At 43.4% G+C, this 57,671-nt stretch carries 46 protein-coding genes and 1 other RNA gene (2 of these 47 only partly in view); 13 read left to right on the top strand and 34 right to left on the bottom strand.

The window, feature by feature from the left end; translation table 11 throughout:
- Positions 1-838, top strand: partial view of a S1 family peptidase gene (locus GJS45_RS16260; RefSeq protein WP_162342911.1) — the 3' portion only. Its footprint begins 764 nt before the window's first position; the window shows 838 of its 1,602 coding nt (coding positions 765-1,602); its start codon lies beyond the left edge, outside the window; it ends in the stop codon at positions 836-838.
- 59 nt (positions 839-897) lie between these two features.
- Here GJS45_RS16260 and GJS45_RS16255 read toward each other — a convergent pair whose 3' ends face one another.
- Both GJS45_RS16255 and GJS45_RS16250 read right to left on the bottom strand, forming a co-directional pair.
- On the bottom strand, positions 898-1,398 hold the full coding sequence (locus tag GJS45_RS16255; RefSeq protein ID WP_162342910.1) for a tail fiber domain-containing protein: 501 nt from the start codon (positions 1,396-1,398) through the stop codon (positions 898-900).
- Between the two features lie 200 nt (positions 1,399-1,598).
- Entirely contained in the window at positions 1,599-2,918 is a 1,320-nt protein-coding gene (locus tag GJS45_RS16250; RefSeq protein ID WP_202928107.1) for a M28 family metallopeptidase, read from the bottom strand.
- A 286-nt stretch (positions 2,919-3,204) separates the two neighbouring features.
- Between GJS45_RS16250 and GJS45_RS16245 the strand changes: the two genes are divergently transcribed.
- Positions 3,205-4,650: a M48 family metalloprotease gene (locus GJS45_RS16245; RefSeq protein ID WP_162342909.1), complete on the top strand. Its 1,446-nt coding sequence runs from the start codon at positions 3,205-3,207 to the stop codon at positions 4,648-4,650.
- A gap of 674 nt (positions 4,651-5,324) precedes the next feature.
- Here GJS45_RS16245 and GJS45_RS16240 read toward each other — a convergent pair.
- Positions 5,325-5,639: a hypothetical protein gene (locus tag GJS45_RS16240; protein ID WP_162342908.1), complete on the bottom strand. Its 315-nt coding sequence runs from the start codon at positions 5,637-5,639 to the stop codon at positions 5,325-5,327.
- A 245-nt stretch (positions 5,640-5,884) separates the two neighbouring features.
- On the opposite strand from GJS45_RS16240, the gene GJS45_RS16235 reads away from it, so the two are divergent.
- Positions 5,885-7,627: a S1C family serine protease gene (locus GJS45_RS16235; protein ID WP_162342907.1), complete on the top strand. Its 1,743-nt coding sequence runs from the start codon at positions 5,885-5,887 to the stop codon at positions 7,625-7,627.
- A gap of 98 nt (positions 7,628-7,725) precedes the next feature.
- Here GJS45_RS16235 and GJS45_RS16230 read toward each other — a convergent pair whose 3' ends face one another.
- Both GJS45_RS16230 and GJS45_RS16225 read right to left on the bottom strand, forming a co-directional pair.
- Complete coding sequence (locus tag GJS45_RS16230) at positions 7,726-9,171, bottom strand: MltF family protein (protein WP_162342906.1); 1,446 nt, start codon at positions 9,169-9,171, stop codon at positions 7,726-7,728.
- Between the two features lie 463 nt (positions 9,172-9,634).
- The gene (locus GJS45_RS16225; protein WP_162342905.1) at positions 9,635-10,522 is read right to left on the bottom strand and encodes a dienelactone hydrolase family protein; all 888 of its coding nucleotides are present in this window, start codon (positions 10,520-10,522) and stop codon (positions 9,635-9,637) included.
- 310 nt (positions 10,523-10,832) lie between these two features.
- On the opposite strand from GJS45_RS16225, the gene GJS45_RS16220 reads away from it, so the two are divergent.
- Positions 10,833-12,119 (top strand): YncE family protein, encoded by a 1,287-nt coding sequence (locus GJS45_RS16220; RefSeq protein WP_162342904.1) that lies wholly within the window; start codon positions 10,833-10,835, stop codon positions 12,117-12,119.
- Positions 12,120-12,272: 153 nt separating this feature from the next.
- Here the strand turns inward: GJS45_RS16220 and GJS45_RS16215 are convergent, their stop codons facing one another.
- From GJS45_RS16215 to GJS45_RS16125, 19 genes are all read right to left on the bottom strand, one after another.
- Entirely contained in the window at positions 12,273-13,913 is a 1,641-nt protein-coding gene (locus tag GJS45_RS16215; protein WP_162342903.1) for a serine hydrolase domain-containing protein, read from the bottom strand.
- Between the two features lie 51 nt (positions 13,914-13,964).
- The gene (locus tag GJS45_RS16210; RefSeq protein WP_162342902.1) at positions 13,965-14,576 is read right to left on the bottom strand and encodes a hypothetical protein; all 612 of its coding nucleotides are present in this window, start codon (positions 14,574-14,576) and stop codon (positions 13,965-13,967) included.
- A complete protein-coding gene (locus GJS45_RS16205; protein WP_202928102.1) occupies positions 14,573-14,920 on the bottom strand; it encodes a PadR family transcriptional regulator in 348 nt (115 codons plus the stop codon). Before GJS45_RS16205 ends, GJS45_RS16210 begins: the two co-directional genes overlap by 4 nt.
- A 302-nt stretch (positions 14,921-15,222) precedes the next feature.
- The gene (locus GJS45_RS16200; protein ID WP_162342901.1) at positions 15,223-16,617 is read right to left on the bottom strand and encodes a Fic family protein; all 1,395 of its coding nucleotides are present in this window, start codon (positions 16,615-16,617) and stop codon (positions 15,223-15,225) included.
- 65 nt (positions 16,618-16,682) lie between these two features.
- Positions 16,683-16,901 carry a hypothetical protein gene (locus GJS45_RS16195; RefSeq protein WP_162342900.1) on the bottom strand — a complete coding sequence of 73 codons (219 nt, stop codon included), beginning with the start codon at positions 16,899-16,901 and terminating at the stop codon, positions 16,683-16,685.
- 170 nt (positions 16,902-17,071) lie between these two features.
- A complete protein-coding gene (locus GJS45_RS16190) occupies positions 17,072-19,015 on the bottom strand; it encodes an ATP-binding protein (protein ID WP_162342899.1) in 1,944 nt (647 codons plus the stop codon).
- Positions 19,012-20,355 carry an SIR2 family protein gene (locus GJS45_RS16185; protein WP_162342898.1) on the bottom strand — a complete coding sequence of 448 codons (1,344 nt, stop codon included), beginning with the start codon at positions 20,353-20,355 and terminating at the stop codon, positions 19,012-19,014. The genes GJS45_RS16190 and GJS45_RS16185 overlap by 4 nt, the downstream gene beginning before the upstream one ends.
- Positions 20,356-20,509: 154 nt before the next feature.
- The gene (locus tag GJS45_RS16180; protein WP_235954812.1) at positions 20,510-21,199 is read right to left on the bottom strand and encodes an N-6 DNA methylase; all 690 of its coding nucleotides are present in this window, start codon (positions 21,197-21,199) and stop codon (positions 20,510-20,512) included.
- Between the two features lie 287 nt (positions 21,200-21,486).
- Positions 21,487-25,338 (bottom strand): nucleotide-binding protein, encoded by a 3,852-nt coding sequence (locus GJS45_RS16175; RefSeq protein ID WP_162342897.1) that lies wholly within the window; start codon positions 25,336-25,338, stop codon positions 21,487-21,489.
- A gap of 967 nt (positions 25,339-26,305) precedes the next feature.
- On the bottom strand, positions 26,306-26,788 hold the full coding sequence (locus tag GJS45_RS16170) for a hypothetical protein (RefSeq protein WP_162342896.1): 483 nt from the start codon (positions 26,786-26,788) through the stop codon (positions 26,306-26,308).
- 458 nt (positions 26,789-27,246) lie between these two features.
- A complete protein-coding gene (locus GJS45_RS16165; protein ID WP_162342895.1) occupies positions 27,247-28,392 on the bottom strand; it encodes an Abi family protein in 1,146 nt (381 codons plus the stop codon).
- Position 28,393: 1 nt separating this feature from the next.
- The gene (locus GJS45_RS16160; RefSeq protein ID WP_162342894.1) at positions 28,394-30,853 is read right to left on the bottom strand and encodes an N-6 DNA methylase; all 2,460 of its coding nucleotides are present in this window, start codon (positions 30,851-30,853) and stop codon (positions 28,394-28,396) included.
- A 618-nt stretch (positions 30,854-31,471) separates the two neighbouring features.
- Positions 31,472-31,984, bottom strand: coding sequence for a hypothetical protein (locus tag GJS45_RS16155; protein WP_162342893.1), 513 nt, complete (start codon positions 31,982-31,984; stop codon positions 31,472-31,474).
- A 9-nt stretch (positions 31,985-31,993) separates the two neighbouring features.
- A complete protein-coding gene (locus GJS45_RS16150; protein ID WP_162342892.1) occupies positions 31,994-32,458 on the bottom strand; it encodes an anthrone oxygenase family protein in 465 nt (154 codons plus the stop codon).
- Entirely contained in the window at positions 32,455-33,228 is a 774-nt protein-coding gene (locus tag GJS45_RS16145) for an SDR family oxidoreductase (protein ID WP_162342891.1), read from the bottom strand. Before GJS45_RS16145 ends, GJS45_RS16150 begins: the two co-directional genes overlap by 4 nt.
- Before the next feature lie 230 nt (positions 33,229-33,458).
- Positions 33,459-33,917: a hypothetical protein gene (locus tag GJS45_RS16140; protein ID WP_202928101.1), complete on the bottom strand. Its 459-nt coding sequence runs from the start codon at positions 33,915-33,917 to the stop codon at positions 33,459-33,461.
- Positions 33,917-34,396, bottom strand: a complete 480-nt coding sequence (locus tag GJS45_RS16135; protein ID WP_162342890.1) for a YceI family protein — start codon at positions 34,394-34,396, stop codon at positions 33,917-33,919. Before GJS45_RS16135 ends, GJS45_RS16140 begins: the two co-directional genes overlap by 1 nt.
- Positions 34,397-34,483: 87 nt before the next feature.
- The gene (locus tag GJS45_RS16130) at positions 34,484-34,951 is read right to left on the bottom strand and encodes a Crp/Fnr family transcriptional regulator (protein WP_162342889.1); all 468 of its coding nucleotides are present in this window, start codon (positions 34,949-34,951) and stop codon (positions 34,484-34,486) included.
- A gap of 13 nt (positions 34,952-34,964) precedes the next feature.
- Entirely contained in the window at positions 34,965-35,519 is a 555-nt protein-coding gene (locus GJS45_RS16125; RefSeq protein WP_162342888.1) for an RNA polymerase sigma factor, read from the bottom strand.
- A gap of 525 nt (positions 35,520-36,044) precedes the next feature.
- Here GJS45_RS16125 and GJS45_RS16120 point away from each other — a divergent pair.
- A complete protein-coding gene (locus GJS45_RS16120; RefSeq protein ID WP_162342887.1) occupies positions 36,045-36,767 on the top strand; it encodes a collagen-like triple helix repeat-containing protein in 723 nt (240 codons plus the stop codon).
- Between the two features lie 83 nt (positions 36,768-36,850).
- Here the strand turns inward: GJS45_RS16120 and GJS45_RS16115 are convergent, their stop codons facing one another.
- The 3 genes from GJS45_RS16115 to GJS45_RS16105 all read right to left on the bottom strand — a co-directional run bounded on the left by GJS45_RS16115 (position 36,851) and on the right by GJS45_RS16105 (position 39,386).
- Positions 36,851-37,309 (bottom strand): DUF305 domain-containing protein, encoded by a 459-nt coding sequence (locus GJS45_RS16115; protein ID WP_162342886.1) that lies wholly within the window; start codon positions 37,307-37,309, stop codon positions 36,851-36,853.
- Positions 37,310-37,390: 81 nt separating this feature from the next.
- Positions 37,391-37,573 carry a hypothetical protein gene (locus tag GJS45_RS16110; protein ID WP_202928100.1) on the bottom strand — a complete coding sequence of 61 codons (183 nt, stop codon included), beginning with the start codon at positions 37,571-37,573 and terminating at the stop codon, positions 37,391-37,393.
- A gap of 37 nt (positions 37,574-37,610) precedes the next feature.
- Positions 37,611-39,386, bottom strand: a complete 1,776-nt coding sequence (locus GJS45_RS16105) for a DUF885 family protein (protein WP_235954810.1) — start codon at positions 39,384-39,386, stop codon at positions 37,611-37,613.
- Positions 39,387-39,658: 272 nt separating this feature from the next.
- Here GJS45_RS16105 and GJS45_RS16100 point away from each other — a divergent pair, with 272 nt between their 5' ends.
- Positions 39,659-41,893, top strand: coding sequence for a S9 family peptidase (locus GJS45_RS16100; protein WP_162342884.1), 2,235 nt, complete (start codon positions 39,659-39,661; stop codon positions 41,891-41,893).
- Between the two features lie 297 nt (positions 41,894-42,190).
- On the opposite strand, the gene GJS45_RS16095 is transcribed toward GJS45_RS16100, so the two are convergent.
- The 4 genes from GJS45_RS16095 to ssrA all read right to left on the bottom strand — a co-directional run bounded on the left by GJS45_RS16095 (position 42,191) and on the right by ssrA (position 44,561).
- Entirely contained in the window at positions 42,191-42,583 is a 393-nt protein-coding gene (locus GJS45_RS16095) for a helix-turn-helix domain-containing protein (protein ID WP_162342883.1), read from the bottom strand.
- Positions 42,584-42,595: 12 nt separating this feature from the next.
- Entirely contained in the window at positions 42,596-42,889 is a 294-nt protein-coding gene (locus GJS45_RS16090) for a type II toxin-antitoxin system HigB family toxin (protein ID WP_162342882.1), read from the bottom strand.
- A gap of 567 nt (positions 42,890-43,456) precedes the next feature.
- Positions 43,457-43,795 (bottom strand): hypothetical protein, encoded by a 339-nt coding sequence (locus GJS45_RS16085; RefSeq protein ID WP_162342881.1) that lies wholly within the window; start codon positions 43,793-43,795, stop codon positions 43,457-43,459.
- Positions 43,796-44,156: 361 nt separating this feature from the next.
- Positions 44,157-44,561, bottom strand: a transfer-messenger RNA (tmRNA) gene (gene ssrA / locus GJS45_RS16080).
- A 191-nt stretch (positions 44,562-44,752) separates the two neighbouring features.
- Between ssrA and GJS45_RS16075 the strand changes: the two genes are divergently transcribed.
- Both GJS45_RS16075 and GJS45_RS16070 read left to right on the top strand, forming a co-directional pair.
- Entirely contained in the window at positions 44,753-45,091 is a 339-nt protein-coding gene (locus GJS45_RS16075) for a type II toxin-antitoxin system HigB family toxin (protein WP_162342880.1), read from the top strand.
- Between the two features lies 1 nt (position 45,092).
- Positions 45,093-45,653 carry a helix-turn-helix domain-containing protein gene (locus GJS45_RS16070; RefSeq protein ID WP_162342879.1) on the top strand — a complete coding sequence of 187 codons (561 nt, stop codon included), beginning with the start codon at positions 45,093-45,095 and terminating at the stop codon, positions 45,651-45,653.
- A 333-nt stretch (positions 45,654-45,986) separates the two neighbouring features.
- Here the strand turns inward: GJS45_RS16070 and GJS45_RS16065 are convergent, their stop codons facing one another.
- A complete protein-coding gene (locus GJS45_RS16065) occupies positions 45,987-47,006 on the bottom strand; it encodes a hypothetical protein (protein WP_162342878.1) in 1,020 nt (339 codons plus the stop codon).
- 205 nt (positions 47,007-47,211) lie between these two features.
- On the opposite strand from GJS45_RS16065, the gene GJS45_RS16060 reads away from it, so the two are divergent.
- Together GJS45_RS16060 and GJS45_RS16055 are read left to right on the top strand one after the other, a co-directional pair.
- Positions 47,212-48,630 carry an SLC13 family permease gene (locus GJS45_RS16060; protein ID WP_162342877.1) on the top strand — a complete coding sequence of 473 codons (1,419 nt, stop codon included), beginning with the start codon at positions 47,212-47,214 and terminating at the stop codon, positions 48,628-48,630.
- 24 nt (positions 48,631-48,654) lie between these two features.
- Complete coding sequence (locus GJS45_RS16055; RefSeq protein ID WP_162342876.1) at positions 48,655-49,551, top strand: serine hydrolase; 897 nt, start codon at positions 48,655-48,657, stop codon at positions 49,549-49,551.
- Positions 49,552-49,728: 177 nt separating this feature from the next.
- On the opposite strand, the gene GJS45_RS16050 is transcribed toward GJS45_RS16055, so the two are convergent.
- Entirely contained in the window at positions 49,729-50,067 is a 339-nt protein-coding gene (locus GJS45_RS16050) for a TraR/DksA family transcriptional regulator (RefSeq protein WP_162342875.1), read from the bottom strand.
- Positions 50,068-50,119: 52 nt separating this feature from the next.
- Positions 50,120-51,697: a SulP family inorganic anion transporter gene (locus tag GJS45_RS16045; protein WP_162342874.1), complete on the bottom strand. Its 1,578-nt coding sequence runs from the start codon at positions 51,695-51,697 to the stop codon at positions 50,120-50,122.
- 576 nt (positions 51,698-52,273) lie between these two features.
- Here GJS45_RS16045 and GJS45_RS16040 point away from each other — a divergent pair.
- The 3 genes from GJS45_RS16040 to GJS45_RS16030 form a co-directional block, all read left to right on the top strand.
- Entirely contained in the window at positions 52,274-53,833 is a 1,560-nt protein-coding gene (locus tag GJS45_RS16040; protein WP_162342873.1) for a SulP family inorganic anion transporter, read from the top strand.
- A 260-nt stretch (positions 53,834-54,093) separates the two neighbouring features.
- On the top strand, positions 54,094-55,167 hold the full coding sequence (locus GJS45_RS16035) for an efflux RND transporter periplasmic adaptor subunit (protein ID WP_162342872.1): 1,074 nt from the start codon (positions 54,094-54,096) through the stop codon (positions 55,165-55,167).
- A 3-nt stretch (positions 55,168-55,170) separates the two neighbouring features.
- Positions 55,171-57,671: the 5' portion of an efflux RND transporter permease subunit gene (locus GJS45_RS16030; protein WP_162342871.1), read on the top strand. It continues 550 nt past the right edge of the window; the window shows 2,501 of its 3,051 coding nt (coding positions 1-2,501); it begins with the start codon at positions 55,171-55,173; the stop codon falls past the right edge of the window.

The following is a 57,671-nucleotide window of genomic DNA, read 5'->3' as shown; positions in this document are numbered from 1 at the left end:
ATTTACGGAGGAGGTAGTCGCCGCTGCGACGGAATTTCCGAATGGATCAGTTTCTGCAGGGGATAGCGAACGGTACGTTACGGAAAAATTGCTGGAAAGTACTTTTGATGGTTTTGAATCCGAATCGATTGAAGCGCTCGGTTTTGAATTTTATCCCATCAAAACACGCTCCCTCAGCGAGATGATGGACACTTCGGATGATCCGGAAAACATCCAAAAGTTATCGGACGAGTTTGCGCTGGATCTCAATATCCAACTCGATTACGATGCCATGTACTACGATATCTACGAAGATATCAACAACGGCGTGGTTCTGGCCGTGCCGGAAGGCCGCACGTTGCAATACAATCCGGCAGAGGAAGCCTTTCAGGTAGTCAATACCGATGGCAATGACATGCAACTTTATTTCTACGGGGTGCAAAATGATTTTTCAGAGACGAATTTTGAAGAATTGCTGCTGGTAATGGGCGAGGTTATCAACCAAAATTTTGCTTATCGCTACGGAATGAGCGGGTTTACCGTTGACGAGGAATATTCCGTTTGGGACGAGTTTGACGGAGGAAGAAAAGTGGCCTGGATATTATCTCTAGGTAACGAATACCTGATGGGGCAGGACGGTCTCCAATACGCCTTTTATGTTTACATGACCCTGCTGATGACGGAAGAAAAAACCTTTATGGCCATCGCTACCATTCCCGTTCCCGTCGAAATGTTGGCCATGGCACTGACCTATGGCTTGGACTGCAACAACCCCGGCATTTATGCCGAGTATTGCACCTACTTCAATCAGGTATTCCAGACCTTTTCCGCCGCTCACCTGGCAAATTTTGCGTATTGAAACCAGGTCCGTTGGGGCTTGGTTAAGCGAAGGTGCTGACGTTTTTCTAATTGGTTGGATTACTCTTGCTTTTCAAGTTCGCAAATAAGCATTTCTATTTGCTGTTGGTTGGCTTCAATAGTCTTTTGTTGTTCTTTAATTGCATTGACCAGAACGGCCATTAAATCCATGTATTTAAGTTTTAGATGTTGGTTGGATTTATCGACACTAACCAATTCCGGCATAATTGATTGTACATCTTGGGCCATAAAACCCATCCGTTTTTCTGATGACTCATCAGCTTTGTAGTGGTAGATTTTCGCATCCAATTGCAATGCTTCTGAAAGACCATATGGAAGCAAAGAAATATTGTCTTTTAGCCTGTAATCTGAACCAGCCTGTATACAATTATCCTCTTCAGAGCAATCACTGTCAGCACAATCGATCTGTCCATCACCATCATCGTCGATATTATTGTTACAAATTTCTATTTTGATATTTCCGTCATCATCGTTTAACGAGCAGGAGGAAAAACCTACAAATAGAATTAAGATAAGGGTAAAATGAAAATTTGTTTTCATGGTGGAGTTACGTTTATTATTTTGAAATAGCATTAATTTATAAAAAAATATTATTATTATAAAGGGTTTTACTTTCATTTTGTCAAAACCTTTTCCTCCACCGCAGCGTCCCCTAAGAAATGGCTGAAAAAATAGGGGCGATCAGCGAAAGTATTACTCATGTAAATGCTGATCTGTTTCTTAACACTCTGCTCAGCCCTTTATCGCACCGGCCTGGGGAATACGGGCAGGCTTTCCGCTCCATTGGCTCCCACGGACTGTACGGCAAAGAAGTAGTTATCCTTGGAGTAAGGCAGCTCCATTTCCAGCTCCGCGGTATAAAATTTTCGTTCCCACATGGAATCGCTGGTTTCGCGCATCAGCACGTAATAGCCGCTGGCGGTGCCGTTTTCAGGGCTTTTCCAACGCAGTAAAGTCGAATTGCTCAACCCGCTGATATCTACCCCTACCTCTTGGGGCACCCCTGGGGCGGAGGCAAGGCTGGCCAGTACTGCCAGATTTACGGCGGTGTTTTTCCGCAGGTATTCGTAATCGATGTAGTCGATTAAATCTCCGTATTGCTGCCCATCTTCCATCCGGATGTCCTGGTGCTGATGGAAATAATTTTCATTCATTTCGCACAAGCGTACGGCCGTAAATCCTTCTCTGGAAAAGGGGGTGTGGTCTCCCCCTCTTAAAAAGCGGTCGTTTCGGTAAATTAATTTAATTTCCAATTGATCCACATAGCGCTCACCCACCTCCTTGATGTAGCGGGCCAGTTGCCGTGACTTGCTGTCGTTTTCGGCGTTGGTGGACTGCCGGACAGAGCCCATCTGCTCGGTTTCGAAAAGAGGTACGCCCTCACTGAATACGCGCAGCTTGGTGTTGTCCCGTAGATCTGTGCCGCTGGAGGTGCTGTTTCCGATCATGTCGTTGTTGATCATGGCCACCAGGTTCCAGTTTTCGTTTTTTGCTTTCCGGGCAAGGTGGGCAGCCCCGATCAGGCCCTGCTCTTCTCCGGAAACAGCTACAAAGACGATGGTGGCTGGAAAGGATTGTTGGCTCATGATGCGTACCATTTCGATCAGGGCGACTACGCCGGAGCCGTCGTCATTGGCACCGGGTGCATCGGCTTCGGCATTCATAATATCCGACACCCGGCTGTCAATGTGCCCGCTCACCACAAAAACCCGGTCATCCTCCGGATCCGCTCCTTTCAGGGTAGCCATTACATTGCCCATCCGGGTATCCCGATCTACGCGACGGCCATCCGCTTCCACCTGAAAATAATCGATCTCAGCTGTCAGCCTGCCGCCGGAAGTACTTTCAAACGAGCGAAAGCGGGAAAGGACGTATTGCCTGGCCGCTTCTATTCCACGACCCTGCTGATCCTTGCTTAGCGTATGCCGCGTGCCAAAGCTCACCAAGCCTTCCAGGTAGTTTTGCAAACTATCTTTTGAAACGGCTTTTACCATCGCTTCAAGCTCCGGTTCCCGGTGGATGGAAGTTACCTGAGCCATTCCCGGCAAGGTTGACAACATAACTAAGCCTTGGAATAGCAGGCCAAAAGAAATGATCGGAAAGAAATGAATTCGATTTTTCATGATACTAAAGTAACCAGGGAAAAATGATTCTGGCAGCCATTGCTGGAAAATCTACTTCAAAAATAGCTCCGGTTGCTGCTTTCTTTACCATTCCTGTAGTTATTTTTGCAGCACAAACGAAGTACCCTATTTGTCTGAAACAAGTTATAAGGAGGAATCCTATTTTCTAGCACAGGTTTTGATATCAAGTAAGCCAGTTCTATACCCTATAATGTAAACTACCATGCCGCAACTTTTGATTTTTGTTCGTTTTTTCCTGATTGGATTGGTATTCATCCAGATAAGTTGTGTCCGAAACCCGGTGACGGGAAAAAAACAGCTGGTCCTGATGTCCGAAAAGCAGGAAATACAAATGGGAAAGGAATCTGACCCGGAAATTATGGCTTATTTTGGCAGGTACGAAGATCCGGACTTGCAGGCTTTTATTACCGAAAAGGGAGAGGAAATGGCGGCCGTTTCTCACCGAGCCAACCTGGCTTACGAATTCAAGATCGTCGACTCACCGGTGATCAATGCCTTTGCGGTACCAGGGGGATTTGTGTACTTCACCCGGGGCATCATGGCACATTTCAACAACGAGGCAGAATTTGCAGGCGTGCTGGGGCATGAAATAGGCCATGTCACGGCCCGACATTCCGTTATTCAGCAGCGCAACAACCTGCTGGGACAGTTGGGCATGATCGCCGGTGTGGTGCTGGTGCCCCAGTTGTCCGAATTTATTGAGCCCCTTTCCCAAGGCATGCAACTGGCATTGTTGAGTTTTGGCAGGGATGCAGAAAGGCAATCCGATGAATTGGGTGTGGAATATTCGTCCAGAATCGGTTACGATGCCGTCGAGATGGCCGGGTTTTTTGAAACCCTGGAACGTCAGCAGGAAAAAGCCGGTGGTAGTGAAATACCAGAATTCCTTTCTACCCACCCCTCTCCGGCGGAGAGAAACCAGACGGTGGCCCAACTGGCAGCTACCTGGAAGGAAAAGCTGAATCTGGAAGCTACCGAGGTAAACAGGGAAGCGTATTTACGTCGGATAGAAGGCTTGGTGTACGGCGAAGATCCCCGCCAGGGATTTGTAGAAAACAATGTCTTTTACCATCCCGAACTTAAATTTCGCTTTCCGGTACCCGGTGACTGGAATCTCCAAAACTCCCCACAGCAGGTTCAGATGGCTCCCAAAAGCGGAGAGGCCGTCCTCACGATGACGCTGGCTTCCGGCAGTAATTTCCGGGAGATGGCGGATCAAATGGTGGAACAATACAAGCTTGAGGTACTTTCTGTCAGCGAAGAAAAGGTCAACGGTCTGGCTTCCCTTCAATTGCTGGCGGAGCAAAAACAGGAAAACGGTTCCGGTATCCGCTTGTTGGTTTATTTTATCCAACAAGGTGATGTTAGCTACCAATTGATGGGATTGGCCCAATCAGCCAACTATGCTACCTACGAATCTGCCTTCCTTTCTACCATGAAAAATTTCAGGGAACTGAAAGAAGCGGACAAACTCAACCGGCAACCCGAAAGGCTGGGCATCGTGACCCTTTCCCGAAACACCAGCCTGGAACAAGCCCTGAAAGCGCAAGGTTTTCCCGATGCACGCCTCGAGGAACTGGCCATCTTAAACGGAATGGACCTTAACGAATCCCTCAGCGCCGGAACCTTAATTAAGGTTCCAAAATAGGAAAACCGAAGTTTATCCTCCATTCAAAGGATTTCAATCTGTCATCCCAAGGGTGCTGACGTGAACCTAATCGAATGGTTGTAAGCACTCCTGCACCCGCCGCAGTTTGTCGGGATGTGCTCCGTTCTGCGGTTTTTAATGATATAATGATTTGATGATAAGTCGAAATGATGATGTCGTCATTGCGAGCGATAGCGAAGCAATCTGAATCGGAGCGTTGATGTAAGGAGCTCAAGAGAAGGTCAGTTAGATACGATAGAGGTGTACGCCTTCCAACAGACTGCCGCGGGTGCTAGGGCGGTTGATGAAATACGATTGGAGTCAGATTAGCACCCTCGCAGTGACGGGTCGCGTTTGCAGTGAGCACACCGCGTCATTGCGAGTGACGGAAACGGGTCGCGGTTACTCCGACGTCGTCATTGCGAGTGATAGCGAAGCAATCTGATTCGGAGTGTTGATGTAAGGAGTTCGAGAAAAGGGCATTAAAATACGCTGGATGTTTACGTCTTCCTACAGACTGCTGCGGGTGCTTGGGCGGTTGATGAGATACGATTGGTTCGTACCTTTGCTTCAGGATGTTTACCCCTTTTTTCCCTTGAGGATGAAGGGTCATTATTTTTTCTTCATTCATAGGAGTAGGCATTAAACGTGCAATGCTAATTTACAACGTTTTTTTATTCCCTGAATTCATACTGAGGCAATAATTCCCGATACCATTCTTCCAACCGATTATTTTTAAAAACAAAGAGGTAAAATTCGTCATCATTTGGAAAGTTTCGGTACGATAGGATTTCGACCGGAACGCCGTCTTCCATCCGTTTCTCTGCGATGGTATAAGCGTTTCCCAATATCCCGGTCACTTGCTCCCGTGACATCCCCAATTCCAGTGCTTCCATATCATTACTGCGGAGCGAAGAAAAAATACCGGGGGCACAGGAGGAAAATGCTAAGGTCAGTACTAATAGGTAAGTAAGCGGCTTTCTGTACATAATTTGAGTCTTTGAGCGGTGGGTATCTATTCTCTTTATTTTTTCACTTCAAAATTAAGGATTTCGGAGAAAAATTCCATTTGTTGCTTTCGGTTTTTACCATAAGACATCCCGTAAAAAGCATAATAAATCGGCAGATAATTTTTGTAGTTCAAATTTGTGTATTTAAAATACGTTTTTGTTGATTTAATGATTTTAATAGTTTATGTTTGTCGCATTGTTTTAGTTTAACTTTTAAAATAGAGATGGAAAGATTTAACAGCAGTTTTCCTACCGCCTCCCCAGATGGGCGTGCAGGTAGCAGTCAGGGTTTTACTTCAAGTCAAAACCCTCCGGTATCGGGAAAGAAGATCAACAATGGGGGACAGCGGAAAACCCAGAAAACCTTAACTTACCAAGGATCAGGGTGTAAAGTAAAAGTTTCAGGGAATCGATTCTCCGGCAAAAAAACAGTAGCACTAGGATTATTGGTTTCTATGTTTTTCTCGGGCTGTGCCACTATTCTGAACAGCAAGTACCAAAAGGTAGCAATTGAAGCGGGGCAAGGTCAAAAAGAAGTACTAGTAAACGGGAAAGTAGTGAAACCAGAGCAAGGGGCTTACCTGTTGCAAAGAGACCGTAAACCCAAGCAACTGACAATCAGAAAAGAAGGGTATAAAGAGCAACATTACACCCTCATGCAATACAAACGGCCTCCTTTGTATTACCTATCCTGGGTACCTTTTGCACTCACCTTTGCTCCGGTCGTGGATACGGGTAAAAAAGCCTATGATTACGACAAATCTTTGGAAACCGATCAGGGACCGGTACGTATTCCAGATCGGGATGCCTATACCAAAAACATACGCATCAACAATGTAGCGGTAAACCTAAATTCGGAAGATGTCAAATACCGTTTTTTCCCAACCTACCGTAACCATAAACGCCGGCAGGATAAAAAACGGACAAAAACTTCTGAAGAAACGGATAAAATTGAAGTGACACAAACGGTTTTTCCCGATTTGCTCAATGAAGTCCTGAAAGAAAACGGATACATTGACACCAGTAACCGGGCTATTAAAAACACCTACTTAAACGACTTGCTGGTGGATGCTTCCATTCAGGATTACACCCTTAATCACGTGGCAAACTACCACACGGTGGATTATGGAGGAATGGTATATGTGGATTTGAATGTAAGATGGCAAGCGTTGGATTTTTACAAAACTCCGGTATATTCCCAAACCATCAATACACGATCCGGCCAATTTGCCATTCATGACTACGATCGTATTGATGGTGTTATCCACGATGCGATTAAAGATGCACTGGAATATGGGCTTATCGAATTAATGAATAATGACAAGATGATTGCTTTGTTGAACGATAGGGAGCAGGAGCAGATGGAGGAGCAATTTGATGAACTTATCCTCCCAAGGCCAACGAAATTTGTGAGCAACCTTAATGATGCCGTCAAATCTTCCATGACCATCAAACATGAGAATGGGCATGGCAGTGGATTTTTAATTAGTGAATCTGGACACATCATTACCAATTACCACGTCGTTTCTAATCAGGAAAATATTCAAGCCATTTTTGAAGATCATTCCATTCATGATGTGGAAATAATCCGGGTGAGTAAGGTTCACGATCTTGCGCTTTTGAAGATCAAAGATTGCGAAGGCATGCTTCCCTTCCAAATCAGCTCTTCAAAGGATATAAGCATTGCCGAGGAGGTGTATGCGCTGGGCACTCCTTCTGCCGAAGACCTTTCTCAAACCATTTCCAGGGGAATCATTTCCGGCCTGCGTTCCATCGACGGTGATGCGAAACTGATCCAGACAGATGCCAGTATTAATGGCGGTAACAGTGGCGGTGCATTGGTGGACAAAAATGGAACCGTGTTGGGCGTTGTCAGCGCAAAATTAACCGGCCCTGGTATCGAAGGGGTCGCTTTTGGAATCCCTTCTTATGAAATATTTGATCGCCTTAAAATCCAAATGCAATAAGCCAGGATCTTAAGTATCACGTTATTTGAAAATCCAACAAGTTGCCTTCAGGACACCTTGTTGGATTTTTTTCATGCCGGAACTTGGTATTCCTCCGTTTAAAGTTCTATAAACTGTTTGTAATGTTCATACCGTAAAAATATGTCCCTTACGTAATGGTAGGGTTCTGCTCCCCTCACAAAGCCATTTCGCACCACCTCATCATGGTAGTACTTTTTATCGGCCAGCTTCAACATATACTCTTCTACATTTTCATCCCATACATTCGGGTCTTTGCCATGCTTTTCCGCCAAACGCATGGCATCGAATACATGTCCTGCTCCGCAATTGAAGGCAGCCAGCGTAAATTTGACTTGCTGGATAGAGTCTTCTACCGCTTCAAAGTAATTGCGCATCTTGCCCAAATACTTCACCCCGCCGCTTACATTTTGCTCCGGATTGAAACTATTGCTGACGCCAACTTCCTTCGCTGTAGCCGGCATTAACTGAATCAGGCCGCTGGCTCCCACCCAGGAGGTGGCCTGGGGATCAAACCTTGACTCCTGATACACCTGAGAGGAAAGAAAGCGCCAATCCCATCCGATTATGGGGGCATTGGCCTTGATGATCTCATCGTACAGGCTGATTTTATTCCCGTTTTTGCTGTATAAGTCGCTTTGAATCCGGCCCCGGAAGGATTTGGTATTTTTGAAATACTTATTGTAAATCACGTAATAATCATCGCTCTTTTTCTCTTCTGCTATCCATTGGTTGATGGCCTGAAGCAATTCCGGCGAATTCTGCCTTACCGCCCAGGCGATGCGTTGGGAAAAGGAAATCCGGGTATCTATATGGAGTATCGGATAATAGGTTTTGTTAATTGCTGCGATATTGTAATCAGCCACGGTTCGATCGATTTCCCCATCTACCACCATTCGGATGATTTCGTCGGTAGGTACGTTGCCATCGATCCGTTTAATCGGAATGTCAGCACCGATCTCATCCTGCAGGTTTTGAAGCCGTTGCGAATAGGAGGTGTTTTCCCGCACCCAAACGGTATCATCTTCCAATTCCAGCGTATTTGAAATGACTTCCTTATCGATTTTATAGCCGGGCAGTGAGCGCCAGTTGTCGGGCATCCGCTGTACCAGGGCCTGGTGGGTCACATAATGATTTTCGGTAAAACTCATCAACTGTTTTCTCGGCTCGGTGATTGTCAGTCCATAGGCGATCAGGTCTCCCTCCCCGTTGTTAAGCATGGCAAACAGCTCATCAATGTCCTTGGCGACGGTAATTTTCAGCTCCAGATTCAGGTGCGCTGCCAGGCGGGACAATAACTCGTACTCAAAACCCATGGGCATCCCTCTATACAGAAAATAGCTCGTAGAACTATAGATGGTGATGGCATGCAGCACCCCATCTTCTTTGATGCTCTCCAGGTCTTTTGAAACGTTATAGGGTACAAGCTCGGCCTCTATCACCTGCTCCCCTTCACCGGGGCTTTGCGAACAGGCAGCCAAAATCAGTAACACGACAATAATTAAAGTATTCTTTCGTAGGTCCATAAGCTATACATTATATGGAAATAAATGAATTAAGCAAGGAATTGTTTAATCCATTGCGTTTTTTGACCCCGATAAAGCTGGGGTTTTAGGTTGCAAATGCTGTTTATGAGCTGATTTTTTACTCCTGGGTTCGATATTCCTTAATCTGGGCGAGTCCAAATCCCGCTTACCAAGTAGGTAAGATCCTGACCCGACCAGGAGTCGGCAGGGATTTTAGCACGTAACTATCATTAAATTATTACAAATTTAAAATACTCAAAAAAATCCCCTCCCGACTCTGGTCGGGACAGGCGTTGCCCTCCGCCGCGGAGGGAATTTGTTCACGGAATTCTGATGGCTTCTCCAACTTACTATTCAGATCATTTGCAAACCTGACTAAAAGCCAGGAAGGAGAGGCTTTCGCTTCTCCTTCTTACCTTATTTCGGCATTTAAACTGACAATCAGCAGGTATCTGCTCCGGCACTAGCCCAATTTCTCTTTAAAGAAATCAATGGTCCGTCCCCAGGCCAGTTTGGCCGCAGCCTCGTCGTAGCGGGGCGTGGAATGGTTATGAAACCCGTGGTTGACCTCCGGATACATAAAAGCCTGGTATTCCTTGTCATGGGCCTTCAGTTCTTTTTCGTAATCCGGCCAGCCGGCATTTACCCGCGTATCCAGCCCTGCAAAGTGCAGCATCAGCGGTGCTTGTATCTGTGGTACTTCTTCTGCGGTAGGCTGTCCACCATAGAAAGGCACCGATGCGCCCAGGTCCGGCACCCGCACGGCCATCATATTGGAGATCCAGCCGCCAAAGCAAAATCCCACCACCCCGGCTTTGCCCGTGCAGTGCTCGTGCCCCTTTAGCATTTCGTGGCCGGCTATAAAATCCTGCAACATGTCCTCTCTTTCCCTTTTCGACTGCATGGTGCGGCCTTCGTCATCCGATCCCGGGTAGCCGCCCAAAGGGGTCAACGCATCCGGAGCAAAGGCAATAAAGCCATCCAATGCCGCCTGATGGGCGGTATCTTCGATATAGGGATTCAGGCCGCGGTTTTCATGCACCACCAATATGCCCGGAAGGGGCCCGCTTTGGTCTTTGGGACGGGTGAGCAGGCCTTTCATGGTACCAGCGCCTTTGGGCGAAGAGTAGCTCACGTATTCCGAGATCAGTCGGGGATCGTCCTGGGTATAGCGCCGGGCAGCGGCGTAATTGGGCATCAGATAGCCCATAATGGCCGAAACGGTCAGCCCGCCTACGGCAAATTTGGACAGGCGCTGTACAAAATCCCTGCGCTCGATGCGGCTATGCGCATAATCGTCGTATAGGTCAAATACTTCCTGGTCCAGGTCTTTTTTATCAATTGGCTTCATGTATATGTAGTTTGGTTTTAAAGGCTTGGTTGAATAAATTTATCGTTTTTTTTGTAGGTATCCTATTTATCCGGGTTAAACAGCTAATCATTGAATCAGAAGCACTAATTCTAATCAGGTTGCCTCCAGGGAGCAGGCTGATATAAATGAGCAGAACTTCAATTAGAATTCCTACCCGGATTGTATTTGTAATTTTTATTGAAAAGTAGAATGCTATAAAGTTTGGATTAAGTGATATATCTATTATATTTAACTTGCAAAAATCATTTTATTTAAATGATTATTTCTCACTTGATGTAAGCAAAAAGATATGAGAAAATTCATCCATCTACCCAAACCGGCATTTTCATTCCTCTCTGTATTCATCCTGTCCCTTATATTTCAGGGTTGTGATTTTATCACGCAGACAAAAATGATTATCAATAAAAACCAGGGCCAGGAGAAAGAAGCAAAGACAGCCCATGCAAACGATTACGAGGTATGGGCACTTGACCAGGGAACGAACCTGAGCAGAGTTCACATTTTTAGTTCCAGTCTGGAGGAAACGGCACTGATCGATTTTCCCAGCTTGCATCTGGCAGGAAAAATTTCCGAGGAGCTTACCATGCCCCATATGATCGAATTTAACGCTACCCATGAATATGCCGTTGTGGCCTCACCTGCATCGGGTAATGTGGCCATCATCCGGGCAGAAGACAGGAAGGTGATTGATGTCATCGCGACGGGAAATGGTGCTCATATGGCCAGCTTTACGCCAGACGACCGGTCCATCTGGGTGGCCAATATCGGCACCGTCACCTTCACTGAAATTACGGTCGACCTGGAGAATGAAGAATTCGCCATCGGCCGCGAGCTCAATTTACTGGACGAACCCAAATGGATAGAGAATTTTGAAGGAGTTGCAGGTGGCGGTGGAGCTGCTGTAGGGGAGAATGTGCCGGCACCCGTTTGCCATACGTATACAGCTGATGGCGCCTATGCCTACCTTACCCTTGGGCCAGGTGCAGGGGGACTGGTAGTGGTGGATATTTTATCCGAAGTTCCCGAAATTGTAAAGGCCTTTTCCCGGGATGAAGTAAAGGCCAATTGCGGGCTGGCACTTAGCCAGGATGGAAGTAAAATGTATGCCAACTGGGGGGATCCCGGGGATCCAGACAACCCGCCAGCCCAGAGTGGCGCCTGGTATGTTTTTGACACTTCCGATCACAGCTTGATAAAAACCAGTAATGAAACCCGGGGTGTCGATGCACATGGTGCCCGCATTACCCCTCGCGGACCCTGGTTATGGCAGGTCAACCGGGGCAGCGACAATGGCATTGTGATCAACACCCGGACAGACCATATTGTCCATGAGCTGAATGATATTGGCAGCAGTCCGGATATCCTGGATTTTTCCCCGGATGGTAAATATGCCTTTATCACTTTGCGGGGTCCAAGCCCACGCAGCGGGGCTGCCCATGTAGCTACCGGTGAGACACCCGGGTTTTCAGTGATTAAAACCGCCAACAGAAAGAAAGTCAAGGTGATTCAACCCGCACCAATAGAAGACCTGGAAGCCAGTGATTTTCACGGCATTAAAGTTCGCTCGCTTTATTGAGCAGGATTATTTTGCACAAAAACTTCCTGGTCGAGGTCATTCTTACTTAATGACTTTATTGATTTATTATTATTCTTTAGCGGCCATAACTTGTCCTTACTCCGGGAGCGGGACAGGTTATGGCCTTTAAAATAAAATTATCATCCTAATGAATCAGTCTACCCTTTCAAATAAGATGTTTTTCACCGTGCCTTCCGATGCCACCTCAAAATACATGATTTCCCCTTCATTTTTTCCATGAAAACGGTATTTTGTCCTTCTATTCGCCCCAAATACACCCTTTTGCCCCTCGGTGAGGACCAGGCGATTATTGGGGTACGTTAAAACCAGTTGCTGATCGATTACTTCTAGCACATAGGTCACATCTAGTTCTTTGGAATAGTAGTTCCCTGCATAGATTTCCAGATGCTGATTGGGCTGATCCGCTAGCTGGATCCTCTCAAAATAAAAAATAGCACCGCCAAAATCTACCTGTAGCTCATCATCAGCCTCTTCTTGCCCAAAGGCGTAGGTAATATACGGGTTGTCGATTCTGGAGAATAGATTGGGGCCTTCCGGAATGAGGGGTGTCCCGGTACTGCCCCTACTGCTAACCGCTTTCAAGGTATCGTTCTCCACATAAATCGCCATGCGCAAATCGCTGTTTAATTCCTGGTACGTTCCGGTATACGCGTTTAACGCCGCTGTCGAATGTTGGGTAAAAGTTGCCTTTTGACCGGCTTCCGTCGGTTCCTGCACAAACAGGTCCAGGATCTGGTAGGAGAAATTGACCGCATTGATATTTTCGTCATTTGCAAATACCACCACCGCCAATTTCAGTGCCGGAACGGCGATAAATTGGCTGCGCATGCCCCGATCTCGTCCGCTGTGATGGTAGGTGGTAAGCGTCTTGTAGGGAGAAACAAATAGTCCCCTGCCATAGCTCATCCGTTCGCCATTATTCAAGGTATCCCGTTGCGTTAGGAAATCTTTCAGGTAGGCATATTCAGGAGCAGGGTTTAGGAATAGTTCCGACCAGCGGAGCATATCGGGAATGGTACTTTCCATGCCCCCGGCCCCTACGCAAAGGGTCAGGGATTTGGGTTGGTTGTATCCCTTGTCCGTGGCATAATAGGGATAGGCCCGGTTGGGGACAAGGGTTTCCAGATCATGGATAAAGAACGAATATTCCATATCCAAGGGGTCGAAAAGTTCTTTTTTTGAAAATTCATGCAGGTCCATCCCGGATACCCTTTCCACGATCAAGGCCAGTAAAACATAGTTGGTATTGGAATAAAGCATCTTTTCGCCCGGGGCGTTATTGGTCCCTTTTTGCCGGAACATCAGCGCCTGAATCATTTCATTGGTGTAGCCCTGATGGCTGTAGTCAAAGCCTTTCAAATCCAGTAGCACGTTGTGGTTTCGGATCCCACTGCTATGGTTGAGCAAATGTTTTATCCGGATCGTGTCCCCATAAAACGCCAATTCCGGAATATACTTCCTTACATCTTCCTGTACGGATAATTTACCCTGCTTTTCCAATAGACCGATGCAGGCGGCTGTAAATTGTTTGGTAACCGAGGCCAGCCCAAAGACCGTGGAATCATTGAACGGGAGCTGGTATTCCAGGTTCATACTGCCCCTGCTGCCTTGGTAAAGGACCTGCCCGTCTTTTACCAGGCCAACGGTTACTCCGGGATGTGATTCCTCCGGTACTGCTTCCATTAACAGCGCATCGATGCTGTTTTTCACAGGGTTCTGGGCATGTGCCTGAACAGCCGTAAGTATCCATAATAGAAGGTAGAGGGATTTCATTTTGGTAAGTGTTTAGCTGGTTTTCCAAGAAGGGAGGAATCCAGGCAGGTATTAGGTTTCTGACTGACTTGCTTTAAACATTCGGAAGAAGAAAAAGGGGAGAAAGCCCAGGCCAAAGAGCAAAAAGCCTAGCCCCAGCAACACACCGGCCCCTTGTAAATGGAGTAATTTGAAAAGGCATGCCGCAATCAATACCATACCACTCAGGGAACCCACTATCCATTGGAGTTTTCCGGAAAGGTGTAAAAACAGCCTGTTTTTGAGTTTGTTTACCAATAACAAGGGCAGGAAAACGAAGGCCAAACCCAGCATACCCGCATACAATAAAGGGGTAGCCCCCGGCAAAGACATGATTTTAAAGAAGGTGCCGATGGTAGTCGAAAGGGCAAACACGTAGCCTGAAAGGTAGGTGCATTGGTTTAGGCGCAGGCGCTTTTTATAGTTGAGTAGGTAAAGGGTTTCCTGCTGTATTTCGCCAAATCCATTGGGCGTGATTTGCGCATAGGCGGCTTGAAAGGCATTTTCAAAGGATTGCCCGCTTTGCATTTCCGCCTCAACCACGCAACAAAAATGGTCGATCAGGTCATCCTGCAATGCTTTGTCGGCAATTTCACTGTGCCGAATGGCCCGGCTGATGATGGTAAGTTGTTGCTCGGAAATCATACCGCTGGAGTGGTTTTCGTGTCGGTAAAGATGATTTTGTGCAGCGTGTCCATAAAGTCGGCCAACTCCTGCACGGCCATTTTCTGCTCGCCTTTGCCTTTGCTAGTTAGGGTATAGTATTTTCGTACACGTTTCCCGAGGGTGACTTCTTCCGTCGTGACCATCCCGTCGCTTAGCAGCTTGTGCAGGATCGGGTAGAGGCTCCCGTCCTTGATCAGGATTTTACCTTCCGAAATGCCCTTGACTTTCTGGCAGATTTCGTATCCGTACATTTTTCCGTTTTCTTCCAGGAGCTTTAAGATGATGACCCCCAAGGTGCCTTTTAACAATTCTTTTGAATACATAGGGCAAATATACATCATAATACGATGTATCAAAACAAAAGGCATATTTTATAACACTGATTTCAAATATGCGTCGAGGCCATAAGGGGATTTGGTTGGCAATGTGAAATCCGTAGCGGAAAATGCACCTGAATTTTCAGGACATAGTGTTATTCGGAAGAAATGGGAAAAAAACGGTGAAAGGTTTTAATGAAGGACTTCGCTCTCATTTGTACGCAGCAAACGACTACCCAAGGAATGCGGATAGCCTTCATTTCCTAAAAGCGCTTTAAACCCTTTCTCTAATTTCGCCTCTGTAAATTTCATTTGTCCAATTTGTCTTTTCCATACTGTGTTAATCGGTATTGCTGCTTGCTGCTTCTGGGTTTTTCAGGATTGGTCAATTCGACAAACCCACCTTCAATTGCAGGTTGTAAGTACATTTTTCGGAAGTATTCCCGATCGGAAAGCCCAAGGTTTTCCTGAAGTTCTTGTCTGCTATGCTCACCTGTAATTGTTTTTAGTAGCTTTTCAACTTGCGGGGTAACTTGCGGGGTAACTTGCGGGGTAACTTGCGGGGTAGATTTATTTCCTAGGAATACCTTGCTATCCTGATTTGCCGAAACATTATGAAGGGTAATTTCAATACCTCCGTTTATTTCCCGAATATCAGGTTCGGGTAGATCTGCTTCTTTACAGGCTTGGATGATTTTCAAGGTGCCCCGACCCCAAGTATCGATATATCCGGCCATGAAACAGGTTTTTGCAATTTTCGGATTTCGGGGGCGAGAATTATGCGCAATTTTTAAATCCTCCAACGTGAGCCCACTGGGGAGTATACCTTCATTCCAAATAGACAACCGGTCGTCAAATACACGCAATTGAACATGGGCACCCATGTAAGTTCTGTGTACTAGTGCATTCAACAACATCTCACGAAGTGCAGCAACCGGATAAATATCTTTTTCTATCCGTTGCATACCTACAAATTCTATGGGGCGAACCAGAAACTTATTATGCAGTTGCGATTGAACTTCATCGAGCATCCAAACCAGATTGCCCTCCACCACTTCCTGAAAGCGCAAATCTGTAGAATCACTGCCGAAGCGACCAATTCTCACTTCTACATTGGGATAATACCTTCCCGGGTTTTTACCAAAAAGTAACAGGGCAGCACGTTTTAACTTTTTACCTTCAGTCAATTGCAGTTTTTCCAATATTTGAAAAGCAGACAAACCCTTGGTGACTGGCATACGGCCCTTTTCCCGACTGTCTTCTATTAATTTTTGTATGCGCTGTTCGTCTATGTCCTTAATGGTAGCACCTTCCTCTACCACATCATCCCAGGTCTTGCCTGCTTTTTTTAGTAAAAACTCATTAAGCTCCACTCCGGTAAGTTCCATTTTGGTGCTGCCGGAGCGGTAATAGTATCTACCTCTGAGCGAAACAGGTACAGAATAGGGGTTCACTTTTATTTCGATGAATTTCTTGCCTGCTTCTTCTTGCAGGTTTATTTCGCAGATAATACCCATCGTATTGCGAATCTTGTTGGGGATGTCCTCCAACAGTTTTTGATAATCAGACAAGCCTACCACATTGCCCTTATCGTCTTTACCAATATAGATGGTACCGCCGACGGCATTCGCAAAACCACAGCCCCACTTCAGGTAGTCGTCATGCCAACTTTTCTTCCATTCTATGTTTTGGCGTTCACTCATATCAGCTACTTCCTTCGAAACTACCGATTTTTCCGAATAAGGGATGTTACCAACCGATCGCCTTTCTAAAGGATCCCTCCTCCCAACACCAATCGAATAAGTCCCACCACCACGGCGATGCCACAGAGCACCATGCCTTCATTGGATTTTCCAATCGCGCTAATGATCAGGCCGAGAATGGCGAAAGGGATATTGATCCAATTAAACCAGCCTAATAGCGGGATAAATCCCAGCAACATACCCAAGGCGGCCAGTACGCCAAGAATTAATCCAACTGTTTTCATAGTAATCGTAGTTTTCTTCCAAACGTTAATTTAAGCGCCCCAATTGAGAAACTCTGAGTTCTCAGAAACTTGTCTAACAATAATCAAAATAAACAATGGTAAATAAGATGACACAAACAAAGCAAATTGAGCTAGTCTGTGTAAATTGTTTATCCTATTGTTATTCTCTGTCATAGGTCTATTTCTATATCCTTTTCTTTAAACCAGTTCCTACTTATCTCATTGTTATCGCTTTTCGGTTTCGGTTCGGCTTCATTCACTTTGAAAGTTGTTGGTAGATTTACCGCATGACCAAAAATCAATGCGTGTTGTGTGGGAATAGATGGCATTCTTCTCAGTATTGTTTCGGAAATATGGGGAGTAATCTGCCTGATATGTGATAAGTCTTCAGGGTTTTGGATTCGGTGAACAATGAAATTACTGCATTGGGATAAAACTGTTTTAGACAGTTCGCTTGGTCTTTGAGAAGATACAAGTAAAAACATGCCGTATTTCCGGCCTTCTTTAGCAATACGTTCAAAAATTCTATTCGCATCACCGAACACTTTTCCGGCATCTTTTGATATGTACCTGTGAGCTTCTTCCAGAACAAGGTTCACTGGAAACTTATTCCTGTCCTTTGCTTCCCGTAGTTTTTCAAATATTAACCTTGAAAGCACACAGGAAATGACTTCTACCGTTTCATCATTGGCAGAATTGAGGTCAATAATAATTACCTGAGATTTTTTCATTTTTGATTCAATTCCTAAAAACTGCTCCAAGTATGACGTCGTATCCGATTCAAAACCTCCCTTTGTGAGAAAATTGAAGTCGTCTCTCTCTTTGATGCTTTTATATCTTGTAATCAGTGAAGAACAATAATCTCTTATCTGCTTATTACCATGATATTCTTCATAAAGGATAGCACTATCAATAGCTTGACCTAACTGGGGAAATTCAAATTTTTCAGATTTGTATTTTGGATCAATTTCAATATCCTCAATAATATTTTTACGAACCGATTTTTTAAATTCATTTTCTTTCGCGGTGTTCGGAAAATTACCGAATTTGGCATCATATCCAGAAAAATCAATTGTATTAGCAAAATCAGCCTGCTCCAGTAATGAAATGATTCTTTGCCGTTTTGACACAGGACTTTCCCAATTTTCAAATACATACATTATGCTGCATGCATAAATGTGATTCTTTGCTTCTTTTGATAAATTCTGGGTAAAACCTAAAGCATTCCTAAGTATTGGGATTTGAGATTTTTCGCTTGCATTTAAAAGTAAAGCCCATTCATCGACATTCATAAACCAATGAGGAAGTACAAACTTTGCAACCTTGTTGCCTTCAGTAACCTCATCAATAGTGAAGTTCTTAACTTCCACATTTGAATTTTTTTCGGTTATTTCCTCGAAAGCTTGACTGTATTCACCATTTACGTCAAAGAAGATGAACGTACTACCTGTTGCACTATTTTCTTCAAGTCTATAAAGGGTTTGCAGCATGGAGGCAATGGTGCAAGATTTTCCGCTTCCTGTATTGCCGAGTATGGCAGAATGGCTCCCGAAAAATTTGTCAATATCAATTTTCACTTCATAATCCGGGAAAATGGTTGATTTTCCAATCGGTAATGATGTGTAGCGGTATTTGCAATCACAATCAGATTTAGAACATTCAGGATTATCCTCAAAGCAAACTTTGACCTTTACCGCATTCGTTTTGAAAATAGTGTCCAACTCTTCCTCTTTAATGTAAAGAACATCTGAATAAAGATTGGGATAGACACTTACACCAAATTCAAAATTTAAAGACCCTTCTTTTGTTGTTTTAATGGTTCCAATCGGGAGGACTTCCAAAAACTTTCCGGCCTGTACCTTGCTCAATATTTGATCTGTTGGATTGGAAAACGGCACATTAAGGTCTTTTTCCCGAACCCCCGACACTTCTGCAACGATGTAATAATTTTGGTAGGGGACAATTACGTAGCTGTTGAGTTGAGCAAAATAATGTATGTCGTCAAATCCACTTACGTTAAAGTTTTCCAATCCGCTTAATAGTTCTACAGAAAATCGGTCGGAGTTTATAGCTACGACTTTTCCAATCCCCCTTTGTTTGTCTTCTTTGGTCATTTCAATAAATCTTTGAGGTTCTGGATTGTCTTTTCCATTTTCTTGTCCAAGTCTTCTGCTGTTAAATCCGGTAAGACTTGCTCCACAAACCTTTTAAAGAAATGTAGAGGCACATAATCACTTTTTTCCTCAGGCCATTTCTCTCCAATAATCCATATCCTAGAATCATTCAAAGCCATCAACTTACCAATAGCATTTTTTTCAGTTGGTTCACCAATAACGATCAAACGGAATGAAGGAATGGTAAATGCCTGGAAAATCAGGTTGTTAATATGTTCATCGCTAAAACTATACCCGATAGTGACCAATATATTATTGTTTTGCATCAGTTTCTTTTGAAACTCACGGAACAAGTCAGAATATGGACTTCCAAGACTGGCATTGTATTTCAATGGTGTTGGATGAATCATTATAGTAGATTCATCCTCTAAATCCTCAAAAGTCGGTTCCTGAATTTCCTTTACGTTGAATAGCTTATTCTCACCCTCAGCTTGAATCCAATTTACAGAACCGTGGATCTTGTACAAATAAAAGAAGTTGTCAATCACGCTCCATTTGGATTGTGATAAATCCATTTTTTCTGCAAGGGCGTAATTGAATATGGCAGGATTAAAAAATTTGCTTATACCTCCGGTAAAGCCATTTACGTAATGAATCCCCAATAAATCCATAGCCCTTTCCGAATAAAGGTCATAATTGGTCGTGAAAATATTTAGTCTTGGTAGCGTTGGGTTTCTGGTAAGGAGTTTCCTATAAAATTGTTTGTATAGCTCAATTAAGGGCTGGTCAACAGGTGGCTTATCTTTTTCAGGTTTGGCATTGTCTTCGTTAAGGCATTTTTGAAGCAAGTAATTTCTTGCTTTAAGAATAATGGATTCAACTTTTTCACAATTAGTTAAATCCGCAAATGATTTTTCTTGAATGCTGAGAGGTATCTGATCTATTTCTTCCTCTGATAGTGTTTTTTGTAGATAAAAGGAAAGGCTATGTAAAGTGGAAAGGAATACTTCAAGGTTTTTGGAAAAGATATCTCCATCGACTTCAATACTCAAGGTCGATTTTAACCATTCTTTCTCTTCTTTGAACTCCTTTGATCCGTAAAATTCTGAGGCCATAGGAGCCATGACAGGAATCCCTATTTCCTTAAATTTCCCTTCAGTCGTTTCTAATTTGAAAGAAGAGCAGCCACTTCCTAGTAGAAAGGAAAGATTCTTATTGTCAAGCGCTTTTAAAAACGAATCCTGAATCTTTTTCAAATCTGTTTCGTTTGATTTCTCACTAGTTTGCTCTTTTTTGGATTCGAGTACGTTTTCGTTGCCTTTGTAGAAGAATATTTCCATAATCGTATTTTTTAATTCCCTGTTATTCCGTTAATAAATGTCTCGAAAAAATATAAAATCCGGGTCAAAATCCGGCCGCCTGCTTTGTTGCGTTCCAGTAAAGGGGAGGGGCTTGTAAAGTTTTCAGGTTGGCAGTGGTTTTCTCCATGCGGTTTTATAGGTACTCGTAAGCTTCGAACAAGAAGCCCGCACTTCCGCAAGCGGCATCATAATTTTTCTCGCCTATCTTCGGGTCAACCACTTTTACGATGGTCGTAATCAGGGGACGGGGCGTGTAGTATTCGCCACCGTTTCGCCCTGCATTGCCCATGTTTTTGATTTTATCTTCATACAGGTGGCTCATCTCGTGCTTTTCCGCATGGGTACGGAACCGCAACTCATCGATCCGGTTTATGACCTCCCGCAGATTGTAGCCGCTTTGCACGCGGTTTTTCAACTCGCTAAAAATCTCCCCAATCTTGTATTCGATGGTATCGGCATTTTCGGCAGACAGTTTAAACTTGCTGAGGTAGGGAAACAATTTCCCATTTACAAAATCGATCAAATCATCCCCAGTCAGGGCATTGTGATCCACTTCGACAGGCTCAGTGACCGATCCACTTTTCGAAAGCCGAGCTCGTTGAAGCTTAGGAGCAGCCCAAATGCTCCATTGGTATTCCGGCTCGATGATGGGCGTGTAGGTTTTTCCCGTCAGTTCCGCAGCAGTAGCTCGATCCCGCTCCAGATCGTCCAGGTATTTCAGAAACAACACCCAGGAAGTCTGTTCCACATAATCCAACTCACTACCACAGCCGGCATCTTTGTGCAGGATATCGTCTATATTTTTAAAAGTTTGTTCAAACATTGGTTTATTTTTATTTCAATTTTTAAGTTTCTCGTTCTATTGCTAACCTGGTCTGGGAAAATCAAAACATATAGTTTGTTAAGATGGCTTTTTTCAGTGTGTCGCAAAACGTTTTGGCGCTTGGCGCAGTGGCGGATTTCGGAGCACAAAACTGTCAATACACCACAAAAGTTGATGCGAGGCAGAATATTCAATTAACCGCGTCACCCGCCATTGAGCCAAACGCCTGTTATCGGTTCGGGCTTTTCTATCTGTCGTTTTTTACTCCCTTCTCTTAATTCCTTATTTTAAATAAAATGTTCTTCGTCTCTGTTTTTTTCACTTTCAATATCCTTGTCAAGATAGCTAATGTAAGATGTTGCCCATTCTTTTACTAAATCTGTCTTATGATTTGTTAATTGCTTAAATAACTCTTTTTTAGATTCAAGAAAAGGAACAACAGAGCCTGTCCAAGAATATGTCCCCATATTTGAACTTAGATTGCTTAGAACTTCTTTTATATCACCATACTCGTCTATAAGTCTAAAAGCAATAGGGTGCCATTTAGCATAGTCTGTATTGTTATTGTCAAAAATTGGTGTAAGTTCTGCTAACCTTGATGGTGCAAGAGGCTTATTGTCTGCACACCAATTAAAAATAGAATCAATATCACCGTCAAATAAAACTCCAACACTACTCCCAACTCCTCCAATTCGAGAACCTAGAATATGTTTCAGTCCATAAAATCTAATGTATGTTTCTTCGCTTGAAAGTAATGCGTTTGATAAATCAGGCCAAATCGCATTGAAATGCACCTTCAATAAAATTTCATAGACTCTTTGAATGTAATGGTCGAGATGATATGAGTTCTCCCAAGTGATAGATTCTATTACCGATTTGTTTATAAATATAGCAAAGTCAACTTCCGTTTCGTCAGATAATATAAATGAAATAGTTTCAGTCCATTTAAAATCGTCTAATTGACGTCTGAATTTTCTGTTAAATCCTAAATTTACAATACACTTTTTATAGATTGGTTTAAGCAACTTTTTCTTTGCTTCATCACCATAGCTAAGGTCAGCAAACAAATCAAAAACGACTGCATATCCCTCATCACCGTATGTAAATAGTTTTTCACTGAAAGAATTTAATTCTTCGAAAGTTAGTTGAGATAATGCGGCGTTATATGTAAAAGCGTAAAAACTGTTTACATCAGAACCTTTTTTGTCAATTAGTTGAAATAATAAATCAAAGTATTCCTTGCCCGATTTATCAATTGACAAAAAGTAAAATAATTGACTACTAAATTCAGAGGATTGGAACAATTTCAAATAAAATTCTTTCTTTATTTCATCACTTGTGTTGGAAATGAAACCGCCAAGAACTGTAAAATTTCTTTCCTCTTTTGGTATCTGTGAAATAACTTCTAAGGAGTAATCTATAAAACGATTAAATATTGTTTTATCATCTATAAGCAATTCAGATAAACGGTTACCAAAATGAAATGAAAAAACTTGTTGATTTTTATAAAACGCAGGGAAGGTTTCTTCCCAAGAAATTTCGCTTGAAATATATTCATCAGCCAAGTTTATAATTGCTTCAATTACTTTTTCACTTGAGTAGGTTTCGTCATTATCCAAATGATAAGAACTTGATAATGTCAAATACTTAGTTGGGAAATCTGTTTTGGTTAGCAAATCAATCAAGCTGTTTATTTCTTCAAGTTGTTCTTCAGGGATACAATGTTTTTCATATTTCCTTGCAAACTTCAATCCTTTTAAACCACTATCCCAATCTTTGTTCTTTAATTCTGAAATTTCCTTCAAATAGGGTAATATCAATTTCCCAAACCCAATGTGAAACATAGTTCCTATACTATTTGAAATAGCTTCACTTGCTAATTCTGCATATTCATTTTTTGATTTAATGATTTCAAGTAGTTTATTGAGAATGTTTCCCCAATATTCATCTATTTCTTTCCAACTTGGATTGTTGTCAACTAGTCTTCTACTACCTTGTTGTTCTGCACCACCCATTCTACTTGCGTGCCCAAAATTCAAACCTATCTTCATAGCTCTTATAGCAAAATCATAATTGGCTTTATCTTCTTTATTTAACAACCATTCAATTATTTTCCATCTTTCACTCAAGTCAGCTTCTGTTCCTGAAAGATGTACATTGAATAGATGTAGAAACTGACTTGTGGCATTGTTTGCCCAAGTTTCGTTTTCTGCAATTGCAAATCCTAAAAGAACTTTTGCACTATCATAAAATGTTCTTTTGTCGAAACATAATTTTTCCAAAGTCCAAACTATGTTTCTTCGACCTGCTTCAATTTTCAGTAATTCCTCTTTGGATTTGTTTAAAAATTGACGTTTGAAATTTTGAGAAACAGCAATGGGATTCACTTCTACAAAAGAGCGGAAGAGGCGTGAACCCAACTCTGTATTTAAAACTTCCGCGTCATCAAAAGGGCTACCAGGGCCAACAATTTTTTCAACAATTTGTACGGCTTTATCGTTGTAACCAAGATATTTCATCTGCTCTGCAAATGCTTTAGACAAACTTGTTCTATCAGGTTCTTGCAAACCTGCGATCTCGTTTATTACTGCAATGAGCCTTTGAGGAGTTAGGGGGTCTAACCACTCTTGAGCTAAAGACATAGCTAATGGAAAAGGACGCATTCCAATATATCTACCTCTTTTTTCAAAAATCTCTCTTTTTAAATAGTAGTTACAACTTTCATAAAAGTCATTTACTTTAACATTTTCATCTCCATTTAAACTCGTAATATTTGTACTCTTTGCAATAAATTCTGTTTGTGAGGATAGCTCATCATAGAAACCAAAATAATTGAAGATTGAACAAGATTTTAAAATGGTTCTGTGTTTATCTTCTTTTCCTTTTGCACCAAGAAGTTTATCCAATAAATCTTTGTCATCTAGTTTTCCGATAAACTGCTCACCGTTTTTGACACTTTCTCCTAGCAATACAGCCATAAAAGGAATTCCTTGTGAAAAGTCTTTTATTCTATCAATGTTACCTTCACCTACATTTTGAAAATTATTATCTACTATTTGAGTAACAATGTCTGATAGTTCATTTTTGCCAATAACTATATAACTTGTACCTTCTGTATTGCTGTTTTCTTCAGGATTTGAATCTATTGTAACTAGTGACAATCCTTGAAGATTTCTAACAATCAGTTTATGTGTTGAAATGTCACAGTTGTCAACGATTAGAATTGCGTCTTTTTTCTCGCCTTTTATCTTTGAAATTATTTCTGAAAAATTAATATGATTTTGATAATCGTTGCAGTTTACATACAAAATGCGATTCGCAGTAATCAGAGAATCAGTGTCATTCTCTTTTGGCCTAAAAGTTTCTAATAGAATTCTCGTTTTTCCCAATCCTGATAATCCTAATAATCTAATAACGGAGGGTGATATACTCGCTGTCAAAATTGAATTTTGAACTTTTTGAATTTTTTCATTTGTAATAAACTTATCAGATTGAGGATTATTAATTAATTCATTCCACTCATTCCAACCAACAAAAGGGCGATACTTACTTTTTTTCGTTTCTAATACATTTTGGATTGTTGGTTTCAATGCGTTCATCAAACCATTCACTAACATTTTTTTTATTTCAGCTTTTTGGGCTTCGTTTTGGCTCGAAAAATTGTATTCAGTTGGAAATCTATCGTGTCGTAAATCAAAAGGAATTATTTCCGCATTGTTTTTTTCTTTTGGCGAACCACTATAATAATTATTTAGAATACTGATAATGGAGATTTTTCCTAATGATTTTAAAGCTGCACCATATTCAATCATTACATTTGGATTAGGTGTTGGTTTTAGTGATTTTCTTAGTATTTCCTTATAATCATCAGGAATTGCATCTGGAAAATCATAATTCACAATTGTTAAATCCGCAATGAAGATATCAGAGTTAGAAATTATTTTTTCAATGATTGTATCAGCAATCGCTACTTGTCCTGACTCACTTCTAACTGCATCAGTTACTTCAAATTCGATTCTTTTGAAGTCAGGTTCTTGTTTGATTTTCTTTAAAGCACCTTCTATACAATCAGATATGAAATTCTTATTGTATTTAGTATTGGTTGTTGTCTGCCAAGAATAAAATATTTTTATCTTCATATGGCTCTACTTTTAAAGGTCGTCATTGCTTATGTGAAGTGTCGTTTTAGCCTGATCGATAACATATTATATAACTGACAAAAATCAGGTTTATCCACCCAAAATAAGCAAACAACCCCCATTTATCAGTTCTTACCCTCGGGATATTTCGTTTACCTTCAGCCAAGAAAACCCTCTGGCTTAGGCTGTATGTTGTTCTGCGTAACCTGAGAATTGGGTAAGCGCTCCACCTGTAATCAGACTCCAAGACTTGCTAAGATACACGAACAATATAGTGGATTTTTTTTGAATGGGTAGGGGTGGATTTCGAAAAATCTAATCCGGCCATCAAAAAAAGCTGATGGACAAGTAATACCCGACAGGAAAAATTGAAAAATGATACTTCCGAATTGCCAGGGGTACTTCGGAAGTACCCCCCTCCACTTTTGAAGTCCCTCCCCCCACTTCCGAAGTGGGGGGAGGGACTTCAAACTGACAAGCGAGAGGTTCGGAACTCGAACGTTGCGGTTCGGAAGTACCCCTTTGCGGTTCGGAAGCTCAGATTTTTACCTAAAATTCGGAACTTTCCGGATAAAAATAAAAATTTCTGACATTTTGACCGGAAATTATTCAGGTTCTTATTCGAAAGAGGTACTTCCGAAGTGGGGGGGAGTACTTCGGAACTCGGCGTGTCAGGTTTTGAACCGCAAGCTTGCAGTTCGGAAGTGGGTCTTCGAGGTTAAAAGGCGGAAAATTATGCCTTTTTGGCAGATCATTCGAGCAAAAAGCCGCATGATTGAAGTTAAAATGTGAAAGTTTCCGATTGAGAACCGCAGATTTGAAGTCGGGAGGCTAATCACTGAGGCCTGGAATCAAAAAATGGAGGCTTAATTAGGGTACTTCTCGAAAATTGAAAAAGGGTGCAGCCTGGAGAAATCCACCTGCACCCTTTAGTTAATTTTAGGTGACATAAGCAACTTTTCTTTTTTTACACATCCGTTCCGTTGGTTGAAGCACTACCGGGCTTTTCAAACCGTTGCCTTAGGTCCTCATAGATTACCTTGGCATCTGCAGCATTCATTTTGGCTCCGTACTTGACCGAATTGTAATAACCCAGTGCTCCTACATAGGCCTCTGAGCCGGCAAGGGTCACGGTGTCATTCAGATTACTGTTCAGCTGCTGTATATCCCTAAGGACAGGCATCAGACTTTTTACGACATTCCAGTCCTTGTCCATTTCCTCTAAATCTAGAAAAGGGGGTAAAAACTGCCCATCCTCCTGCGCATATTCCATGGTCTTTTCCACAAAGGGAACGGTGCCATCACCCATTTTGGGTATGGTCTGTCGCTCGGAAGGTGAAAGCGCTACCAGGTAGGGGCTTAGGATGGCCTTGATGGTGTTTAGCGCATCCCTGGCAGTTTGCAGCTCTGCCTCAGGGATCTGAATGGAGATTGAGTTTTTTGTACTCATGGTCTATTAATTTTAGGTTAAACATATTTACCATGATGAAAATATATTTTTTGAATGTAAAATGCAAATTTAAGCAGTCAAAATTTGATTAAAAATTCAGTTTGAGGGTTTATGGGAGGGAATAGTTTGTTTAAGGGAACGATTGTATGTGGCTAAAAAATCTAAGATAACCACTATTAATTTCTCACGTCTGAGAAGAATGGGGTATGAATTCATGCTTTCCTATTACCTCAAATCTCAACCTACAATCCAGTGAACCGCCAAGTACGAGACTCGTACGCTTAGTGATGTGACAGCCTCAACCCGACCCATTTGGCTCAGGTCGGGCTACTTGATTGGGCAATCGTAATTTTTTTTCTTCCGTCTGCCAGCTTTGGCAAAGCCATACTCTTTTGCAATTTTTGGCTTTAGCTTTGGATGGTGCGAATTGCAAATGTGTATGGCGTTTAGCATTTGATTTATAACCAGCCTAATATGATTAATTCTTTTTTGTATTCATTTAGAGTCTTGTCTACTAAGAACTCTCCATTATAAAGTGTATCGTATGCTTCCCTGTCATCAGCGTTGCTTGGGAAATTGGCAGTAGCTGTGTTATCTGAAATATCAAGTAAATGAGCTTTCAAGTCCGCTAAATTGTTGAATTTAAATTCAGGTGTTCCTGTTTGCCAAAAGTCGTGAAGTACTACTTCATAATTGTATTCATTCCATTCTGCCACTGATAATAGTTCCTTTAGTCTATCATAAGAATATTGCTCAGCAAAATTGATTTCATTTTCAGGTTTTTCTTGCTCAATTCTGGTTTCTTCTGCCCAAAAATCCTCTATGAATTTATGTACTTCTGGTTTTACTTTCTCGTAACTTGATACTGCTCTATTAGGAATTGCTCTATTATGTGCTACGCAATTCCGAACAGTTTCTATTGAACCTAATTTCTCTCTAATTTTCTTTAAAAAGTCTATATGTCTTTCTTCAAGGATACCTCTCAAGTTCAGATAGTTTCTTAAATGGTCGTAAAGTTCATTGGTTTGAATAAGTGGGATAATCTCTTTGACTGGGAGTTCTTTTGGTTTGTCAAATTGATAGTAACCTGTAAATGTGAAATAGAAAAATGGATTTTCGCTTCGATCTTCAAAATCTTTATTTGTAGGTTTATCCGCTGGATATTTTATATCGTACTCATCCAATTTGTCGACTTCTTCACTATTATATTTTGAGTAAAAAATAAAAGAAAAAACCTCACGGATATTCATTTCAATTTCTGCTATTTCTTCAAAATATTTTAGATAATTTGAAATGCGAAATTCGTCAGAAAATTTAACAAGTCTAATAAACCCATCAAGGCTTTTTAACCTTGAATCAAAACCATCAATAAAATCATCATACTTACTTAAATCATAAAAAGTTTCGTCAATATCTATTTCAAAGTAGCAAAGTTTAGTGTCCGATTGAAGTAATTTATTAAGGTTGACTTTTATAAAATCTAATGTTGTTCTTAAATCAAGTTGATTATATAAGTCGTCTTGAAGTGTAAGATGCAAGACTTCCCCAATTACTTTTAATGGATCGCTTTGGAAATTATGTATTATTTGAAACCTGATTTTCATACTATTCAAAAATTTTAGTTTCAATTGTTATATTTCCCGATTCTAAAACCTTACCTGCGTCATTTAGAAGCTCTTGATATTTAGAAATCGAGTCACTCATTGTATTAATTATTTCAGATTGTTTATCAAGTGGGGGTACAGGAATAAAAATGTTTTTGAGTTCTGATGCTGTAATAGCTGGATAATTTCCTCCGCTTGAGCGTTGTAACATCTGCTGAAGACAAATTTTTGTACGGAGTATGTAAAAAAGATATTCTTTACTTATTTTATTTGTTTTTAACCTTCGAAGAATAACAAAGCCTGTTGAGGCTATAAAGCCATCCTTTTCTTTGTCTATAAATGCAATTGCTCCTCTATGAGGTCTTGTCGTAGAAACGATTATGTCATTCTCTCGAACAATCATTCTTGCTCTACTGGGTGCATCATCAATCAGTATATATGATATGTTGCTTATAGTACCGCTTGAAAGCTCAATTTCACTTATTTCTATATAAGGGAATTCTTTATCAAATATATCTTTTTGATTCCAAGTTTCACTTGAAAACTCTACTAGTTCTCCTAGAGGTACATATGGCTTAGATCTGATTTTATCAATCAAATCTTTAAAACTTGGTAGATAAAAATGGGGGTCGATTCTATCTTCTAAACTAGATTTGGTAACAGAAAATATTTGATGGTTTTCCCAATCTTGCATTCCTGATGTATATGCAAAGTATTTTTGCAATATTTCTGGAAGCTCATTTTCACTCTCTCTTCCTGTTGCATCATATCCAATTTTATCAGCAATTGCCATAAATATTGGATAGTCATTTAACACTTCATTTTTTTCCTTTTTACGTGCAAATACCAAACTGCTTTTAACACCGGCACCAAAATGACTAAATGCAAATTGAGGTAATGAAACAATTCCTATTATTTGACATCTTTCAAGAAGCAAATCTCTAACATAGGATAATGAAGAGTTGGTTAAAATACCATCAGGCAAAACTAATCCCATCCTCCCAGTTCCTTCTTTTAAAAAGTCAATACATCTTTCAATAAACAGAATTTCAGTTTTTTGATTCTTCCTATTTTCTCCGAGTTGGTATTGGTCAAGATATTTTTCCTCTTTTTCAGTACTTTTTACAATAGCTCCAAAAGGTGGATTTGCTAAAAGCAAGTCAAAATGATTGGGTTTAAATCCACCATGAAGTTTTTTAATGTCTTTTAGAAAACGTAAACTATCTGTGCTAATTACATTTGTATGTCCATCATCGTGGATAATCATATTCATTTTACAGATACGAGCAATTTGGTCGTTTATCTCAATACCATAGAGATTTTTTTCTGCGAATTTGTGCCATATTTTATCTGCTTCTACTTCGTCATAATCTCGTTCACTATCTTTTCTAACAGTGTCTAATACTGAAAGTAAAAAACCTCCACTTCCACAAGAAGGGTCAATAACCAAATCGGTATTATTAGGTTCTAATAATTTTACTGCAAAGTCAATTACTGGGCGAGGTGTAAAGAACTGTCCCATTTTTCCTTTGAAATAGTCTATCATAAACTTTTCAAAAGCAACACCTTTAGTATCAAGGTCTGTTTTGTTAAGAGCTAAACCTTGTAAGTGTTCTACTACGCTATATAAAACCTTGGATTCAAGCTTTATATCTTCTTTGAAGACCTCTTCATCTTGCTTTTTTGCTTCTTGATAAATTTCATCAATTCGCTCTGCCACTTCCTCTGCTGTTTCATGTGTTCCAATTTGGAAGCGATATGGATCGTTTCTTTTTGTACCATCTTTTTCATCCTTCATTTTGCAGAAAAGCAACTTGGAAACTTCGTCAAATGCAGTGGTAGGGGCTAGTTTTCCACCTTGCCAAACTGTGTCGTGGCATTTTTCTAAAGCACTTATTAAGTCCTCTCTTGAGACTACTTTCAAGTCTTTAGATTTGTCTCCTTTTATGAATTTAAATTTAGGAGCCTTTCCATATTTAATTGGAATATCTGCAATTACATTTCGTTCCCTTTCATTCGGTTTGAAACCGGAAATATTAAAAGCTGTTTTTGTATTTCCTGCAACTACAGAAGCGTATTTAGAGCGAATACTGTTTGCGTTTCCAAATGCTTGCTCAATTGCTTGTTTAAATTCAGCATCTGTGATTCCCTCTTTTTTACATTCAACAACTAAGAAAGACTCTTTACATTCATCATCAGAGTATACAACAATATCAGCTCTGTCTTCAGGAGTCCTTCTTGGTACAGTGATTTCGATATCAATTTTTTTTTGTGGATATTGATATGTATGCACTAATTCTACAAAATAGGAAGCTCTAACCTTTTCTTCTGGGTTCTTGAAACTTGTTTTATAGTTTCTGTTGCAATGGTAAGTTATTCGGCTTTTATCTTCGTTAAACGATATAATTCCACTTTTTTCTCCATTGTCTATATTTTGTAAAATTTGCGAAGTATAGTTCATTTATTTTATTTCTTATTTTTTGTCTAAAGGTAATTATTCTCTATCAATAAAGTTGGCAAAAAAACAGATCTTTTTTTTTGCGTTCGCTTTTGTGTCGGCAAAAACCAAATGTGCTGTTTGTGCAGTGGGGTTTTTGTATGTTGCCCAACTTGTTTATTGCTACTATTTTATCAGCCTTATTTTAAAAATAGGATTGTATAAAAACAGCCAACTACCAGCCTCCAAGGTATTCTCTTTCGGAATCCTCTTTTCATTCTTTTGAAAAAACGCCATTCCCTAAAAACACCATTCCAATATACCGGATTAATACCATTTCACCAACGCTTGGTTTAGGATTGGAGCTTGATTCGGGGTTAAAAATCTCCTGTGGAACAAACGGACAGCGGCAGCCGACGCGGCAATATACCTGGACGGATACCAACCGTACCCTTCGCCGCACCTTATCGCAATACCCGGATAGCGAATCCTTCTCCAGCTGCCAGACATGCCTAAGTAGCCTGTTAATCAGTAGGGTAATAAGCTAGTAGCTTTTTTTAAAAATGTACGGGCGAGGGCTGCAAAAATCCAACCCTGCCCAACCAGAAGCCTCCTATTTTCCTCACCTACCCGGTCGTCATGCTACGTTTTTACCAAAACAGGCGAATGGTTCCGGTTACGATGGCCGATAAGTCTGTAAAAAATATACCCGTGAGAAATTACATTGACCAGCCCAATGGTCGAAAAGGCCCACCACATGGTTCCCAGGTCGTACTTGTAAAACCCGATCGCAAACACCTGAGGAAAGGCGGCGATCAGGTCTGTAAACCCGAACACGTTAAATACCCAGGCGAGTGGGATGGCGTAGGTCCATCGGTGGCGCAAGGCAAAGGCGGTCAGCACCGCAAGAATGGCGGTGGCGTAATCCCAGATGCCAATGGTAAACGCCAGGTCGTCCGGGAATTCGTCGTACACCTGCGTATCGACCATAAAGACCATTCCCAGATACCGGAGTCCGTGAATAAGCACCATCGGCACCAAGGCATCGTTGATACTAAGTTTGGCCAGTTTTGGGAATACATACCATTTGAACGCGAAGTAAAACGTGAGCAAACCGGCAACGGTTTGCAAATTGAAAATCGTGAAATTGTCCATTGATTTTTGTTACGACAGTTTGATAGTGGCTAACTTAAAGGCCTTTACCGCGAAAATGGCGGCTACAAAGACGGTGATCGTTCGTACCCAGTGTAACCGCATCCACCAGTTGAGTTTGCTTACCGCTTCTTCGGCGGAATAGGCCGACTCCATAAAACCCAAATTAGCGGGCAGGTGATATACACTGGTAATGGTACAGGCGATGACCAAGCCGGCCAGCGCAATGCTCCAATTTTTGCGGACTTCTTTTTGCCCTTTCGATAGAACAACCAAGGCGATGGTGGCAATCAAAGCCGGCAATAAAATGCCCATGGTGGGGGGTAAGAGGTTGGGGAACTGAAGCGTAAATTGCTTCATAAATTCCATGGGTTCCAGCGTTTGCCAATAGCTGCCAAAGCCAAACCCGATAACGAGCATATTGCCCAAAAATGCGGCAATGCCGATGAGGGAAATGTACGGAAGAATCTTTTTCATGGTATTAGTTTATAAGGAATGGGTTGTTTGTTCAGTTGATTGAAAATAAATTTCGGTGCGACACGGGCCAACCATTTCAGTTGGGTCGAAAGTCCCGGTGTGATTTCTTCCTTACCCCTGGCATACGCTTTCCAGAAGCTGTCGGCCAGTTTTTCGACGGACATGGGTTTGAGATTATCGTCTTTCAAATTGGCGTCTTTCGCCAGCTTGGTATCCACTACCGGCGGAAGCAATTCCACCACCTTGATGCCGTGCGGCTTGAGTTGCGGTCGAATGGCCTGTGTCCATAAATGCACTGCCGCCTTGGTGCCCGAATACACCGGTGCTTGCGCGAAAGGGACGTATGCCAAGCCGGAAGACACATTGACCAGCACCGCATTTTTGCTCCGTTTTAGTTGAGGCAAAAAGTGATGCAACATGCGGATAGGTGCCTGGAAGTTGATGGCTATTTCTTCCAATTGCTTTTGCAAATCGTTGCGTTCATCTCCCATATCCCGCAGCAGCATGATTCCCGCATTGTTGATCAATACATCGATGCCTCCAAATTCATTTTGAATAGCATCCGCCAATTTTCTGACATCTTCCTCTTGGGTGACATCGCTTTGGAAAACACGAATGCCAGGGAGCTCCGCCGATACCTTTTCCAGTTTGGGTAGGTTCCTACCGGTAATAATCACCGTGTTGTGATGGGACAGGAATTTTTTGGCAAGGGCAAGCCCGATGCCCGAACCACCCCCTGTGATGAGTACTTTTTGATTGGATATGACCATTTGTTCGCTCTTTTTCTACTTGGACAAGCGATTGGGGAATGTGTAAAGAATTTAAAAGTTTTTTTTATCAATCATCAATGATTTATTTTTATTCAAAAGTTTAGTGTGAAACCATAGCAACAAAACGGTTGGAATCAAGTCAATGGCAATAAGGAAAATGAGAAAAGGAGTCGCCGGATAATTCGTAAGTGCGGCGGCTCTGACGATGCCACCAATGAAAATGGATTTACTTATGGCAGGTTAGCCGACTTGCTTTTGAAATACCCATAGAAACTAAGCAAGATGGCTGCGCTGGAAATCAAGGTCATGATGGTGCCCGGGACGAAGTTGACAAAGCCACCCAGGTCGAGGAATAAGAAGTAACCCAAATCGGCAAGACCTCCCGTAAGTGCAGCCAAAAAGATAGCTTTCTTATTCCCTTTCCAGATAAGAAAAGCGGAAATGAACGTCACCAGCCCAATCCAAAGCAAATTGAAGCCGTGCTGCCCGATGACTGCCCCGACTGCCTCTGGATAATCCATGGTGAGGCTTTCGGGGTCCACCGCATCGGCAATCCCAATGATGGAGGCACTGATGTCTCCGGATAGCACCCCTTTCATGGTCATTACGCCGGCGAGGATGTGTACCAATCCCCAAAGAATCCATAGAACTGCACTTGTTTTGAAGAAGAAGTTGAAGTTTTTCATCATTATTTAATTTTACAATTGATGGTTATGTGAATCGTTTTTCCCACAATCAATGCAGGGAATTTTTCGCCAAGTTTAAAGTCCAATCGGTTGATTGAAAACTGGCCTACAAAAATACCTTCCGAAAATGAGAATGGAATGCTTACTTTTTTAGTAATGCCCAGGATGGATAGTGTTCCGACTGCCTCGTAGCCACTTACAGTTGCTTGCGTGGAAGTAGATTGGAAACAGATATTCGGGTGCTCGTTTACGTAGAAAAAATCCTTGCTCTTGAGGTGTTCATCTCGTTTGGCATTGCCTGTGTTAATGCTTGACGGACTTACACAAACATCGAAATGGGCATCTTTCAAAGCCTCTTTCGAAAAAGAAACTTTTCCTGTGAAACCTTCGATGCGGCCTTTGATGGTGAATATCCCAAGTTTTTTAACTTGAAAGGATACTTCTGAACTGGAGTGATCAATGATCAATGATTTTGATGCCATAAAAGTGCTATTTCGTTATGGTACAAAACTAGGCCAGGCGCAAAACCTGTGCATTAATGTAGATTAAGAAAGGAAGGAGAAGTGAATTTACTCCTTTTGGCTACGCTTCCTGCGAACGGCAGAGAGCGCTTCAGGTGTGACGCCCAGATAGGAGGCAATCATTTTTTGGGGCACGCGCTGCACGATTTCGGGATAGGTGGCGAGGAAATGCTCGTATCGTTCAAGGGCCGATGCGCCCATCAGCATGATGACCCTTTTCTGAAGCACACTCAGTCGTTTGATCAACTTGGGTACATCGTGCTCTCCTTGGAGGTCTTTTTCTTTTTGCCAAACGATGGAGTCTTCAATGGCATCGATAAACAAATCGCAGGGTTCATCGGGAGGGGCATTGTCAGCCATAATCCAACCTTCCGGGGCAAACATATAGATGTGTTCCTTTCCCTTATCGCTGATGGCATAACTACGCAACAAGCCCCCCTCAACTTGATATACCTTGCTGTTAAAGTCACCTTTCCTTTGAAGGATTTGTCCTTTTTTAAGGGCAATTTTTTTCAAGCTGTCTTGTTCTTTAGTTCAAGTTCAAACGGCGCTGCCAATTGGCGTCTTCCATAATTTCAGAACCGATATTATGGTCTGCCCTGAAAATATCACCGATTATATAAACCATGCGTTGTTCTTTGGTCAGGCAGAGGAGCATACCCGAAAGGCATTGTAGCCTTACTTCACGAATGGCTTCTTGCTGTTCCTTTTTTTCGCTTTCAGATAAATCCGTGTTGGGAGCAGCATCTAAACGAGTTCCCAGTTCTTCAAAACTATTCGCAAAGATGTTAGGTGCTTTTTTTTGATCGTTTAGAAAGTGATTTTTCGCAATGCGATAAGCCCAGGTAGTAAAAGAGCTTTCTTGTTTAAATGTACTTAAATTGGAAATTATTTTTATCAATGTTTCTTGGGTCAAGTCTTCGGCATCTGAACTATTTCCTGTCAGTTTCCAGGCAAGGTTATAAATAAAGGGTTGGTGTCTTTCAATAAGAATGGTCAAAGCGGTTTTCTTCCCGTCTAAAATCTGCTGGATGAGTTCTTTGTCCGTTTGATCGGTTTGGTAGCTGCGCTGGAAAGGATTCATGGTCGCCGGAGTTTGGTTGTCTTTTTTTGTTGGCAGTTAGGGTATACAAGGTACTTCTTTTTCCGCAATCGCAACGATCCGTACCAAGTTCCTTGCACAGGCAATCGTCGCTTTTTCTTCCTGGAATTGGCGGGTTGACGGTATCGGTAGATTTCGCATGGCCCTAATCCTCGCGTTTGTAGTTTGATTGCTGAAAACAGTTAACTATTTCAAAGAGTTGGCTTAAACCTGTCGGATAGCTAGCAAAAAACCGTGTTTTTTCCAGGTCGCATCGGTAAAAAAAGATCCCCAAGAGGGCGAACGGCTACAGTAGGGGATAAAGGTTACCCGTTGCGCTATCCAAAATGACAGTGATCCACAAAATCGTAGAGACCATCCCTTCGGTCACCTGGCTTACCGGATTCGTTCGGTAGGAAAAATAGCCAAATAGGATTTTGGTTATTTTTGAAAAAAATATATATTTAGTGTATGTTTATCCAAAAAGCCATTTTATAAAATGGCCTCCACGCCTTACCTCCCAATAAAATGAAAAAGTCCCTTTTCTCCGTTCCCTCGTTTAGTATCTTTTTGTTGTGTTTTTTATTGATTGGCTGTGGTCTATTTGAAGGGCCGGAAGGCCCTCCCGGTGATCAAGGACCGCAAGGGGAACAGGGAATACCCGGCGAAGATGGAGAGACCGGGCCTCAGGGAGAGCAAGGGGAGCAGGGGCCGCAGGGAGTGCCCGGCGAAGATGGGAAGGATGGCGTGGATGGAAATGCCAATGTGTTGGTCAAAACCATCACCGTCACCGATCAGAGCTATAGCGATGATTACCTGTCGGCAAAGCATTCCAACAATACCCTTTTCTTTTTTCCGGCGAAAATTGCCAAGATTGACGATCCCGATATTACGGAAGACATCGTTGCCAATGGCATGGTGTTGGCCTATATCCGGGTGCCGATAGGCCTGGCTTTCGAACCCAGCCAATGGACCAATCTTCCCTATACCTACCGGCATCTGAACCAGATATACACCGGTAATTATTCCAGCGCCTATAGCCTCAATACCTTTAGTCTGGCCTTTTATTTTACCAAAAATACGGAAGGCACTATGCCCAATATCCGGGACTGGACGGTACCGGATAATACCATTCGTTATGTCATTATCAGCGGCTCAGCCATGGCCCAAATGGCCAGTTCCCGTGTGGATTTCACCAACCTGGAGGCGTTGGAAGCTTATTTTGCCGCCGAAGGACTGTTGGGTAAATGAATATCCATTGAATCGGTAACCTTTAAACAAATGGTACCGTACAGCCTTTCCCAGTTATCAAACCAAATGGTTTCCATCATTTCCTATTGGTTAGTTTCCAATCGTTTGATCATCGCCTTCATCTCGGCTATTTCCCTTTCCTGGGCTTTGATGATTTCATCGGCTAATTTTTTCACCTCCGGATCTTTCAGGTCTGCGCGTTTACTGGTCAGGATGGCTATGGAATGATGGGGTATCATCGCTCGCATCCATTTCACATCTTCAATGGGGATCTGCTGCCTTACCAAAAAGGTGGCACTTGCCATCAATAAGAGACTGCACAGGATCACGGCCACATTTTTTTTCTTATTGGCATACATTTTCCGCATAAACAAAAACATGATGATCGCCATACCGCCGATACCGATCAGCGTCATGTACATTCTGGTCCAGCTAAAAAAGACATGACTTAGCTCATAGGTATTGAAATACATGGTGGTATACATGGAAATAGCCGAACAGGCCAGCATCAAAACAAAGGTAGTGTACGGTGCATTTTTCATAGTGCGTTTTAGTTAGTCTAAGGGTTCAGTTTTCGTTACAGGATTTTCGGGACCTGTTTTACGACAGCGGGAGTAGCCTTTTCAGGCTCGGTTATACAGTACGGGCATTTGCCCTTTCCAGTGCTCCCACAGTGCATTTTCTACCAAAGGCCGGGCCATAAAATCCCCCACATGGATGCGGCTGGTTTTCCCCGGATTGAAAAGGAGTTGGTCTACGAGCAATTTTCCGGTGGCTCCGCTGGCGCCTGCTACAAATACGGTCATGGGATGTTGGATTGAAGTTCTGCTGATTTCTGGGGTATTATTCCAGGAATTTCCAGTTGCTGGTATACTCCCGGGGGATGGGTTCTCCCGATAACTGCAATTGAATCATTGCGACCGGCATGGAATTTTGCTGTAAAATAAAATCATGGAAACGTTTTTCGGTCATCTTACCTGAATCCACATATTCCTGCTTGAGGGCATAAAATTGCAATCCGCCGATCATGTAGGCGATTTGGTATAGCGGCCCGTAGCTTCCCTCAAATGATCTTCGTACTTCCGCCTCTGCATTGGCCCGCTCATGCCCGACTTTCTCCACCAGAAAATCAATGCATTCCTGTGGGCTCATTTTTTCCAGGTGGTAATTCAGACTGAAGATGATCCGCGCACAGCGGTGCATTCTCCAGAACAGCATGCCAATCTTATCTTCGGGAGATTGGGGGAAATTCTTATCCCATAAATTAAGCTCCCAGTACAAAGCCCAGCCTTCTATCCAGAAGGGGGTAGAAAAATGCCTTCTATGGGGTTTGTGCCGTCGCATCATAAAGATTTGCAGGTGGTGCCCGGGGATCAATTCATGCTGCACCGTGGCCCGGGAGAAATGGGGATTGTTGCCCCGCATGCTCATCATTTTCTCCTCCTGACTCATACCCGAGGTAGGGTAGGAGATCTGAATGACCTCGCCTCCCAGGAAAAAAGGGTTGATGCGCTGGGCTTCCGGGCTCATCATGGTCATGCGCCAGGTTTCTTTAGCCAGTTCGGGCACGGTCACCAAATCCCGTTCTTCCACAAAAGCAATGGCTTCCTCGGCCAGGTAATGGATGTCTTCGGGCCACTCCCCGGGCGGTACATAGGTATTTTTGACATGTTCCAGCGCTGCTTTCCAATCATTCCCGTAGCCCAATTCAGCAGAAGCCTCTAACATCTTTTTTTCACACCATGCATATTGTTTTTCTGCTTCTGCTATCAAGGCCTCAGGCTGGTAGGGGATGAACTCGAATTCAAGTTCCTTAAGGATGGCTTCCTCGCCAATGGGTTTGCCGATGATGCCACTGCCATCATCTTTGATCAGGGTATTTTCGAAATGTGTTTTTAAGAATTCTTCATAGGCTTGCAGGTCTTCGTCCAGGGCCTGAAAGGGTTCACGCATCCACCAGCTAAAATCCGGGTCGTAATCCAGGTAAAATTGATAGGCTTCCTCCACCGTCTCCCGTAAGGATTTTATCACTTCACTTGCCAGTTCCGCTTTTTGCCAACTGTTGAAGGGATTACTATCAGCTATTTGCTGGTGTCGCTTTTTCAGGTCTTGCCTGGTGTCGCTGAATGTTTGGGCGAGAGTTTTTCCATCGGGTTTTACCCCGGTTCTTCTGTTGGTGTAAAATGTCACCAATAGGTCTGAAAAGTCGGCAACAAAGGAAACCTCCTGGTATTTTGTGTAGGATTGATTGAGAAAGTAGCGCTCTTTATTCAACTTGTTTTTAAACAGGAGGAAGTCTATTTTTTCGTCGGTTGATAGGTTTTCGAAATCGTATGTTTCCAGTTTTTCGATCCAGTCGGTGAACAGTTTGTCCATTCTTTCGAAGTATTCCGGGGAATGCCGGTTGGTGTACTTTCGGTTTAAAGCGGAAAAATCGGCTGAAAATGATTCTATTTCATTGTAGCGCCCGCTGCCAAACGTAAAATGGCTGATTGTAAAAAGTAGGATTGTGAGGATGCTTATCCGCCAGTAAACCGGTGAGGGAATGGGCGTTTGTTGATGGGTAAAGGGAGTGGTTGGCATGATTGGCTTTTTTTCGTTGAACAGGACCTTTCCCATGGTGAGTTTTCGGAACAGGCCCCTACTGATTCCTGATATAGACCCTTTCAATATAGCACAAGAAAAGGTTACAATACGGAAATAAGCGGTAAATACTAAAAAAATTGATAATATTAGGGCTGGATTTTCCGCGCCTGGGGCCGTGCTGTCCGATATTTGTAATGTCGGACTTCAGATAAACCAGGATTTGCAATCCTGGTTTCGTGCTCGTTCCGGGGATTACAAATCCCGCGGAGCGAAATGCTTCCGGACACATTTAATTGAATTGAACCATGAAAATTTACTCCCTTCTCGCTACCCTGCCCTTTTTGATACTTCCCTGGACAGGGTATGGGCAGGGGAGTCTGGAAGATTATCAACGGGCTGCCGCTGTAAAAGAAGCCTACAAGGACAAAGTATACCATTCTCCTAGGGGTATCCAATGGCAGGAGGAAAATGTGCTTACCTACTCGGTGAGAACGACCGAAGGCATCCGCTACCTGAAAATCGATCCGGATGGTAAGGAGAAAGCACCCTTGTTTGACCATTTCCTTCTGGCAAAAGCCCTGGCCGATAGTACCGGCAGGGAATATTCAGAAAGGGAACTGAAATTAACGGATATCAAATTGGAAAAAGGCAAAATCCAGTTCAAAATCCAGGGCCTGGTTTGGGAATGGGATAAGGAGCAAAGGCGGCTTGAAAAAATCGAAGAGCCTGAATCCCCTGATTCCCGCTATTGGGGAACCATACGTCCGGCGTACGAAGGGAAGCCAGTGTCCTCTCCGGATGGTAAAAAGGAAGCGTTTATCAGGGATTATAATGTGTATGTAAAAGACCTGACTACGGGCAAGGAGGAAAAGCTGAGCAGCGATGGGGTCATCGGTGACCATTATGCTGCCCGATTGGAATGGTCAGGCGACAGTAAAAAGTTAGCTACCTTTAAATTCAGGCCCAGTGAAGTCCGGAAATTGACCTTGATCGCTTCCTCTCCATCCGATCAGTTGCAGCCCAAACTGATAGAAAGAGATTACCTGAAGCCTGGAGATGCCATGCCCGTACGCGTGCCGGTTATTTTTAATCTGGAAAATGGCAGTAGCTGGAAAGCACCACTAAACCAAATGGATCATCAATTTGCCCTGACCCGCCTCAACTGGAAAAAAGACGGTTCAGCGGTTCGTTGGGAATACAACCAACGGGGCCACCAGCTGTATAAGGTATTCGAGATGGATGCAGAAACAGGAACCTTGCGCACGCTGATCGAGGAAAAAAGTCCCACCTTTATCGATTACAGCGGCAAGTATTTCAGGAAGGACCTGGAAAAGGAAAACCAGATCCTGTGGGCATCGGAAAGGGACGGGTGGCGGCATTTGTACCTGTCTGATGACCGTACGGGTGAGCTGCTGCGGCAGGTAACCCGGGGAGAATGGGTGGTAAGGGAAATCCTGCAGGTGGATGAGGAAGCTGGAGTGATCTACTTTACGGCCAGCGGAAAAAACAAAAACGAAGATCCCTACCATTTGCATTTTTATAAAATCGGCATAGACGGAAACGACCTCGTTCAGCTGACCGAAGGTAATGCCAATCACGAGATTTCGCTGTCCTCCGATCAGCAATACTTTGTGGATCACTATTCCCGGCAAGACCTTCTGCCGACCACGGTATTAAAGGATGCTGGAAATGGGGAGCTAATCATGGAACTGGAGAAAGCGGATATAGCTGCCTTGCGAGCCGAGGGTTGGTCGGCACCGGAGATTTTTAAGGCCAGGGGAAGGGATGGCAAAACGGATATCTGGGGGCTTATCATCAAGCCCTCCAACTTTGACCCCGGAAAAACCTATCCGGTCATCGAATACATCTATGCCGGTCCGCACAGCGCTTTTGTGCCCAAATCCTTTGCTCCCAATTACAATGGGCTCAACGAATTGGCCGAGCTGGGTTTTGTAGTGGTGCAGATGGATGGTATGGGCACCTCCAATCGATCGAAAGCCTTTCACGACGTCGCATGGAAAAACCTGAAAGACGCCGGATTTCCGGATCGGATTCAGTGGATGAAGGCCGCAGCAAAAGACCGGCCCTATATGGACCTGGAGCGGGTGGGGATTTTTGGCACCTCCGCCGGCGGGCAAAGTGCCGCCGGAGCCCTGCTATTTCATCCTGAGTTTTACAAAGTGGCGGTATCTTCCTGCGGCTGCCATGACAACCGTATGGATAAAATCTGGTGGAACGAACAGTGGATGGGTTATCCGGTGGACGTACATTATGAGGAAAGCTCGAATGTGGTGCATGCAAAAAACCTGGAAGGGAAACTCTTGCTGATTGTGGGCGAGGTAGATGACAATGTAGATCCTTCTTCTACGTATCAGTTTGCAGACCAACTGATCAAAAATGACAAAGAATTCGAATTCTTGATGATTCCTGGGATGGGCCACAGTTCGGGAGGAGCTTATGGTGAACGGAAGCGCAGGGATTTCTTTGTAAAACACCTACTGGGCGTAACCCCTCCGGCCTGGGATAAAAGGGGCGAGTAAGTTGCAAACTCCGCGGAGCGGTACGGAGCTGCGCTGTTCGACATTTGTAATGGCGAACCCAGATAAATCAGGATTTGCAATCCTGCTTACGTGCGCGTTCGGGGATTACAAATCCCCTTTATCTGCCCCACGGAATTGCAAATTCCGCGGAGCGGTACGGAGCTGCGCTGTTCGACATTTGTAATGTCGGACCACAGATAAATCAGGATTTGTAATCCTGCTTACGTACTCATCCTTGCGAATACAGGTCTCTTTGAGTAGTGAATTGTGTTGATCCTGACCTATCACCCCTGCAAATTAAATGGCTTTTTTTAGCGGGTATTCCTTTATCAGCCATTCTGCCGGTATTTTCAGCAGCTGACTGAATTTTCTGATCATGGTTAATGACAGGGACTGCTTATAATTCAATACCTTGCTGATGGTACCCCTGTCACCGTAGGCTTTTGCCAGGGTGGAGGCATTATAGCCAAAATCGGCCATACGGATTTTGATCATTTCGATGGGATCCACTTCCGGCAAATTCCAACGCTTTTTTTCATATTCGGAAATCAGGTGAACCAAAAGCATTTTTTCCTTATGTGCTACCGAACCTTTTTCCGCATCTTTCAACTGCTCATACCTTTCGCTTGCCGCCTCAAAATCAGCTTCTGATTCCAGTAAGAACCAATTATTATTTTTAATCGCTTTCATTTCACCTAATTTTTAAATGGTAGTGGCGTCTATCTTATCATATTGATCATGGGTTCCGATAAATCGAACTTCTACTGTTTTATCCTCAAAATTTACCTCGATGACCAACCGGTATTTATTTCCGACAATCTTAAAGCGTGCCCTACTGCCTTTAATGATCTTAGCAGTCGGGAAACACTCCAATATATCCTGGTTTTTTTGCCAATTGGCATTTTCTACAATCACCTTCCAGGTGGTTAGACTTTTGGCGGAATCGGAATGCTTCTTTGCAAAAACAATCAATTTGGTCAAGTAGATAATTACCATGTTTCCCGTTTAACGTAAAATTACAAATACGTTGGTAAAATACCAACATTTTAATCATCCCAATTCATGGTGCTTTTAGACATTTGCAATGCCGGACCTAGATATCAGGATTTGTAATCCTGCTTTCGTGTCCATTCCGGGGATTACAAATCCCCTTTATCTGCCCCACGGAATTACAAATTCCGCGGAGCGGTCCGGAGCCGCGCTGTTCGACATTTGCCATGTCGAACCCAGATAAATCAGGATTTGTAATCCTGCTTGCGTGTTCATTCTGGTGGTTACAAGTCTCTTTGAGTAGGGAATTGTGTTGATCCTGTCTTACCACCACTGAAAATTACCAACCAAAGGAATAATGATCATTTGAAGGGTTTAGTTAAATACGCAAGCATAGCATCCGAAGCGGATCGCATTTGCTTTGAGAATGGTGTAAAAGAGACCCGTTAAAAGCATAAATTGGTTTTGGTGGCTTCTCATACCTTCAGACCAGCTAAGATTAACTTATATCGAAAACCATAGAGGGAAACAGGGAGTGGGTATATTATTCCATTTGACACTTTAGGGAGTTGATTAAATTTTTTTGATCGATACTATCTTGATCACTGGTACAGACATCAGGAAAACAGGTACATCATTTGGAGCTGGTTGAAAGATGTCTTCCTGGTCATCCAGGAGTCGAAATTTGATATTTGCAGGTATGGGTTCCTGAGATACCACCTTAAATTCCTCTGGTAGGTTTTCAGGATAATAAAGATCGTCGTCGAATTTGATGAGAAACTGATAGAATCCCCTCGAAGCCACTGAGATGACCACCTCGGCAGTCCCCTCTCTATTTGGATCCATGTTATTTTCACAGGAAAAAATCAGGAAGAGTAAAAATAGCAAGGTTTTGAATTTATAAATCTTCATATATCTATGACGTATGGTACCGGGGAATTGCGACAGTTCCCTCAATTTATTTAATCCCCTGATGTAATGACAAATAATAGTAAATCTCCTGAATAAGAAAGGTTCCTAAGGTTATTTGGCGCGTATTCCATGCTGTCGTTGACCAGGATGGTATCGAATACTAATCGAGCGTAAGAGGATTTCGATAGGAAAGAGAAGGGAGTATGCTTAGTGCTATTCAACTACGTTTTCTGTAAAGAAGGGCACCAATCCTTTATAAGATTGCATACGAGCAATTTAGAGCATAAATAGCCACCAATTAAAACCCTAAAATAAAAATCCCCTTGTAAATCAACTAATTACAAGGGGAAATTGCTTAGTGTTGTGGAGCTGGCGGGAGTCGAACCCGCGTCCAGATAGGGAAACACCGTACCGTCTACATGCTTAGTCACCGATTGGATTGTCGGCCGAAAGCTGCTGGGTGACACACCTACTTCCGGCTTAGCCACTTGTCTTAGCCCTGCTTAGTAGCCTCACAGGGAGCAGCACCGTCAAGTCGACACCCCAACTCTACCCGGACAGTGCAACGGGTAGTGGGATGTGGCCGGGGAGCATCTATCGAAGCTCAACCCTTTAAGCAGTATCTATTCCCCGAAGGGTAAGATTACGCAGCCATGGCGTAATTAGATTCGCCAAGTATGGTTCGTATGAATCTTTCAAGGCCGTACATACTCCAGCCTGCATGCGAGCCCAGTCCTTACACCTACTGTCAAAACCGGTCAGCCCCATTTGAAATGAATAGACAAATGTAGCACAAATTTGGTTCCAAACGTTTAAATTTTTATCACTGGGGTTTTTGTTGGGCCATTTTTCTGACTGTCGTAAAACCCCTTCCGAAATCCAAAGGCAAAAAAATAGATTGAGTTCTATAATATATGGAACCTATTTTTCATCTTTGCGTTGAGTAATGGCAAGATTTTGGAATTATTACCAAAACATAAGCTGATCAAGCTCAAAAACAAAAACCGTGGCAATACACAGTTGATTAAAGCCATTGACAAATTAATTGCAGCTATTGAAAATGCCAATTGGACAAAACAGACTGAAATTAAAGAAACCCGACCTGATTGCGATTGTGTGCATAGTGATGGATTTTACTTTTTTGATATAAATATCCATCGTACTATGATTTTGATAGTATTTGAGGACAGCGAGGCAACCGTTATCTGGACTGGCTCACATGAGGAATATGAGAATACTTTCAAATGTAATAAGACAACAATTGAGAAGTGGCTACGTGGTCAAAAACTGATTTAAAATGGATAAATTTTCGATACAAAACATACAAAAGATTACTTCTCTGACAAGTGAACTGGAATATGAAAAAGCATCATCGCTGTTTTTGCAGCTTCGGGTGCTCATTAAAAACAATAAATTATATGAACCAATAAGGAACCATTTACGTGATTTGATTAAAAATTACGAAAAGGATAATTGGTCGGATGAGGATCGGTTAAGCAAAGATCAGATTAAAGAGAGTGATTTAGCTGAAACGTTAGTTGAGGCTGAAAATATGTTTTCTCAAAGAAGAAAAGAACTGATTAAAACGAAACTCAAGGAGGCAGGATTAAATCAAAATGATTTGGCCAAAATTCTTGGGCATAGAAAGGGCTACATGTCTGAATTGATAAATGGGTTAAGGCCATTTTCCAAGGATGATTTAGTTGTAATAAATCGACTGTTTAAAATAAAATTTGAGGATTTGATACCGGCTTTTATAAACCAAGAGAGAGCTTCTTATATTAATAAGACATTAGCGTCGCTTTCAAAAAATAAAATCAGGCTCATAGAAAGGGATTTTGATTTACAAATGGATTGACACCGAAGTGTCTACCTTGGATGCTATCAATTTGGCAGACGGACAGGATTTGCCTGGTTAAAGTACTATTTTGGTACATTTAAGGAAGTTGGTCAGGGCCTGGAGGAAAACGACTCCGAGGGTTTTCACTATTACATATCAAGCCAAAACCTGAATAAAGGCGGCTTTGGTTCCAATAACTATAATTTTTTATTCCCATCCTCAATCTTCTGAAAACACGAGGGGTCCGGGGGAGGTCAGTCCGAAAAGCAAGTCAGCTACTTGCCAGAACGAACAAAAAAAGGCCATGGAATCGCTCCCATGACCTCTTGACCAACATTTATTATTAAAAAATTATCTTGCAAAGGCGCCCAATACCAAATAGGTGGTCAAATCTACCGTGCTGATTTCCTGCGTGGGATCATGCACTACCAGAAAGCCCTCGTAGTCTCTTGTCAATTCATTGAAAGAAATATCCAGCTCATTCTCAGCCATCACGGTTCCTCCATTGCCCTCAATGCCACCGGCAAAAATGTCGCTGTTGGGGGTTTCATTGTAAGGAGTACCGTTAGGTGTGGTAGAAGGATCGGCAGCATCATGCGCATGTACCATGTACGTCATGCCTTCCATGGTATTCATCAGGCTGATGGTGATCTTGGCCGTTCCATCAATCATTTCTTCCACCATTATCTCTGCCTTTAAGTCGCGGGCATGATCTCCTTCGTAGGCCAGATCGGTATTATCCAGCAATTGCCCCTCATTAAAGTCATACATAAAGGTTTCGGTACGCAAATTTGCCTCAGCCTCTGCAAGGTCCTGTCCGAATACACCCAGTACCAGGTAGGTACCCAGGTCTGTGGTGCTTAGTTCCTGGGTGGGATCGTGTACGACCAGAAAGCCTTCGTAGGTATCTAACAGCATGTCGTAGTCCATCTCTGTTTCCATGCTTTCGCTGCCCATGCCATTGCTTATGCTGATCATCCCGGCAAAAATATCTCCATTAGGTGTTTCATTATAAGGAGTACCATTGGGAGTGGTGCTGGGATCTGCCGCATCATGTACATGCACCGGATACTGCATGCCATCCAGTCCGTTTTCCAGGCGGATGGTCACTTCGGCATTGCCGTTTTCCATTTCTGTGATTTCCAGTTGGGCGGATAGGTTTCTCGGATGATCCCCTTCTCCATCTCCATTGTAGGCCGTGGCTGGATTGTCCAGCAATTGCCCCTCGTTGAATCCGTAGTCATAGGTTTCCATGCCTGGAGTAAAAGGCATTTCCGGTTCCGGATCATCGTTGCAGGCCGTAAAGAGCCCCAGTCCGGCTACCATTATTCCCAAACTCATTTTTTTCGTTACATTCCAATACTTTTTCATGGTCAATTAAAATTTAGCAGTTTAACACTTTTTCTTAGTTGGAAGGAATTACGAACTGCCGGGACATTTTGGATCACCGGGATGCTGACTTTTTTAAAAAATGGTTAACTTGCTTCGGTTATAGACAGAAGATAATGGTCCTTCTGACTGTAGAGAATGCATTTTGTCTTACCGATTTTTTTTTTTATTTATAACTGAACAGCACATGTATTATTCCGATTCAAGAAGTGCAGCACGGAGACTCTATCGGAAACTCAAGCTGAATTGGGTGTTCAGCACCTCTTCTTTTCTTGGGAATTTTCTGCTGGCCCTGTTGATATCCTATTTTTTCAGGAAAATCGGGTACGATCCCCAGGTTAATTTTGTATTCTTCATCAGTATTCTTGCGATCGGCTTGTGGATTACGGAGGCCATGCCTCCCTTTGCCGTCGGTATTTTTATCATTGCGGCATTGCTGACGGGGTTTAGTACCGATTGGTTTTTCGAAAAGACCATGCCTCCGGATCTTTATGTGAGTACCTGGACCAGTAATGTTATTTGGCTACTACTGGGGGGTTTCTTTCTGGCCAAAGGCATGAGTCTGGTAGAGCTGGACCGGCAACTGTTCCGATTTACGGTCAAGCGGTTTGGACAAAAGCCGGAAGGGCTTTTACTGGGCTTGATGATGACCACGGCCATCGCCAGCATGATCATGTCCAATACAGCGACGACGGCGATGATGATTTCGTCGATCATTCCGCTGGTACAACTAATCGGTAAAAAATCTCCCTATGGGAAAGCATTATTGACGGCCATCCCTGCGGCTGCTTCGGTAGGGGGGATTGGTACTATTATTGGAAGTACTCCGAATGCCATCGCCGTGGGAGCACTTCAGGAAAAGGGGATTAGCATTACCTTTGTGGACTGGATGGTAGTAGGATTTCCGACCGGTTTATTGCTGGTGTGGCTGTTTTGGAAATTTCTTTGCAAAATCCATGATTTTTCAGATGTCAACCTGGATTTATCCCTTCTGCCCAAAGGACAGGGGGAAGTGAAGCGGTTTGAGAAAAATGCGGTTATTTTTACCCTGGTGGTGACCGTGCTGATGTGGTTGACAGAGGCATTGCACGGAATCCCCGTTGCGGCTACTTCTGCCATTCCCATTGTCCTGCTGACCATGACCCAGGTCATTCACTCCGAACATGTTCGAAGCCTTCCCTGGGACACGCTGATGTTGGTAGCGGGCGGCCTGGCATTGGGCATTGCCCTGGTGGAGGTGGGCCTGGCAGAAATCGTCATGCAAAAAATCAACGCCCTGCCTTTGCCAAACATGCTGATTGCCATTGTCTTTTGCCTGGTAGCCGTTTTGCTTTCCAATGTCATGAGTAACACGGCGGCTGCTTCCATATTGGTTCCATTGAGTTTGGCACTCCCTGGAATTTACGGTATTGCCGGGCCGGTGATGGTGGCCATTAGCTGCTCCTGCTCCTTGTTACTACCTGTTTCTACGCCTGCTAATGCCATTGCTTACGCCACTGGAATGGTGGAACAAAAAGATTTCCGTTCCGGTGGATTATTTTTTATCTTTCTGGGACCGATAATTGCTTTTTTGGCCGTAATGGCCTGGGTCATGTTATTAATGTAAGCGACACCTTAACCACTTTAATCGATGAAAGTAATTTTGCTATTGCCCCTATGCATTCTGATTGCCTGCTCCGGTGCCAGGGATAAATCCGGATTGGAGGCCTTGGAAGAAGGCATTCTGTCCTTAATGCAAGCCACGGAAGGTGATTTTGGAATGGCGTTCAGGATGCTGGATGATTCGGGTAGGGAATTACTTATCAATGAAAAAGAAGTGTTTCACGCGGCCAGCACCATGAAAACCCCGGTGATGATCGAGCTTTTTAAACAGGCCGGGGCGGGAAAGTTTGATTTGCAGGATTCCATTCTCATTGTCAATGAATTCACCAGCATTGTAGACGGCAGCCCTTTTAGCATGGATTTGGGGGTGGACAGCCAGGAAGGTCTTTATGAAAGGATCGGTGAGAAAACGACGATCTATGAGTTGATGTATCAAATGATTATCAAAAGCAGCAACCTGGCCACCAATATTCTGATCGATTTGGTAGGAGCGGAAAAGGTTACCCAGTCCATGCGTGAGTTGGGAGCGGAAGACATTGAGGTGCTGCGGGGGGTGGAAGACCTCAAGGCCTTTGAGGCAGGCCTCAGCAATACCACTACTGCCCTGGACATGATGCTGATCATGGAGGCCATAGCCCTTGGTAACGTGGAGGGTTCCGAAGAAATGGTAACGATACTCTCCGACCAGTACTTTAAGGACCTGATTCCCAAATTACTTCCTGCAGATGTTAAAATTGCGCATAAAACGGGATCCATTACAGGGGTGCAACACGATGCGGCCATATTGGAATTGCCCAATGGGAACCGCTATGTGTTGGTGATTTTGAGTAAAAATCTGGCGGATGTGGCGGCAGGGAAGGAGACCATTGCGCAGATAAGTCGATTGGTTTTTGAATATGTTTCCGGGAAACCGGATGCAAAATGAGATGATTAAATTGGTATAAACCTCCGTTCGATTTATATACTGACTCGTTCTGAAATCCTCCAGTCCTTTGAAAGTGGGATTTGGACTCGTGCTGATTAGCGGTTAGTTATTACCGAGAACTTTCTCAGCCTGATTAAATGGTACCGATTGGGAATCCTTTGCCATTTACTAAAAGCTCTATGGCCTGGAAGCACAGCGAATGCAATGGGGGCTTTCTGGTACCAATAATAATCGGTTATGATTGATGGGTTCTCCGCAGCGGATGCATTTGCCAAAAGCCGCGGTACCTAATTTTCCCAGCCAATGCTGCAATCCCTTGATTTTTTTCTGGATTTTCAGGATTTGGGCCTCGTTTATGGATTTATTATTGATGTAGTCCATGCGGCTAACCCTGCCAATGGCACTATCCAGTCCCTGGGGGCGGGTCATTTCCTTTAAATTACGGATTTCTTCTTCCAGTTCCTGTATTTTACCCAGGAAAAGCTCCCGTAGGCTTTCGTCGGAGTTGGATTCCATACCTGGTTTTTGGTTTTAATTACCTGTACTGTTAATAACTATTAGTGGTAGCTTAGTTTTTCCAGAAACTTTTCGTTTTGCTTCGGTTGTCCAGCCCGATGGTGGTTAATTTTATATCTTTATAGGCGGCCGTGTGCTTAAAGTCTTCCAGAATATCATATATATCCGGATGAATAAAGACAGACCTGGAACCGTCGATGACCACTTCATGCTTTTCCGGAAGGTGGTCCAAAAACAGCATGATGTCGGCTTTGTTCAGGAAAGTAACTTCCTCGGCCAGGTTCACCACGGTTTTGTTCTCACCTTCTTTACTTACCTTGTTATAAAGATAGGCATTTTTGTAATTATCCCTCAAAACAAAGAAAACAGCTACGGTTCCTCCCACGAGAATTCCGGTGATTAAGTCTGAAAACATTACGACTAATATGGTAATGATAAAGGGTAGGAATTGTTTTTTTCCCTGTTTAAAGACATTCTTGTAAATGGGGTAGCTGGTCAATTTGTATCCCACAACGAATAAAACGGCAGATAAGGAAGCTAGCGGAATCTTATTCAATATTCCCGGAATGAAAGCCACGCAGATCAACATCAGCACTCCGTGGGTAATGGTGGCTGTTTGGGTTCGTCCACCGGAATTTACATTGGCAGAGGTTCGCACAATAACTGCCGTGATAGGAAGTCCACCTACCAAACCGGCCACAATATTGCCGATACCCTGTGCCTTTAATTCCGTATTGGTGGAGGTTTTTCGTTTGTAGGGGTCCAGTTTATCTCCTGCCTCCGTGCTGAGCAGCGACTCCAAACTGGCGATAAAGGCAATGCTTAAGGCAATTGTCAGAATCTCGGGATTGCTTATTTGGGAAAAATCAGGAAAACTGAAAAAATTAAAAAAGTCCATAAAATCGGAAGCGACCGGCAAGGTGACCAGGTGTTCGGTACTGAGGGTAAGCTGCGGGAAGAAGCTTTTGTAGACCCATTCATTGATTAAGATGCTGGTAATTACCGCCGTCAATGCAGAAGGAAAAAACCGAAAGAAGGGGTACTTTTTAAGCTTGGGTTGATCCCAACTGATGATGATTGCCAGCGAAACGAGGGTAATGATGGTGGCACCCCAGCCGATGTTTTGGAGTACGTAAATGATTTCGGTAAAGGTATTTTTGCCATCGTTTTGAGAAAAACTTTCCATTCCTTCAAAAACCTGATCGATACCTAAGGCATGCGGAATTTGTTTTAAAATCAGCACCAGGCCTATGGAAGCCAAAATGCCTTTAATCATGGCATTGGGGAAAAAGTAGGCCACGGTTCCTGCTTTCATATATCCCAGAGCGATTTGAATGACCCCGGCAAGGACAACCGCCAGCAATACGGCCTGGTAACTTCCCAGGGTTTGGATGGCCGTGAGTACGACCAATGCCACACTGGCGGCCGGACCGCTTACGTTGATATTGGATTTACTTACAAATCCAACCAGGATACCGCCTATTATTCCGGAAATAATTCCCGCAAATAACGGAGCCCCTGAGGCAAGTGAAATACCAAGGCAAAGAGGAAGGGCAATGAGAAAAACGACTAATCCAGCTGAGAGGTCCGTCTTAAAATGTTGTCTTTTGGAGGCTTTGTTCTGTACCATAAAATAGAAACTTGATTCCTACAGTGAAAGGGGATAGGTGATGTCCTTTTGTTAGGGAAAAGGGCAGGTGGATAAAAAAACCATGCATGGAGGGTTCGGAATAGGGAGCCCACCATTGGAAAAAGAAAATAGTTTTTACATTGGTTGGTTTTTTTTAAAGAGTCAGCAAATATAGCAATTTTATTTTGAGGAGGCAGAATAAAATTGGTTTCTGAGCAAAAACCGATCCGCTCCGTATGGAGAATCAACGATTAAAATGGTTCATCCGAATACCTGACGGAAGGTTTTTCTGCTTATGCTTTAAACCTTGCAAATAGACAGGTAAGAGAATGAGAACGATAGTATCAGGCTCGGTTGATAATACTCTCTGATTTTCTGAGGAATACAAAAGAGGGTATTCAGAATATCGTTAAAAAAGACATTAAATTAGTGTTAATTATCAAAATTTTATTTCGAATCTGTTAAAAAATAAATTATATTTGCACCTTAATTCTCGCCTGGGATAGCCAAATTTAGTGCCGATTGACCTCAATTTTTAAGCAGAGGCGATTAGGAAAATCTTTAATCAGACGAACGATGACGCAAACATTTTACCGATTATTTATGCCCAAGGAGGCAAATCTGAAGGATGAGGTGCTTTCCGGCCTGACGGTAGCCCTGGCGCTGGTGCCAGAGGCGGTAGCTTTTTCATTGATTGCCGGAGTGAGTCCTTTGGTGGGGCTGTATACGGCATTTATTATTGGCTTGATTACTTCCATTTTGGGAGGAAGGCCCGGAATGATCTCAGGAGCTACCGGAGCCATTGCAGTGGTGGTGGTAGCACTGATCGCACAACACGGGGTAGAGTACTTATTTGCAGCCGTGGTGTTGATGGGCCTTATCCAAATATTGGTGGGGGTATTAAAGCTGGGAAAATTAATCCGCTTGGTACCCCATCCAGTGATGTTTGGATTTGTCAATGGCCTGGCCATCGTCATCGCCATGTCCCAGTTGGACCAGTTTAAGGAAGTAACCGCCGCCGGAACGCTGGAATGGATGAGTGGCACGCCGCTGTACCTAATGTTAGGGTTGGTGTTTTTAACCATGGTTATAATAAAGTTTTTACCCAAATTAACCAGGGCTGTTCCTTCTGCTTTAGTAGCTATATTGGTTGTAAGCCTTTTGGTTATCTTTGGAGGAATAGATACCCGAACGGTCGGTGACCTTGCCTCCATTAGTGGTGGCTTACCGGAATTTCACCTTCCCATGGTACCGATCAGTTTGGAAACCCTACTGATCATTTTACCTTATTCAGCTATCATGGCAGGCGTAGGGCTGATTGAAAGCCTGCTGACCCTGACCCTGATTGACGAAATCACCGAAACCCGGGGACATGGCAATAAAGAATGCGTGGCCCAGGGAATTGCCAATGTAACCACCGGTTTTTTTGGGGGCATGGGGGGCTGTGCCATGATCGGCCAGTCGCTGATCAATGTCAATGCCGGCGGGCGAAACCGGATATCCGGCATCGTGGCGGCAGTAGGCTTGCTGGTATTTATCCTGTTTCTATCTACTTATATTGAAATGGTGCCCATGGCCGCTTTGGTAGGGCTGATGTTTATGGTGGCGATTGGGACCTTTGAATGGGCATCGCTGCGGGTCTTCCGTAAAGTCCCCAAATCCGATGTGTTGGTGATGGTGTTGGTCACCCTGGTCACCGTCCTGCTGCACAATTTGGCCCTGGCCGTTTTAATCGGTGTGATTATCGCTGCCCTGGTATTTGCCTGGGAAAATTCCAAAATGATTCGGGCCAGAAAGTTTTTGGATGAAAATGGTGTTAAACATTACGAAATTTACGGTCCCTTGTTTTTTGGTTCTGCCATGACCTTTGGGCAGAAATTTGATCCTTTGGGAGATCCTGAGGAAATTATAATCGATTTTAAGGAAAGTCGCATCGTGGATCACTCGGGTATTGATGCCATCCATAAGGTAACCGAGCGGTACGAGAAGCTGGGCAAGACCGTTTACATCCGACACTTAAATAACAGCAGTCGTGTATTGCTCTCCAAGGCAGAAAAGATCATCAATGTGAATTACACGGAAGACGATGCCAGTTTCAAAATCATCCTGGAACAGGAAAAATCAGTAAATAGTTGAGCCGTGAAGGGCGTTTTTTTTCGCCATTTTTTTGTAAGTAAAAAGGGGCAGACAAGCAAGCAGCTCCTGGTGCATCATCCCTGACGCTAGTCAGGCAAGGCCCGGGTCTCATGGTCAATGATAAGACAGGACTGATAACATCGGTCCTGTTTTTTTTTAAAATTTCCTTAAAAAATTTGGAGCTAATTTAATTAATTAGTTATTTAACCCATTCACTTGATGTGGACTGGGAATCAATCCATTAATTAACTCCTGCTAAAATGAAACGTTCCGCTTTTGTCATTGCATTATTTTGCCTTAATCTGGTTTTTTTTTCCTGCGGAGAGCCGGAAGAATCCAATGAGGAGATTCCCATGGAAACTTTCCGGGATGAAGTACAGGCCACCTCGGTGATGGTGAGTCAATCGGAAACCAAGTCGTTTGATTACCTGATCAATGCTACCGGCAAAATCGAAGCAGCCAATGAGGTAATGGTGATCGTAGAGCGGCCGGGCTACCTGATCGAGCTTCAGGTAGAAGAGGGGCAAAAGGTGCAGGCCGGACAAATTCTGGCCCGCCTGGACAAAACGGACAGTCAAATGGAATGGGAAAGGGCACAGGTGGATCTCCGGTCTGCTACCGCAGAGTACCAGAGCCGTCGCATTGCCGCAGATGTAGAAACGACTATCATGGACTCCCTGGAAAGTTCGGAACGGGATGAATTTTGGAAGGCATCCAGTGGCCTTTTGTCTGCACAGATTGCCGTGAGAGAGGCGGAACGGAATTTGGAAAAAACGGAAATCAAGGCACCCATCGCTGGAGCCATAGCCGATTTACAATTAAAAAAGGGAAGCCTGGTGAATGCCGGGGATGAAGTATGCCTGCTGCTCAGCACCGACCTGCTGGAGATGAAGGTGAAAGTGCTGGAATCCGATATTTCCTTTATCCGCAAAGGCCAAAAGGCGGAGGTGTATCCGGTGTCGGGTTCCGGAGAGGGTATTTCCGGAACGGTGGGTAGCATCAATCCAAAAGTAGATGAAAACGGCCTGGTCCAGGTAACCCTGAATCTTCAACAGGGGGGAAGCCTGCTACCCGGAATGAATGCCCGAGCAATCATTCGTTCCCCACAAAACAATAGTTTGGTAGTTCCTAAAGAGGCAGTGGTATACCGATCCGGCAGGCCGGTAGTTTTTACCATCGAAAACAATGAAGCAATATGGAATTACGTGGAAGTAGGCAAGGATAACGGCAGGGAAATGGAAATTCTCGACGGTCTGCTGACCAGTCAGCCGGTGATTATCAGCAATAATGTTCAATTAGCACATCAGGCACCGGTACAGGTGATAACGGAATAAGCCATGGTTAGATTTTTATTGGCCCGACCCATCGCCGTAGGCATGACCTTTTTGGCCCTGCTTATTTTCAGCCTTATCCTGTTCCGTACCTTGCCCATTTCCTTGTTGCCTCCGATGGATGTGCCTCAGATAGTGATCAAGGTGTCCTATCCCAATACTTCCCCGGAGTCCATAGAGCAAAATGTTTTACGTCCTATCCGGGAGGCTATGGTCACCCTGGATGGGCTCGAGGATATGGGAAGTAAAGCCGGATCGGAAGTGGGCAATGTAAGGCTTACGTTTAGTTACGACACCCAGATGGAGTTGGCTTACATTGCGGTAAATGAAAAGATAGACCGGCTTACCAACAGCCTGCCGGAAGACCTGGAAAGGCCCCGGGTGGTACGCATCAATACCAATGACATCCCTATTGTTCGGCTACAGGTGGTGCCCAAAGAGGGAGTGGACTTTGCCGATGTATCGCTGCTCACTGAAAATGTAATAAAAAAGAGGGTAGAGCAGTTGGACGGAGTGGCACTGGTAGACATTAACGGGAGGCAGGAACGGGTGATTTCTGTCAGTCCTGACAAGCCTGTTTTGGCGGGCCTGGGCATGCGGGAATCGGATGTGATCCGGGCCATTGAAGCTGGAAATAGTGAATTACCCGGAATTAGCGTGGAGGACGGCCAATTCCGGTATTACCTTCGACTGGCCAGCAGACTGGAAACACCGGAAGACATCCGTAACCTTCCGGTAAGGGGACCCGCGGGCAACACGGTAAGCCTGGGCAAGGTGGCGGAAGTGCGTCATTCCCTGGCCAAGCCCGACGGGTTTCATCTGTTTCAGGAACGGGAAGGCCTGGTAGTGACGGTACATAAGCAGACTGCTGCCCGAATGAACGATATCATGCCCCTGCTTTACGAGGCAGTTCAGGGCTTTGAAGCGGATTATCCCCAGGTGGAATTCGCCCTTACCCAGGATCAATCTACGCTGCTGAACGCAGGAATTACCAACCTGCAAACAAGCTTGCTCTTTGGGGGACTTTTTGCCTTCGGAATTCTCTTCGTTTTTATGGGGGATTTCCGCATGCCGATTATCATTGGTATTAGCCTGCCCTCATCGCTCATAATAAGTTTTGCCATTTTTTATTTTGCCGGGATTTCCATCAACGTGATCTCTTTAAGCGGCCTGGCTTTGGGATTGGGGATGCTGATAGACAATTCGATCATTGTCCTGGACAACATTAGCCGAAAGCGATCGGAAGGGATTCCGCTTTTTGAGGCCTGCATTTCCGGGGTAAATGAAGTGATGTCCGCGTTGATCAGTTCGGTGCTTACCACCCTGGCGGTGTTTGTTCCCCTGGTATTTTTGAGTGGCATATCTGGCGCTTTATTTTATGATCAGGCGGTTTCGGTTGCTGCCATTTTATCCGTTTCGCTTTTGGTGGCATTTATTGGTTTACCCCTGCTTTATTACCTGTTTTTCAAAGGGAAGACCTACCAGCGTTCAGGAGAGGACAGCCGCTTGTTTTTACTTTTATTGAAAGGGTATAAGCGGATTTACCGATTGATTTTTGCCTACCGCGCAGGGTCTCTTTTGGTATTACTGCTATTGATACCCCTGTTGCTGCTTACGGTAAGGCTGCTTAAGGTGGAGGGCCTGCCCCCCATCGAAAAGTATGATGTGATGGTCTCTCTGGATTGGAACGAGCCCATTAATGCCAACCAAAATAAAGAACGGGTACTGGACATGCTTGCGCTGGTGGAAGGGGACTACCAATGGGCCGAAAGTGACCTGGGTTTACGGCAATTTCTTTTGTACGAAGGAGATAATGACATCCAGCAGGCAGATGTGTTTCTGATGTTTGAAAATGGCCAGCAAAAGGAGATGATTAGTTCTCAACTGTTGCAATTCATTCACCAGCGGTATCCTTTGGCCAGTGTGGAAATTCAGGATGCTCCCAATGCTTTTGACCAGCTATTTAGTTCTGATAGGCCTTTTTTTGAAGTGCGCTGGAAGGATCTCACTTCCAAGCAACCGGTGGCTGTAAGCCAGATGGATCCCTGGCTGGAAGCCTTTCCGGTTTCCGGTTGGTCCAAGGGGCCGGGCCTTCAAAAAGGTGCCTCGGTAATATTCAGAACAGACATGAGGAAATTGGCCTTATATGGGTTGGAAGGTCAACAATTAGTAGAAAAAATTCAACAACTTTTCGGAAACTACCTCATTGCCGATATCAAACGTTTCGGAGAAATTACCCCCATTCTCCTGGCCGCTGAGACCTTGGATTTTCAGACATTATTAAAGACTAATTATATATATGGAGAAGAAGGGATTCCCTATGCCCTGGATGAATTTATTCATTTCTCCTATGACGAGCAATATAAATTTGTTACCGCCGATCGCGCTGGAATTTTCCAATCCCTGACGTATGACACCTCGCTTTCGCCACAGCAGGAGCGGACAATTAGGGATTGGGCCTCCGGGAAAAATTTGGCGGTCGAATTTACCGGGCAGTATTTTCAGGA

Source organism: Cyclobacterium salsum (assembly GCF_010119245.1).
Lineage (GTDB): Bacteria > Bacteroidota > Bacteroidia > Cytophagales > Cyclobacteriaceae > Cyclobacterium > Cyclobacterium salsum.
The sequence above is the reverse complement of the archived record's forward strand: the minus strand, read 5'-3'. Positions and strand labels throughout refer to the sequence as shown.

Excerpts from the sequence above, each read along its gene's own strand:
- GJS45_RS16125 (WP_162342888.1), bottom strand. The coding sequence starts at position 35,519 with ATGAATCCTTTCCAGCGCAGCTACCAAACCGATCAAACGGACAAAGAA.
- GJS45_RS16155 (WP_162342893.1), bottom strand. The coding sequence starts at position 31,984 with ATGGACAATTTCACGATTTTCAATTTGCAAACCGTTGCCGGTTTGCTC.
- GJS45_RS16200 (WP_162342901.1), bottom strand. The coding sequence starts at position 16,617 with ATGAGTGAACGCCAAAACATAGAATGGAAGAAAAGTTGGCATGACGAC.
- GJS45_RS16170 (WP_162342896.1), bottom strand. The coding sequence starts at position 26,788 with ATGAGTACAAAAAACTCAATCTCCATTCAGATCCCTGAGGCAGAGCTG.
- GJS45_RS16145 (WP_162342891.1), bottom strand. The coding sequence starts at position 33,228 with ATGGTCATATCCAATCAAAAAGTACTCATCACAGGGGGTGGTTCGGGC.
- GJS45_RS16100 (WP_162342884.1), top strand. The coding sequence starts at position 39,659 with ATGAAAATTTACTCCCTTCTCGCTACCCTGCCCTTTTTGATACTTCCC.
- GJS45_RS16180 (WP_235954812.1), bottom strand. The coding sequence starts at position 21,199 with ATGTTTGAACAAACTTTTAAAAATATAGACGATATCCTGCACAAAGAT.
- GJS45_RS16225 (WP_162342905.1), bottom strand. The coding sequence starts at position 10,522 with ATGAAGCCAATTGATAAAAAAGACCTGGACCAGGAAGTATTTGACCTA.
- GJS45_RS16175 (WP_162342897.1), bottom strand. The coding sequence starts at position 25,338 with ATGAAGATAAAAATATTTTATTCTTGGCAGACAACAACCAATACTAAA.
- GJS45_RS16115 (WP_162342886.1), bottom strand. The coding sequence starts at position 37,309 with ATGAAAAATGCACCGTACACTACCTTTGTTTTGATGCTGGCCTGTTCG.
- GJS45_RS16215 (WP_162342903.1), bottom strand. The coding sequence starts at position 13,913 with ATGAAATCCCTCTACCTTCTATTATGGATACTTACGGCTGTTCAGGCA.
- GJS45_RS16250 (WP_202928107.1), bottom strand. The coding sequence starts at position 2,918 with ATGTTGTCAACCTTGCCGGGAATGGCTCAGGTAACTTCCATCCACCGG.
- GJS45_RS16235 (WP_162342907.1), top strand. The coding sequence starts at position 5,885 with ATGGAAAGATTTAACAGCAGTTTTCCTACCGCCTCCCCAGATGGGCGT.
- GJS45_RS16040 (WP_162342873.1), top strand. The coding sequence starts at position 52,274 with ATGACGCAAACATTTTACCGATTATTTATGCCCAAGGAGGCAAATCTG.
- GJS45_RS16160 (WP_162342894.1), bottom strand. The coding sequence starts at position 30,853 with ATGAACTATACTTCGCAAATTTTACAAAATATAGACAATGGAGAAAAA.
- GJS45_RS16065 (WP_162342878.1), bottom strand. The coding sequence starts at position 47,006 with ATGAAAAAGTATTGGAATGTAACGAAAAAAATGAGTTTGGGAATAATG.
- GJS45_RS16255 (WP_162342910.1), bottom strand. The coding sequence starts at position 1,398 with ATGAAAACAAATTTTCATTTTACCCTTATCTTAATTCTATTTGTAGGT.
- GJS45_RS16195 (WP_162342900.1), bottom strand. The coding sequence starts at position 16,901 with ATGAAAACAGTTGGATTAATTCTTGGCGTACTGGCCGCCTTGGGTATG.
- GJS45_RS16140 (WP_202928101.1), bottom strand. The coding sequence starts at position 33,917 with ATGATGAAAAACTTCAACTTCTTCTTCAAAACAAGTGCAGTTCTATGG.
- GJS45_RS16045 (WP_162342874.1), bottom strand. The coding sequence starts at position 51,697 with ATGGTACAGAACAAAGCCTCCAAAAGACAACATTTTAAGACGGACCTC.
- GJS45_RS16135 (WP_162342890.1), bottom strand. The coding sequence starts at position 34,396 with ATGGCATCAAAATCATTGATCATTGATCACTCCAGTTCAGAAGTATCC.
- GJS45_RS16150 (WP_162342892.1), bottom strand. The coding sequence starts at position 32,458 with ATGAAAAAGATTCTTCCGTACATTTCCCTCATCGGCATTGCCGCATTT.
- GJS45_RS16055 (WP_162342876.1), top strand. The coding sequence starts at position 48,655 with ATGAAAGTAATTTTGCTATTGCCCCTATGCATTCTGATTGCCTGCTCC.
- GJS45_RS16165 (WP_162342895.1), bottom strand. The coding sequence starts at position 28,392 with ATGAAAATCAGGTTTCAAATAATACATAATTTCCAAAGCGATCCATTA.
- GJS45_RS16090 (WP_162342882.1), bottom strand. The coding sequence starts at position 42,889 with ATGGTAATTATCTACTTGACCAAATTGATTGTTTTTGCAAAGAAGCAT.
- GJS45_RS16230 (WP_162342906.1), bottom strand. The coding sequence starts at position 9,171 with ATGGACCTACGAAAGAATACTTTAATTATTGTCGTGTTACTGATTTTG.
- GJS45_RS16070 (WP_162342879.1), top strand. The coding sequence starts at position 45,093 with ATGGATAAATTTTCGATACAAAACATACAAAAGATTACTTCTCTGACA.
- GJS45_RS16035 (WP_162342872.1), top strand. The coding sequence starts at position 54,094 with ATGAAACGTTCCGCTTTTGTCATTGCATTATTTTGCCTTAATCTGGTT.
- GJS45_RS16185 (WP_162342898.1), bottom strand. The coding sequence starts at position 20,355 with ATGGAAATATTCTTCTACAAAGGCAACGAAAACGTACTCGAATCCAAA.
- GJS45_RS16120 (WP_162342887.1), top strand. The coding sequence starts at position 36,045 with ATGAAAAAGTCCCTTTTCTCCGTTCCCTCGTTTAGTATCTTTTTGTTG.
- GJS45_RS16245 (WP_162342909.1), top strand. The coding sequence starts at position 3,205 with ATGCCGCAACTTTTGATTTTTGTTCGTTTTTTCCTGATTGGATTGGTA.
- GJS45_RS16095 (WP_162342883.1), bottom strand. The coding sequence starts at position 42,583 with ATGAAAGCGATTAAAAATAATAATTGGTTCTTACTGGAATCAGAAGCT.
- GJS45_RS16190 (WP_162342899.1), bottom strand. The coding sequence starts at position 19,015 with ATGACCAAAGAAGACAAACAAAGGGGGATTGGAAAAGTCGTAGCTATA.
- GJS45_RS16050 (WP_162342875.1), bottom strand. The coding sequence starts at position 50,067 with ATGGAATCCAACTCCGACGAAAGCCTACGGGAGCTTTTCCTGGGTAAA.
- GJS45_RS16110 (WP_202928100.1), bottom strand. The coding sequence starts at position 37,573 with ATGACCGTATTTGTAGCAGGCGCCAGCGGAGCCACCGGAAAATTGCTC.
- GJS45_RS16085 (WP_162342881.1), bottom strand. The coding sequence starts at position 43,795 with ATGAAGATTTATAAATTCAAAACCTTGCTATTTTTACTCTTCCTGATT.
- GJS45_RS16060 (WP_162342877.1), top strand. The coding sequence starts at position 47,212 with ATGTATTATTCCGATTCAAGAAGTGCAGCACGGAGACTCTATCGGAAA.
- GJS45_RS16105 (WP_235954810.1), bottom strand. The coding sequence starts at position 39,386 with ATGGGAAAGGTCCTGTTCAACGAAAAAAAGCCAATCATGCCAACCACT.
- GJS45_RS16205 (WP_202928102.1), bottom strand. The coding sequence starts at position 14,920 with ATGTATTCAAAAGAATTGTTAAAAGGCACCTTGGGGGTCATCATCTTA.
- GJS45_RS16210 (WP_162342902.1), bottom strand. The coding sequence starts at position 14,576 with ATGATTTCCGAGCAACAACTTACCATCATCAGCCGGGCCATTCGGCAC.
- GJS45_RS16220 (WP_162342904.1), top strand. The coding sequence starts at position 10,833 with ATGAGAAAATTCATCCATCTACCCAAACCGGCATTTTCATTCCTCTCT.
- GJS45_RS16240 (WP_162342908.1), bottom strand. The coding sequence starts at position 5,639 with ATGTACAGAAAGCCGCTTACTTACCTATTAGTACTGACCTTAGCATTT.